The following is a 57,330-nucleotide window of genomic DNA, read 5'->3' as shown; positions in this document are numbered from 1 at the left end:
TTCGTGCTCATCGACTACAAGGGCGGCTCGGCCTTCAAGGACTGCGCCAAGCTGCCGCACACGGTCGGCATGGTCAGCGATCTCGACGGCCACCTCACCGAGCGCGCCCTGGAATCGCTGGCCGCCGAGCTCAAACGGCGCGAGCACATGCTGCTCAGGGCCGACGCCAAGGACGTCGAGGACTACAACGACTACCGCGACCAGGGCATGCCGCTGGAGCCCATGCCTCGGCTGATCCTGATTATCGACGAGTTCGCGGCCATGGTGCAGGAACTGCCCGACTTCATCGTCGGCCTCGTCGACATCGCCCGCCGGGGCCGGTCACTCGGCGTGCACCTGATCCTGGCCACCCAGCGCCCCGGCGGCGTGGTCACCCCCGACATCGCCGCCAACACCAACCTGCGCATCGCGCTGCGCGTCACCAGCAACGAGGAGTCCGCCGACGTGATCAACGCGCCGGTCGCGGCGCAGATCTCCAAGACCACCCCCGGCCGCTGCTACGTGCGCTCCGGCGCCTCCTCGCTGCACGCCGTGCAGTCGGCGCGCATCGGAGGCCGCCGCCCCGGCCAGGGCAAGGCCAAGACCGAGTTCATCGACATCAGCCCCATCACCTGGATCCGGCTCGGCTCCCCGCTCGACTCGCGCACGCAGGCCGAGGACGAGTCGCTGATGGAGACCGACCTGTCGGTGCTGGTCGAGGTGATCGGCCGCACGGCCCGCGCCATGGGCGTCTCCCAGCAGCGCAGCCCCTGGCTGGAGCCGCTGGCCGACACGCTCACCCTGGCCGAGCTGGAGCCGGCCGACACCTGGACCAAGCTGCCGATGGGCCTGGCCGACGTCCCCTCGCTGCAGATGCGCTCCACCGAGGTCTACGACCTGGCCGCCTCCGGCCACCTGCTGGTGTGCGGCTCTGCCCGTTCCGGACGCTCGACCGTGCTGCGTGCCCTGGCGGCCTCGGTCGCCGTCCAGGCTCCTCCGCGCGACGTGCACCTGTACGCGGTCGACTGCGGCAACAACGCCCTGCTCCCCCTGGTCGGCCTGCCGCACACCGGCGCCGTTGTCGGCCGTGACTCGCCCGACCGGCTCGGCCGCCTGACCGACCGGCTGCTCGGCGAGATCGCCAGGCGTCAGCAGTTGCTGGCCGGGCAGGGCTTCGCCGACCTGAGCGAGCAGCGGGCGGCCGTGCCGGAGCACGAGCGCCTGCCGTACCTGCTGGTGCTCTTCGACCGCTGGGAGGGCTTCTACGCGGCCTTCGAGTCCTACGACGGCGGCAAGCTGGTCGACCAGTGGCTGCAGATCCTGCAGGAAGGCGCGGGCGTCGGCGTCAAGGTGGTGATGTCGGGCGATCGCACCACCCTGGTCGGGCGCATCTCCACGCTCTTCGACGACCGCCTGGTGCTCAAGCTGTCGGACCCGGCCGACTACAGCTACGTGGGCATGCGCGCCAAGGACGTGCCCGACCACATGCCTCCCGGACGCGGCTTCCGCGCCGCGGCCGTGGTGCGCGAGGTCCAGGTCGGCCTGCTGGCCGCCGACGTGGCGGGCACGGCGCAGGTCGCCGCGCTGCACCAGCTCGGCAGGGAGGCCAAGCTGCGCTTCGGCGAGCTGGCGCGCCACCTGCGGCCTTTCCGCGTCGACGCGCTGCCGACCGGCGTCACCCTGGCCGAGGCGGTGGCGATGGCCGACGAGGCACTGCCTTCCGACGCGGTCGTGTTCGGCGTGGGCGGCGACTCGCTGGGCGTGCGCGCCTTCCGCGCGGAGGAGCACGGCCCGGCCCTCGTCGTGGCGGGGCCGCCCAAGAGCGGTCGCTCCACCACGCTCGTCACCATGGGCTCCTGGCTGGCCCAGCGGGGCTACTCGCTGGTCACCATCACGCCGCGCCGCTCGCCGGTGCGCGACCTGCCCGGCGCCTCCTTCAGCGGTGAGGCCTCACCCGACGAGGTCAAGCAGGCGCTGTCCGGCAAGCACGCGCTGCTGGTCGACGACATGGAACTGCTGGGCAACGACAGCGAGCTGGCCGAGTGGCTGACCGACTACGTGGGCGAGGTGCGCGACACCGGCAACCTGATCATCGGCGCGGGCAGCGTCGAGGACCTCGACTCCATGTATCGCGGTCCCGTCGTGGCCATGAAGAAGACGCGCAACGGGCTGCTCCTGCGGCCGACCTCCACCAGCCAGGGCGACCTGCTCGGGGTACGGCTGCCGCGCAGCCTGGCCACCGGCTCGGGACCGGCGGGTCGCGGGCTGATGGTGCTGGGCGGCATGTGGGAGCTGGTGCAGGTCGCGAGCGCCTAGCTCGCGGGCGGATACACCATCGGCTGGATGTAGACGTTGATCCGCCGCCGGTCGTCAGCAGGATCGGCGGCGGCCCTGCCGCGCTCGCGCCATCGTTCGATCAGGTCGTTGAAGTCGTCGTAGAACTGGCTCAGCTCGGCCGCGGTCAGCTCCATGGGGCCGTTGATGCTGGGCAGCGCCACGTCCTGCCACTCCTGCGGCAGGCTGTGCATGGCCTCCACCGAGCGCCGGTTGCGCTCGGCGGCGGCGTCGACCCACGCCAGCAGGGCGGCCCGCTGCGTGTGCTGCCCGACGGGGTCGCCGGCGAAGTCGGAGGGCGTCATCGACAGGCTGTCGGTCGGCACGAAGCGCCACCAGCGCTCGCGCTTGTCGCGCGCCAGCTCCGGCGCCTCGGCCACCAGCCCGTGCTGCCCCAGCTGCTGCAGGTGGTAGCTGACCGCCCCGACCGCCTCGCCCACGCGCGCGGCCAGCATGCCCACGGTCGCGGGCCCGATCTCGGCGACGGCCATGAGCAGGCGGATCCGGGTCGGATGGGCCATCGCCTTGAGCGTGCCCACGTCGTCGGGGCCGAGGTGCCGTCGCGTCTGCTCCACGGAGGAGATCCTATCGGGATACTTGTACAAGAGTTCTTGTACAACTTATCTTGTTGAACCATGCAGCCGTTGAGAAGGAATCTGCGCTTCCAGCTGTTCTGGGTGGGATCAGCCGCGTCGGAGCTCGGCTCGACGCTCTCCTGGCTCGCCTACCCCCTGCTCGTGCTGGCCCTGACCGGCTCCCCCACGCAGGCGGGCCTGGTCGGCGCGGTCGCCATGGGCGCCGAGATCATCTGCGGCATCCCCGCCGGAGCGCTGGTGGACCGGTGGGACCGCCGGCGCATCCTGCTCGGCACCGACCTGGTGCGCATGGCCGCCATGGCGAGCCTGGCGGTGGCCCTGCTGGCCGACGCACTAACCATGCCCCACCTGCTCGCCGTCGCCCTGGTCAACGGCGTGGCGAGCGCGCTGTTCTGGCCCGCGCACGGCGCCTCCCTGCGCTCCCTGGTGCCGAGCGAGCAACTGCCGACCGCCTACGCCCAGGAACAGACCCGCCAGCACGCCGCCGGCCTGGCCGGCCCGGCGCTGGGCGGCGTGCTGTTCTCCCTGGGACGCGCGATCCCGTTCCTCGTCGACGCCGTGACGTACCTGGTCTCGTTCGTCTGCGTCGCGTTCGCCCGGGTGCCCAGGCGCCCGGAGACGCCCGCGGAGCCGCAGAGCATGCGCGAGGGCATCGGCGAGGCGTTCCGCTGGTTGTGGGACCAGCCCGTGCTGCGGGCGGCCGCCGCGCTCGCCTTCGTGATCAACCTGGTGGTCAACGCGATGAAGCTGCCGATCATCGTGATGGTCGCCACCCCGGCGGACGTCGGCCTGGTGATGGCGGCCCTGGGCGTCGGAGGCCTCGCCGGGGCGGCCATCTCGGCCAGGCTGATGCGCCTGCTGCCCACCGGGCGGCTCATGCTCGCGGGCGTCTGGTTCCTGGCTGCCGTGCTGCCGTTCCTGGTGCTGCCGCTGGGCACCTACTGGGCAGCCGTGGTGCTGTTCTTCGCCATGCTGGCGGCGCCCGCGCTGAACATCGCGATCGAGGTCGAGATCGCCCGCACCGCGCCCGACCACATGCAGGGGCGGGTCCACGGCGTCATCGGCGTCGCCTTCGGAGGCGCCACGCCGCTCGCTCCCCTGCTCGGCGGCGTCCTCAGCCAGTACGCCGGCGCCGAGCCCGCGATCCTGATCCTGTGCGCGCCTCTGGCCCTGTGCGGCATCGCGGGCCTGTTCTCACCGGCCCTGCGCGCGAAGAGGGGCCTCCCTCGGCGGGAGGCCCCTCTTTCGGTATAGCTCAGGCGCCGGTCGCTGCCTGGATGGCTTCCTTGTTCTTGCGGATGCCGGTCTGGGCCTCCTCAAGGGCCTGCGACACCTTGTCGAAGGAGGACTTGTACGCCTCCCACGCGGACTTGAACTTCTCCGCGTTGGGACCGGACCACGAGGCCGGGATCTTGTTCGCCTCGGCGTCGAGCGCCTTCTTGGCGTCGAGGACCGTGCCCGCCTGGGTCTTGAAGGTCTGGGACATCTTGTCCATGTCCGCGATGACTCCACCGACCTTAGCGTCGCCCATGGATCTCCCCTTTACCGTCAGTCTCAGAGATAACAGCCATCACAATAGTCACAAATCCAGACATGGCGCAGTTATCCCCATAAAGACCGGGGTGCCGGGCGCGGGCACCCCGGTAGGTGGGTCGAGTCGTCAGCGGGTGGCGGACTCGATGTTGCCCCGGTAGGTGTTGATCACACGGGACGCTTCGGCGAGTTCCTCGGTCATACGCTGGAACGCCGCCCGATAGTTCTGCCAGGCACTGCCGAACCGGTCGGCGCCGGGCCCGGTCCAGGCGGTGCCGACCTTGGCAGCCTCCCGGTCGAGCGCGGCCATGGTGGCGCGTACGGTCTCCGACTGCTGGGTGAACTGCGTCGCCATCTGCTGCATTTCAGCGGGATTGCCACCGAGCAGGCTCTGGCTCATGCCGTACCTCCTGGATCGACGCTAGAAGCGCCCCAACGATAGGTCTCGGATCAAGGCATCGCCCGGCGATATAGCGAGCGGCTATGGTCTTCCAGAGGATTATTCGGATCTATGGGGAGCAACGGTGCGCGAGGTTGTGGTGACCGGCGGGGGCACGGGGATCGGCCTGGCGATCGCGAAGGCGTTCGCCGAGCTCGGTGACAGCGTGACCGTCACAGGACGCCGCGAGCACGTGCTGAAGGAGACGGGTTTCCCCTACGTCGCCTTCAACGCCGCCAGCCCCGTGGCGGTCAACGACGCGCTGGGCCGGCTGCCGGTGAAGGTCGACGTGCTCGTCAACAACGCGGGCGGCAACACCAACCTCGACAGGGCCGACTCCGACGACCTGATGGACGTCGCCGAGTCGTGGTGGGCCAATCTGAACGCCAACCTGCTGTCGGCGGTGCTGGTCACCAAGGCGCTCCAGCGCCGGATCGGCGACGGCGGCCGCATCATCTCCATCGGCTCGATCGCCGCGCGCGGCACCGGGTCGGGCTCGTACGGCGCGGCCAAGGCAGCCCTGGAGGCCTGGACCGCGGACGTGGCGGCCGAGCTGGGCCCCAGGGGTGTCACCGCCAACGTGATCTCCCCGGGTCTCATCGTGGAGACCGAGTTCTTCAAGGGACGCCTGACGGACGAGGGCATCAAGCGACGTGTCGAGGGCACTCGCAACGGCAGAGCGGGCACGCCGTCGGACGTGGCCGGCACCGCCGTCTTCCTCGCCTCGCCCGGCGCCCGGCATGTGACTGGACAGGTGGTCCACGTCAATGGTGGCGCTTACCTGGGTCGTTAGACTCGATCCGGGTCAATCGGGAAGGGAAGAACGTGCGTAAGGTTCTGATCGCGAATCGCGGCGAGATCGCCGTGCGGGTGGCCCGTGCCTGCAAGGACGCCGGGATCGCCAGCGTGGCCGTCTACGCCGACCAGGACCTGGACTCCCTGCACGCAAAGGTCGCCGACGAGGCGCACGCGCTGGGCGGCCAGTCTCCCGCCGAGACCTACCTCGACGTCGCCAAGCTGCTGAAGATCGCCCAGCAGACCGGGGCCGACGCCGTCCACCCCGGCTACGGCTTCCTGGCCGAGAACGCCGGGTTCGCCCAGGCGGTGATCGACGCCGGGCTGACCTGGATCGGCCCGCCGCCGAGCGCCATCGCGGCGCTGGGCGACAAGGTCCAGGCGCGGCACATCGCGCAGAAGGTGGGCGCGCCCCTGGTGGCAGGCACCAAGGACCCGGTGGCAGGCGCCGAGGAGGTGGTGGCCTTCGCCGAGGAGCACGGGCTGCCCATCGCCATCAAGGCGGCCTACGGCGGCGGCGGCCGAGGGCTGAAGGTGGCCAGGACGATCGAGGAGATCCCCGAGCTGTTCGACAGCGCGGTGCGCGAGGCGGTCACCGCCTTCGGCCGGGGCGAGTGCTTCGTGGAGCGCTACCTCGACAGGCCGCGCCACGTGGAGACCCAGTGCCTGGCCGACACCCACGGCAACGTGGTGGTGGTCAGCACCCGCGACTGCTCGCTGCAGCGCCGCCACCAGAAGCTGGTGGAGGAGGCGCCCGCGCCGTTCCTCAGCCAGGAGCAGCTCGACCTGCTCTACACCAGCTCCAAGGCCATCCTCAAGGAGGCCGGCTACGTGGGTGCGGGCACCTGCGAGTTCCTGGTCGGCCAGGACGGCACGATCTCCTTCCTGGAGGTCAACACCCGGCTGCAGGTCGAGCACCCGGTGACCGAGGAGGTGGCCGGCGTCGACCTGGTGCGCGAGATGTTCCGCGTCGCCGAGGGCGAGGAGCTCGGCTACGGCGACCCGCAGCTGCGCGGCCACTCGATCGAGTTCCGCATCAACGCCGAGGACGCCGGGCGCGGTTTCCTGCCCGCCCCCGGCACGCTGACCGCGATGCGCGCGCCGAGCGGCCCCGGGGTGCGCCTCGACTCCGGTTACGAGGCCGGGATGACCGTGCCGCAGACCTTCGACTCCCTGATCGCCAAGCTGATCGTCACCGGGCGCACGCGCGCGGAGGCGCTGGACCGCTCGCGCCGGGCGCTGGCCGAGTTCGAGATCGACGGCATGCCCACGGTCCTGCCCTTCCATCGCGCGATCGTCGAGGACCCCGCGTTCACCGGCGAGCCCTTCTCCGTGCATACCCGCTGGATCGAGACCGAGTTCGACAACACGATCGAGCCCTACGCGGGTGCGGTCGACGCCGCCGAGGCCGAGCCGCGCGAGCGGGTGACGGTCGAGGTGGGCGGCAAGCGGCTCGAGGTGGTTCTCCCGGCGGGCTTCGGCGTGGCCCGCGCCGCTCAGCCCTCAGCGAACAAGAGTCCCAAACGCGCGGCGCCCGGCGGCAGGAAATCCGGCGCCGTGAGCGGCGACGCCCTGGTCACGCCCATGCAGGGCACCATCGTGAAGGTGGTCGCCTCCGACGGCGACACCGTGGCCGAGGGTGACACGGTCGTGGTTCTCGAAGCGATGAAGATGGAGCAACCACTGACGGCGCACAAGTCCGGCACCATCACCGGCCTCGACGCGGCCGTCGGTCAGACCGTGACGGCTGGCGCGGCTATCTGCGAGATCAAGGACGTATAGCAGGTAAGTTCGGTAGAGGAGGAACTTTGCCGATCGCCGGTTCGTCCCTAAGGGCGAAGGAGGCTAGCTGCCGATGACCCACTCGCTGCGCCGGGCAGGGGCCGCGCTCGTTGCGCTGCTCGCCGGGCTGTTCGCTGTTCTCGCATTCCAACCAGCGGCCCACGCCGCCGCGCTTCCTGACGCCACCGCCGTGATGGCCGAATGGAAGTCGGGCGACCCGCTCTTCGTCGACTCAGGATCACCGCTCAGCAGTGACCAGCAGTCCGACATCACCAACGACTTCAAGGACGCCAGCTCCAAGATCTACGGTGTCGCCGTGGCCGACGGCGCCGCGACCGAGGCCGAGGCCGGCGCCTTCATCCAGACCCTGGGCAAGGAGCTCGACGCGGCCGGACGTCCCGACGCGACGATCGCCATGTTCGTCGGCACGCGGATGTACGCCGACTCGACGGTGGTCAACCAGGCCACCCTCAACCGCATCCAGGGCCTGGCCATCCAGAACGCCGGCGGCGACTTCGCCAAGGGCATCGCCGAGTGGACCGAGCGCGTCGACCTGGCCGCGGCGGGCAAGACCCGCTCGGCTCTGAGCTCGAACCCGGTCAGCGGCGGCGGTGGCGGTTCGGGCGTGCTGATCGCGCTCGGCGCGCTGGCCGTGGTCGGCGGCGGCGGCTACTTCCTCTACTCGCGCAACGCCAAGAAGAAGCGCCTGGAGCAGGAGGCGCGCGACCTGGCCGCGGTCAAGTCCACCGTGGAGGAGGACGTCACCAAGTTCGGTGAGGAGATCACCGCGCTCGACACCGACGTCACCCTTCAGGGCGAGGGCGGCCAGCACATCGGCGAGTGGCAGCAGGCCCTCGACTCCTACGAGCGGGCCAAGACCCAGCTCGCCGCGGTCACCAAGGCCGACCAGATCCGCGAGGTCACCCAGACGCTCGAGGACGGCCGCTACGCGCTGGCCGTGGTGAAGGCCAAGGTCGCCAACGAGCCGATCCCCGAGCGCCGCGCTCCCTGCTTCTTCAACCCGCAGCACGGCCCGTCCGTGCGCGACGTGCGCTGGGCCCCGCCCGGCGGCGCGGTGCGCGAGGTGCCGGCCTGCGCGATGGACGCCCAGGCGGTCGAGCAGGGCTTCGACCCGCAGCCGCGTGAGGTCATGGTCCACGGCCAGCGGGTGCCCTACTACAACGCGGGCCCGGCCTACCAGCCCTACGCCTACGGCTACTACGGCGGCTTCGGCGACGTCATGACCGGCATGTTCATCGGCACGATGATGGGCTCCATGATGTTCGGCGGCATGGGCATGGGCGGCTACGGAGCCGGCTATGCCGACGGCGCGGCGGCCGGCGACATGGGTGGCGGAGACTTCGGCGGCGACGCCGGCGGCTGGGGTGACTTCGGCGGCGGAGGCGACTTCGGCGGCGGAGACTTCGGCGGCGGCGACTGGTAAGCAGTCTCGCGGGAAGGGGTGCGTCCGACGGACGCGCCCCTTCTTTTTCGCCCACTTTCTCCGAAATTCCGTAGGATCGGAATTATGAAGAGAGCAATCGGCGCCCTGCTGATCGCGGCACTGGCCGTGCTGATCGCTCCCCGGCCGCCGAGCCCGGGTGACCGGCAGACCGGCGATCCCGCGCTGGCCCAGGCCGTACGGCAGGCGGCGCAGGACGGGCGGCACCGGGGCCTTTCCGTGGCGCTCATCGAGAACGGGCAGGTGCGCACCGCGGGGATCGGCACGAAGGAGGGCGAAATCCCGGTCGACGCGGCCACGCCGTACGAGATCGGCTCCGTCGCCAAGGCGATGACCGGCATGCTCCTGGCCGACTCGGGTATCGACCCGCGAACCAGGGTGCGCGAGCTGCTGCCGCACGTGCGGTGGGACGACCCGGCGGTCGGCGACGCCACGCTGGAGGAGCTGTCCTCGCACCGGGCGGGGCTGCCGCGCGACCGCGTGACGCCGCGGCTGCTGCTGGGCGGCTACCTGATGAACCTCACCGGCCGCTCCCCCTACGGCGAGACCTCACCCCAGGGCATGCTCGACAACGCCGCGGCCGTCTCGGCGGGCGAGAAGGGCGAGGTCAGCTACTCCAACCTCGGCGCGGCCCTGCTCGGGCAGGCCCTGGCCGCCGGGACCGGCACGAGCTACCCGCAGCTGCTCAAGTCCCGCCTGCTCGACCCGCTCGGCATGACCGCCACCGTGATCATCGAGCCCGACGACCCGCTGCCCGCCGGGCACGCGACCGGTTTCCGCGCCAACGGCCTGGTCATGGATCCGTGGCGCGACCACGGTTACGGCCCGGCGGGCGGCGCCGTCTGGTCCACCGCCGCCGACCTGGCCAAGCTCGTCAAGGCGACGATGGAAGGCAGCGCGCCCGGTTCCTCCGCCACCACGCCGCGCTTCACCGAGACCTCCACGCGCAAGGTCGGCTACGGCTGGTTCACCAGCGACCACGGCAAGCAGGTCACCTGGCACAACGGCGGCACCGGCGGCTTCCGCGCGTTCGTCGGCTTCGACCGGGCGGCGGGCCGGGGCGTGGTGGTGCTCGGCAACACCGACACCACCGTCGACCCGATCGGGCTGCGGCTGCTCGGCGCCGATCCCTCCGGCCGCGAGCCCGGGCCGCCGATCGTGCAGATCCTCGTCACGCTGGTGCTCGTCGTCAGCCCCGCCCTGTCGCTGCTGCCCTCGCGCAGGGGGCTCGACCGGCGCACGACGGCCTCCGACCTGCTGTGGTCGGTGCTCATGCTGATGACCGCCTGGGCGGTGGGCTCCTGGGAGGTGCTGCCGCCCGTGATCTGGGCGCTGGGCGTGGGGTTGCTGGCCTACGCGGCCATCGTGCCCTGGAGGCGCCTGCCGTACGACAGGGGCAGGCCCTGGAGGTGGGCGAGCGTGGCCGTGCCGGTGGCGCTGATCGTGCTCTACGCCCTCCTGTAGGTGAGCCGCGGCTGGAGCAGGGTCGAGGCGGGCACCTGGCGGCCTTCGAGCTTCTCCATCAGCAGCCGCACCGCCTCCCTGCCGACCTCCTCCGCGGGGATCAGGACCGAGGCCAGGCGGGCGCGGTCGGCGATGTCGTCGGGGCAGATCGCCACGACCTCCAGCTGCCGGTCGAGCTCGCGCAGGGTGGCCAGGACGTGCCCGACGGCCGCCTCGTTGTGCACCACCAGGCCGGTCACCTGCGGGTGGTCGGCCAGGAGTTGCTTGACGGTGACGCGGACGTCGTCGAAGCCCTCCTCGCAGGGCAGCGCGACGCCGGACAGGCCGCGCGCCTCGATCGCGTCGGCGAAGCCGGCGCGGGTGCGGCGCGCGAAGCCGGTGCCGCGCTCGTAGACCACGGCGGGGGCGCCGAGCAGGGCGATCTCGCGGTGGCCGCGCCCGGCCAGGTGCGCCACGCACAACTTGCCGGCCGCCTCGAAGTCGAGGTCGACGCAGGTCAGCCCGGCCGAGTCGGCGGGGAAGCCGATCAGCACGGTCGGCTCGGACAGCTCGCGCAGCACCGGCACGCGCTCGTCGTGCTCCTCTATGTCCATCAGGATCAGGCCGTCGACCAGGGCGCTGGCGGCGGCACGGCGAATGCCGTCGGTGCCCTCGTCGGCGGTCAGCAGCAGCACGTCGTGGTCGAAGCTGCGGGCGGCGGTGACCACGGAGGTGGCGAACTGCATCAGCACCGGCACGTGCATGCCCGCGCGCAGCGGCAGCACCAGGGCGATCACGTTGGCCCGCTTGCTGGCCAGGGCCCGCGCTCCGGCGTTGGGGTGGTAGCCGAGCGCACGCACGCTGTCGAGCACGCGCCTGCGGGTCTCGGCGGAGATCGCCCGCTTGCCGCTCAGCACGTAGGAGACCGTGCTCACCGCGACGCCCGCGTGCCGGGCGACCTCGGCGATCGTCACATCCCTGCCCTTCATGCGAAGCACACCCCGCGCACGGTGATCCCGCAGTTCTCCAGCACGACATAAAGGTCGTGCACACCCTGGTATTCGGCAAGGGCGGACCTGCTCAGCACGGCCTCGTACCGGTCGGTCCTGGGCACGGGGAAGGAGGCCAGCACCTGACCGCCCAGCGGATCGTCGCGGCGCAGCGTGATGACGCCGCCCTCGGTGCTGCCCGCCTCGATCTCGCAGCTCCTGGCTCCCTTGAGGTCGACCTGGCGGAAGCGGACCCAGGCGCCGTCCGCCTCCGCCTTGACGGCCTCGCCGCGCTCCCTGGAGGCCGCCACGAAGGTGATCGCGTCGTAGTCGTCGTGGTCCATCGCGTCCAGGGGTCCGGTGCGCGGCGGGACGACCTCGCCCGCGACGTCGAAGCGGGCGCTCAGCCGCAGGTCGGTGGCGCTGCGGCCGACCATGAGCTGGTGCGGGGCGCTCTCCACGACGAACCTGCCGCGGGTGACGTCCCAGAAGGCGAGCTCGTCGATCTGGAAGGCGACCGACACCGTACGGCTCTCGCCGGGCGCCAGCCGTACCCTCGCGAACCTGCGCAGCTTGCGCTGGGGCTGCTTGACGCGGGAGACCCGCTGGCGCGAGTAGAACTGGACGACCTCGCTGCCCTCGCGCGGACCGGTGTTGGTGACGGTCACGCTCGCCCTGACCTCGTCGGCGGTCGTGGTCACGACCAGGCCGGAATAGTCGAAGGTCGTGTAGGACAGGCCGTGCCCGAAGGGATAGAGCGGGGTGCCCAGGTAGTACAGGTAGGTGGCGTCGGCGGAGATGATGTCGTAGTCGAGCAGGTCGGGCAGCTCGCAGGCGTCCCTGTACCAGGTCTGGGTGAGGCGGCCCTCGGGTTCTGCGTCGCCGAAGAGCACGTCGGCCAGCGCGTTGCCGTACTCCTGGCCGCCGTGCGCGGACCACACGGCGGCGCGCTCGGCGCCGGCCCAGGTGAACGGGTAGCCGCTGCTGATCACCAGCACGGTGTCGGGGTTGGCGGCGGCGACCGCCTTCAGCACGGCCTGCTGCGCCTGCGGCAGCGCCAGGTCGGCGCGGTCCTCGGTCTCGCGGCCGTTGACCAGCGGGTGGTCGCCGGCGACCACGATCGCCACGTCGGCGTCCCTGGCCACCTCGACCGCCTGCTCGGCCCCGTTGACCAGCACCTCGACGGTGAGCGGCAGCGGGTCCTCCTGCAGTCCCGCCGCGCCGACGTAGCGGCCGGTCGACAGGTTGCGCAGCGAACGGCCGACCCAGCGGAAGGTCTGGCGCACCTCCCAGCCGTTGGGCCCCGGCTGGTCGGCGATCAGCTGGCCGTCCTCGGTCGCGCCCAGGAACCGCCCGGTGGCCACGGAGCGCAGCGCCAGCGCGCCGCCGCCCCAGTCGAAGACGTCGAAGTAGCCCAGCTCGGGGCCGTCCTCGACGGCCAGCCTGATCCGGTCGACGCCCTCACAGAATACGGCGGCGTCCAGGCCCTTCCTGGCGGTGACGGCGTACGGCAGGCTGCCGGAGTACCAGTCCTCCATGAGGGTGTCGCCGAGCTGGCCGATCACCGCGATCCTGGCGGTTCGCGCCAGGGGCAGTAAGCCGTCGTTGTGCAGCAGCACCATCGAGCGCCGCGCGGCCTCGCGGGCCAGCTCCTGGTGCTCGGGGCTGTTGACCACGTCCTCGCCGATGTGGTCGTACGGGGTGGCGGGGTCGAACTCGCCGAGGCGGAATCTGATCGACAACGCGTGCCGTACCGCGAGGTCGAGGTCGTCCTCGGTGAGCAGGCCACGGGCGAGGGCGTCGGCGATGTGGTCCAGGGTGTCCTGCGGGCGGTCGTCGTCCTGGGTGAAGCTGTCGAGCCCCGCCTTGATGGCGTGGGCGTAGGCCTCGGCCGCGTCGTCGTGGTAGGCCTGCAGCCCGGTCAGGTTGCCGGGGGCGTAGGCGTCGCTCACCACGTGGATGTCGTCGGGCGCCCAGGCGCGCAGGATCTCGTTGATCAGCGGGCTGAGGTGGGCGGGCCGGCCGTTGACCAGGTTGTAGGAGGGCATGACGGCCACCGCGGCGCCGCTCTCCAGGGCCGGGCGGTAGCACGGCAGCTCGTACTCGTGCAGCACCCTCGGGGGCAGGTTGCTGCTGGTCACGCAGCGGTCGGTCTCGTTGTTGTAGCCGAGGAAGTGCTTGAGCGTGGGGGCCGTCCGCATCACGGGAGCGCTCCCACGAAGCCCGCGGGCGTACGCCTCGCCCATGATCCCGGTCAGCCACGGGTCCTCGGAGTAGCCCTCCTCGTTGCGCCCCCACCTCGGGTCGCGCAGCGGGTTCACCACGGGCGCCCACACGTTGCGTCCCGCGCCCTTGTGGCGGAAGGCGACGACCTCCTCGCCGGTCGCCTCCCCCACCCTGGCGACCAGTTCCGGGTCCCAGGTGCTGGCCAGGCCGACGGCCTGCGGGAAGACGGTGGCCTGGCCGAGCCAGGCCAGGCCGTGCAGCGCCTCGGTGCCCGTGCGGTAGGCGTCGATGCCGAGGCGGTCGATGGGGGGCTGGTACTGGTGCAGCAACGCGATCTTCTCCGGCACGGTGAGCCGGCCCATCAGGTCGGCCATGCGCTCGGCGAGGGGGAGGTCGGGGTCGCGGAACGTCTCGTTCATCGTCATCCTCTTGTCGAAGCGCTTCGACGGCCCATGTCGAAGCGCTTCGATCGGTTGCCGGAGAGGTTTCTGGGGGATTTCGCGGTGTTTCAAGAAGGGTGCACCCCTCCGTGGCGAAGGTCAAGAGCCGGAGGGGGCCCGAGCGGGCGAGCGGACGGGGCCCGGGACGGGCGGGCGGCGGACCAGCGGGCCGGACTCGGCGGTAGCGCCCCCGCCCGCTCGCCGTGCGTCAGGTGACCGAGGGCAGGCGGCCGGAGTCGACCGAGTCGAGCACGCGGGCCGCTCCCCCGAGCGCGGCGGCGTCGAGCCCGAGCGACGAGGCCACCACCCGCACCTCGGGCGCGATGGCCCTGGCACGCACCTCCGCCTCGAGCGCGGGCAGCAGCCAGGGCGCCAGCGGCACGTAGAAGCCGCCCAGCACCACCACCGACGGGTTGAGCAGGTTGGCGACGATGGCCACGCCCTTGCCGAGGTTGCTCCCGACGCTCTCGATCCGAGCGATCGTGGCCGCGTCGCCCGCCTGCGCGAGGCGCTCGATCTCCTCGACCTCGGCCCCGGAGACGGTGTCGAGCAGGGCGCCGATGCCGGCCATCGCCTCCAGGCAGCCCACGCGACCGCACCGGCAGGCGGGGCCGGAGGCGTCGAGCTGGATGTGGCCGATCTCGCCGCTGAAACCAAGCGCGCCGCGCCGCAGGGCGCCGTCCATGATGACGCCGGCGCCCACGCCGATCTCGCCGGTCAGGTAGACCAGGTCGGTGGCCCCGGCGTGCTCGCCGAAGCGCTGCTCGGCCAGGGCGGCGAGGTTGGCGTCGTTGTCGACCTGGATCGGGAAGCCGGGGTCGCGCAGGGCCTTGGCCAGGTCTCCGCCGAGGTCGAGGTCGCGCCATCCGAGGTTGGGCGCCAGCCGTACGGCTCCCTGGGCGTCGATCAGGCCGGGCACCGCGACGGTGAGACCGAGCACCTGACGGTTCTGCTTGGTCATGCGGTTGGCCACGCGCCTGATGATCGCGGCGACGGCCGCGATGCCCTCGCCGACGTGTTGTCCCGGCTCGAAGGCGCGCCGCCACGACAGCAGCCGCTCGCCGCCCAGCCCGACGGCGACGGCGGTGACGTAGCCGACGTTGATCTCCACGCCGATGGCGGCGTACGGCGCGCCGTCGAGCATCAGCATGATCGCCGGCCGGCCGACGCGGTTCTCGGTCAGCCCGATCTCGCGGACCAGTCGTCGTTCGATGAGGTCGGCCACGAGGCTGGAGACCGTCGCCTTGTTGAGGCCGGTCCCCGCCGCGATGTCGGCCCGCGAGCACGGCGCATGGTCGCGGACGAAGCGCAGGACCACCGAGAGGTTGGTGGCGCGGACGTCGGCGAAGTCAGCCGGCTGCGGATCGATGTTCGATGTGATCAAAGCCGCCCCCACTCCGGATCCGCCCCATCATGCCTCATGACTGCCCCATACCGTGAACATGGAGTCCGCCGAAACGCCGCATCGCGCTCCCGTCATCAATCTGTGACCGCTGCCACACCTTGTGGCCAGTCTGACACTGAACTAATTTGTTTGGCTATCAGACGAACTAACTCTATCGGGTCCCCTGCTCGAGAACCAGAAGGGAGCGCGCCGTGACATCGTCCTCGAAGGGCGCGATCAACCGCCGCGGCTTTCTCACCCTTGCCGGACTCTCCGCGTTCGCCGCTGCCTGCGGCGGAACCGCGCCGGTCTCGCGCAAGGGCTCCGGCACCGCCGAGGCGGTGGACAAGCTGACCCAGCTGCTGCCCAAGCACATCCCCTACGCGGGAGTGAAGCCCGACGTCAGCAACCCCGTCTCGATCGGCTTCACCTCCTACCCGCAGACCCTGGTCAAGGCGATCCCCGAGGTGCCCGGCAAGGGCAGCACCTTCAGCGCGATGACGCCCCTGTGGGGACCGCCGCCGCCGGTGCCCAACGAGTACTACGACGGGGTCAACAAGGCGCTCGGCGCCACCGTCAAGCTCAACATCGTCGACGGCAACTCCTACGTCGACAAGCTCGGCCCCATGCTGGCCGCGGGCAACGTCCCCGAGATCACCGCCGTGCCCGGCTGGAACGTGCAGGCCCTGGCCGACTTCGACCGCACCGTCGACCGGCTCTTCGCCGACCTCGGCCCGTACCTGTCCGGCGACAAGTCGTCCGCCTACCCGATGCTCGCCAACATCAGCCAGGAGGCCTGGGCCTTCGGCGTATGGAACGGCAAGCTCATGTCGATCCCGCACCCCGGCCAGAGCCCGGCCCGAGTGACGTACTTCCGCAAGGACATCTTCGACAAGCTCGGCGTGCAGCCGTGGAACACCGCCGACGAGCTCTTCGAGCTCGGCAAGAAGATCACCGACGCCAAGCAGAAGCGCTGGGCCTTCGGCGGCATCCACCAGGAGATCGAGCGGGCCTTCCGCGCCCCGAGCACCTGGCGCCTGGAGGGCGGCAAGCTGCTCCACAAGTACGAGACCAAGGAGTACGCCGACGCCATCGCCTTCATCCGCAAGCTCTACGAGGCCGAGCTCGTGCACCCGACGATCGTCGCGCAGGGCTACCAGTCGCCGGCCGGCAAGGAGCTGTTCGAGGGCGGCCAGGCCGTCATCACCGACGACGGCTTCGGGGCCTGGCACGAGGCCGTGACGCGGCAGGCGCCGGTCAATCCCGACTTCCTGATGAGCCCGCACTACTGGACCCACGACGGCGGCCAGCCGTTCGGCTGGTACCAGGAGCCGGCCTGGATGTACCTGTTCCTGCGCAAGGACCTGCCCAAGGAGAAGATCGAGGAGGTCCTGCGCATCCTCAACTGGTTCGGCTCGCCGATCGGCACCGAGGAGTACCACCTGTGGCGCTACGGCGTGAAGGACGTGCACTACACGCAGAAGCCCGGTGAGTTCCCCGCCTACACCAAGAAGGGGCAGCAGGAGTCGCAGCCGCCGACCTTCTTCTTCCTCTCCAGCCAGGTCGAGCCCGACAGCGAGTACTTCCCCGGCTACATCAAGGCCGCCGGCGACCTCAAGCTGGCCTGGTACAACAGCCGCGAGAAGTACCCCTTCGAGGGCATCCGCAAGCAGGACCCCTCCAAGCTTGCCGCCGCCCAGCAGCCCACCGAGGACAAGGTCCGCGACGTGGTCAAGGGCCGCCGCCCGCTGGAGGACCTGGCCAAGATCGTCCAGGAGTGGCGTGACGCCGGCGGCGAGGAGGCACGCACCTTCTTCATGAAGGTCCTCAAGGACAACGGCCGTGTCTGATCGTCGTGCGGTTCCCGTGGCCGAGCGCAGCCCGGCCACGGGAACGACCCCCGCACGCCCGCGGGAGGGGCGCGGCCGCCGCCGCGCCAGCCAGTCGTCGTTCCTCAGCCGCCTGCGCAGGGACTGGCAGCTGCTCCTGATGGTCGTCCCCGCGCTCGGCCTGCTGGGGCTCTTCCACTACGTGCCGACGTTGTGGAACGTGATCGCCTTCCTCGACTACACCCCGATCGACGGCATCACCAACAGCCCGTACGTCGGGTGGGGCAACTTCGCCTACCTGATGGGCGAGCCCGCCTTCTGGCACGCCGTCGGCAACACCGTGACGATCACCGCGTTCCAGCTGGTCTTCTACTTCCCGGTGCCGATCGCGCTGGCCATCCTGCTCAACAGCGTGCTGCGGCCCAGGCTGCGCGCGGTCATCCAGAACATCGTCTACCTGCCGCACTTCTTCTCGTGGGTGCTGGTGGTCACCGTCTTCCAGCAGATGCTGGGCGGGGCGGGGCTCACGGCGCAGGTGATGCGCGACTGGGGCATGAGCCCGGTCGACCTGATGACCAATCCCGACACCTTCATCGGGCTGGTCACCGTCCAGGCGATCTGGAAGGACGCCGGCTGGGGAATGATCATCTTCCTCGCCGCGCTCAGCACGATCAACCCGAACCTCTACGAGGCCGCCGCCGTCGACGGGGCCAGCCGCTGGCAGCGCATGTGGCACATCACCCTGCCCGGCCTGCGCCCGGTCATCGTGCTCCTGCTCATCCTGCGCCTGGGCGACGCCCTCAACGTGGGATTCGAGCAGTTCATCCTCCAGCGCGACGCGGTCGGGGCGGGAGCCGCCGAGGTGCTCGACACCTACGTCTACTGGCTGGGCCTGCTGACCGGCGACTGGAGCATCGGCGCCGCGGCCGGGCTGTTCAAGGGAGTCGTCGGCCTCATCCTCATTCTGGTCGCGAACAAAGTCGCCCACAAGCTCGGCGAGCAGGGGATCTACCAACGATCATGAGCACTGTCACGCAAACCTCACTCCGGCCCGTCTGGGACGAGGAACCCTCGCTGCCCGGGAAGATCGGCAAGGCTCTGGCCCTGACGCTCGTGACGCTCGCCGTCCTCTTCCCCCTCTACATCGTGGTGCTGACCAGCATCTCCTCCGCCGAAGCGATCAACGAGGCGGGCGGCCTGGTCATCGTGCCGAACGGCTTCAGCTTCGACGCCTACGCCGAGGTGCTCGGCGGCGGGGTCGTGCTGAAGGCGTTGATGGTCAGCATCGGGATCACCGTGGTGGGGACGGCGCTGAGCCTGTCGGTCACCGCCATGGCCGCCTACGGCCTGTCGCGGCCCGGCTCGCTCCTGCACCGGCCGCTGCTGTTCGCCGTGCTGATCACGTTCCTGTTCGGGCCGGGAATCATCCCGTCGTACATCATGGTCTACAGCCTCGGGCTGCTCGACAGCTACGCGTCGCTGATCCTGCCCGCCGCGATCTCCGCGTTCAACCTCGTCGTGCTGCGGGCGTTCTTCATGGCCATCCCCGGTGAGGTGATCGAGAGCGCCAGGATCGAGGGGGCCAGCGACTTCCAGATCTTCCGCAAGATCGTGCTGCCGCTCTCGAAGGCGGCGCTGGCCGTGATCGGGCTGTTCTACGCCGTGGCGTACTGGAACGCCTTCTTCAACGCGCTGCTCTACCTCAACGACAGCAGCAGGTGGCCGCTGCAGCTGGTCCTGCGGACCTACATCCTGCAGGGGCAGCCCATGCAGACCGCCTCGGGGGTGATGGACGCCAGCGGGCTGGGGCTCGCGGCGGTGCCGGTCACCTCGGTCAGGATGGCGGTGCTGGTGCTCGCGATGATCCCGGTGGTGCTCATCTACCCGTTCATCCAGCGGCACTTCATCAAGGGTGTGATCATCGGCGCCGTCAAGGGCTGAGGTCTTTTGCGGGTACGGCTCCCGCGGGATGCGGGAGCCGTACCCGTTTCTAGCGCCTGGCCCGTTCGAGATGGGCGGCGGCGGCCTGCTCCAGGTGGGACAGGTCGCCGGAGATGCTGGCGAAGGCGAATCCCTCGGCCAGGCGGCGGGCGGCGACCTCGCCCGTCGGGGTGTGGATGCCCGCGGCCACCCCGCTCGCGGCGGCGGCCTTGCGCACCCGTTCCAGGGCCTGCTCGAAGGCGTCGGCGATGGCCGGGTCGCCCGGGTAGGCGCCGCCCAGGGCCAGGGAGAGGTCGGAGGGGCCGATGTAGACGCCGTCGAGGCCGGGCACGGCGCAGATCTCCTCGACGGAGGCGAGCGCCCTGGGGGTCTCGATCATGGCGACGACGGTGACCTTCTCGTTGACGTCGGCCGGCTTCGGGCGGGTTCCCGCCGGGTCGCGCATGGGGCCGTAGGAGCGGGCGCCCAGGGGCGGGAAGCGGGCGGCGGCGACGGCGGCGGCGGCGTCCGCGGCCGAGTCGATGAGCGGGATGATGACGCCGCGGGCCCCGGCGTCCAGGGCGCGGCCGATCGGGGTGGGGTTGTTGGCCTCGACCCGCACCAGGCCCGCGCATCCGGCGAGCTCGATGGCCATGAGGCCGGCCAGCAGCCCCGACTGGTCGATGAAGCCGTGTTGCCCGTCGAGCACGACGTAGTCGTATCCCAGCCGGGCGATGCGTTCTGTGGCCACGGGGGCGTCCAGGGCGATCCAGTAGCCGATGGACTTTGCGGTGAACATGCAGGGATAAATCCCCGCATGTTCACTGGCTAAGCGAGTACGGCCGGCGCCGAGCGAAGCCTGCGGAAGGCCGGCGCCGGCCGTACGTCTAGCGAACCGTCACGCCGGCGTGCAGGTCGGCGTGGGGTTGGTGTTGGCGTTCGACCAGGCTCCGTTGAAGCCGAAGCTCGTCGAACCGTTCACGGCGACGGCGCCGTTGTAGGACAGGTTCTTGGCGGTCACGTTGGCGCCGGTCTGGACGAGGTCGGCGCTCCAGTGGCTGGTGACGGTCTGGCCGTTGGCGTAGGTCCAGGTGACGGTCCAGCCGGTCATGGCGACCGAGCCGGTGTTGGCCACCGTGACGTTGGCGCCGAAGCCGCCCGGCCACTCGTTGTTCTTGGTGTAGGTGGCGGTGCAGGCCTTGCCTGTGCCTCCCTGCGAGGTGGTGAAGGTGACCGGGTCGGAGGCGGTCGAGGTGTTGCCCGCCGCGTCCTTGGCCCTGACGGTGAAGGTGTAGGCCGTGCTGGGCGACAGCCCGGTGGCGGCGAACGAGGTCGTCGTCGTGGAGCCGGCCAGCGTGGTGCCCCGGTAGACGTCGTATCCGGTCACCGCGACGTTGTCCGTCGAGGCGGTCCAGGTCAGCGTCGCGCCCGAGGAGGTGATGGCCGACGCCACCGGGGTGCCCGGCTTGGTCGGCGCCTGCGTGTCGGTGCCGGAGGTGGTGGTGAAGGTGACCCCGTCGGAGGCGGTCGAGGTGTTGCCCGCCGCGTCCTTGGCCCTGACGGTGAAGGTGTAGGCGGTGGCCGGGGAAAGGCCCGTCGCGGTGAACGACGTCGCCGTGGTCGAGCCGGCCAGCGTGCTGCCCCGATAGACGTCGTAGCCCGTCACCCCGACGTTGTCCGTCGAAGCCGTCCAGGTCAGCGTCGCGCCCGAGGAGGTGACCGCCGACGCCACCGGGGTGCCCGGCTTGGTCGGCGCCTGCGTGTCGGTCTGGGTGCCCGACGGGTCGCCGTAGATGATGCCGCGGCCGTTGGTGCCCAGGTAGACGCGCCCGTAGACGCGCGGGTCGCCGGTCAGCGCCTCGCCCATGTTGGCGTACTGGTGCTGGTCGTCGTTGATGCGCACCCACGAGGTGCCGCCGTCGTTGGAGCGGAACAGGCCGTGCACCCCGTCGATCATGCCGACCAGGTAGACGGCCATGTACGAGGCGCCGGTGGCGGCCTTGCCGAAACCGATGTTCTCGGCGGCGGTGACGTTGGGCAGGCGGGTGAAGCTGGTCCCGCCGTCGGTCGACTTCCACACGCCGTAGGTGATGCCGTTGTTGTACTGCCCGGTCGACGGCGATCCCGCGACGATCCAGACGTGGCCCGCCTGGCCGGGCACGGTCTTGAAGCGGACGGTGGTGGTGGTCGCGCCCTCGACGCCCCAGCCGGCGCCGCCGGTGGGCAGGCCGGTCGCGGCGGTCTGGGTGAAGCTCGCGCCGTTGTTGGTGCTGACGTAGAACTTGCCGCCGTGGTAGCCGTAGAACCTTCCCGCGGTCACGCGGTCGGCGCGGACCTGGGCCCCGGTGGGCAGGCCGGAGACGGCCGTCCATGAGCTGCCGAGGGTGGTGGAGTAGTGCGGGGCGGCGCCGCCGGGCGCCCAGACGATGGAGCCCGCGTTGGCGGAGATGGCCACGTAGCCGCCGCCGGTGATGCCGCCGGGCTCGCCGTTGGCCTGCCACCAGTTGGCGCCGCCGTCGGTCGAGACGCCCAGGTGGGTGACGCCGGTCTCGCTGGTGTCGCCGACGCGCACGATCGTGGAGGGCGACAGTTCCGCGTAGTCCATGCTGCGCGTGGTGACGTGCAGCGGGGTGCGGTACATCATCGACGGGACGGCGTCGAGCGAGGTGTGGCGGAAGCCGCCGATGTCACCGACCGCCGAGAGCAGGCTGGCGCCGGTGGGCGGGCTGATCAGGTCGAGCACGGCGGTCTCTTCGAGGCCGGCGATGAACGGCTTGATCGTGATCTGCTGGTTGTTGTCCCACTTGAGCAGGTCGGTGGTGCCGTAGATCGTCGCGCCGGTGCCGTACAGGAGGCGGTTGGAGTCGAACGGGTCGATCTCCATGGCCTCGGTCATCCAGCCCAGCTTGGGATCGACCTCGGGCTGCTGCGACTGCTTGCCCATGGTCAGCCACGGGTGCGAGGAGATGTCCTGGGTGTAGCGGAAGGTACGGCTGGGGTAGCCGTTCCAGTCCCAGATCCTGGTCCACGTGGCGCCGCTGTCGGTGGAGCGGAAGATGATGTTGTCGGGCCACCACGAGACCTGCGAGGCGACCATGATGGTCGAGGGGTCCTGCCGGTCGATCGTGAAGCCGCTGAAGCCGTAGTAGCGGTCGGCGTCAGGAGTGGGGGTGATCTCGGTCCACACGCCGGTGGCGGTGGTGAGCCGCCAGACCTCGCCGTCCTCGTTGATGTAGGGACCTCCGGTGTCGCCGGTGGCCAGGTAGAGGTAGCCGTTGACGTGGTCGAGCACGCCCTTGTGCGGCACGTAGCCGGTGGGCTGGCCGGCGACGCGGGTCCAGGTCGCCCCCGCGTCGGTCGACTTGTAGAGGTTGTTCTCCTTGTCGGCGACGCCCGCGTAGATCGTCTGGGTGGCGTTGCCGGCCGTGCCGGTGCGCGGGTCGAAGGTGATCCAGGGGATGCCCTGGGTCATCGTGTTGTAGTCGTACTGCGTGTCGTTGGGGTCCTGGGCGAAGTTGCCGACGTTCGGGAAGCTGGTGACCTTGGCCCAGGTGGCGCCGTAGTCGGTCGACTTCCACAGCCCGTTGGCGTTCGCGGTGCCGTAGTAGATGATGTTGTTCTTGTTCGGGTCGATCGCCAGGCGCTCGCCCATGCCGCGGCCGGGCATGTTGCCGCTGCCCTTGAAGGGCAGCTCGGTGACGGCCCAGGTGGCGCCGCGGTTGGTGGAGCGCAGGATCGCGCCGTTCCTGGCGTCCCAGGAGTTGGTGTACATGCCGGTGGCGACGTAGACGCGGTTGGGGTCCACCGGGTCGGTGGCCACGCTGACGCCGCCCATGCGGTTCCAGGTGTCCCAGCCGGCGATCCCGTCCATCAGGGGGATCCACTTGCCCGTGGCCTTGTCCCAGCGGTAGACGCCGCCGATGTCGGTGCGGGCGTAGATGAGGTCCTTCTCCTTCTGGTTGAACACGATGCCGGGGACGAAGCCGCCCCCGCCGATGTTCACGTTCTTGAAGGTGTACGGCTCGGCGGCGACGGCCATCGCCGGGCTCTGCGGGACGGTGATCAGCCAGGCGAGTACGAGCAGGGCTAAGAGGGCTCTGCGCATCTGTGGGTCCTCTCGGAGGCGTGCGAAAGGCCGGTTCCGGGACCCTGACCGTCGCCGAACGCGGCGCGTAACTGCTGCACACAGAGGTTCACATAGGGGCAAGATCTGGTCAATAGTTTGTTTTTAAAACCAACTATTACCTGCTTGATAGGGTTTGGCGGGTGCAATCGATCCTTGCCGCTTTTGTCCCGATCTGGACTCTCGGTCTCCTCGGATGGGCGGCGAGCCGCACCAAGCGCGTCCCCGCGCCCGCCCAGGGCGTGTTCACCTGGTTCACCTTCAACCTGGCCATGCCGGCGGTGCTGTTCACCACGCTGAGCCGTACCGACCTGGCCCAGGTGCGCTTCGAGCCGCTGGCCGCCTTCGCCGCCGCCACGGCGGTCGTCGCCGGTGTGATGCTGCTCGTGCTGAAGGGCAGGCTGCACGAGCGGATCGTGGGCACGATGGCCGCCTCGTACGTCAACGCGGGCAACCTGGGCCTGCCCGTGGCGCTCTACCTGCTGAACGACGTCACGTTCGCCCTGTCGGTGATGCTCTTCCAGATCATGGTGATGTCTCCCCCGATCTTCATGGCCCTCGGCTCCGAGAAACGGTTCTCGTGGGCGCCGCTGCGCACGCCGAACATGGTCGCCGCGGCGCTGGGCCTGGCGGTGGCGGCCACCGGCCTGGAGTTGCCCGGCGTGATCGCGGGCACGCTCGACTCGCTCGGCGGGGCCGCCGTACCGCTGGCGGTTTTCGCCCTGGGCATGTCTCTCGACGTGCCCAGGGCGGAGCTGAGCCGCCTGCGCCTGGTGAGTCTGGTGGTGGCCGTCAAGCTCCTGGCTCACCCGGCCCTCGCCTTCCTCATCGGGCGTTTCGTGCTCAGACTCGACACGGCGGCGCTGATGTCGGCAGTGGTCTTCGCGGCGCTCCCAACCGCGCAGAACACCTTCGTCTACGCCACCGTGTACGGCAGGCCGGCCGGTCTGGCCAGGGACGCCATCCTCGTGTCGAGCCTGCTGTCCCTGGCGACCGTGCCGTTGCTGGCGCTGCTACTTCAGTGAGAAGGAGCTGAGCCTCACCCCCTCCGACAGCACCAGGTTCAGGTCACCGCTCCCGGCCTTGACCGCGGCGGAGACGGTGCTCCAGTCGGCCGAGGAGACGGTCACGGTGCCGAGCAGGGTGGCGCCCCGGCGGATCTCGATGGTGCCGGTCCCGGCCGCCCTGGCGGTGAAGGCCGCCCCGAAGCGGGCCTTGGTGAAGGAGATCGTGCCCGGCCCGGCGACCGCGTCGCCCTCGAGCAGGGTCTCCGGCACGAACTTGACGCCGGAGTAGGCGTCGAAGTCCATCGCCCGCGTCGTCGCGGTCAGGTCGCGCGGCGGCACGACCTCGCCCCTGACCTGGAGCGTGGTGCGCTGCCTGATCCGCTCGGAGGACGAGCCGACGAGGACGTCGTGCGTGGCCCGCTCGACGATCCACTTGTTGCGCGTCTGGTCCCAGGTCGAGAAGTCGACAGTGAAGGTGACGGTCTTCGACTCGCCGGGCCTGAGCGACACGCGCTGGAAGCCCCTGAGCTGCTTCTCCGGCTGCTTGAAGCGGGACTCCTGCTGGCTGGTGTAGAGCTGGACCACCTCGTCGCCCGCGACCCTGCCGGTGTTGGTGACCTTGACGCTCACCTGGTTGCCCTGCGCCTTGAGGCCCTGGTAGCCGAAGGTGGTGTAGGACAGGCCGTGGCCGAAGGGGTAGAGCGTCGGCTGGCGGTTGTAGAGGTAGGTCATGCCGGTCGCGGCGATGTCGTAGTTCAGGATGCTCGGCAGGTCGTCGGTGGAGTACCAGGTCTGGGTGAGCCGCCCGGCCGGGTTGACCGCGCCGAAGAGCACGTCGGCGACGGCGTGACCGGTCTCGGCGCCCGCGTGGGTGGTCCACAGCAGGTTCGGGGTGTCCAGGATGACCGGGTAGCTGGTCTCCAGGACGACCACGGTGCGCGGGTTGGCCTTGCGCACCGCCTCGATCAGGCGCTTCTGGCCGTCGCCGAGCTGCAGGTCGTCACGGTCGTGGAACTCGCGGGCGTAGACGAACGGGTGGCTGCCGACGACCACGACGGCGACGTCCTTGGCCGCGGCCTGCTTGGCCGCCTCGGCGATGCCGTCGACGAGGATCTCCTTGGCGAAGCGGGCGGCCTGGTCCTTGGTGCCCATGCCGAGCACGCCGTCGGCGCCGACGGTCACGTAGGGCTCGTCGATCCAGAACCAGCCCTCGTCGATCTCGTAGCCCTCGTACTTGACCAGGTAGCTGCCGTCGGCCTGCTTCTCCAGGGCGAACTGCTGCTGCACGTACCAGCCGTCGGGGTTGTCGGCCACGGTGTTGAACGGTCCCCAGTTGCCGCCGAGCAGCTTGCCGTTGCCCACGTTGCGCAGGGTCGAGACCGGGCCGGTCCAGTCGGTGAGGTCCCACTCCGACAGGGCGGTGCGGTCGGCCACGACCACGTCGCCGTCGGTCGCGGTGACGTACTTGCCGGTGTCGAGGTGCTTGAGGGCGATGCGCTCCAGGCCGGTGCCCGTGCTCACGTCCGCGATCTTCTCCTTGACGCCCGCGAGCGGCGTCACCTGGTAGGACGGCTGCCCGCCGTACCAGTCGCGGTGCAGCGCGTCGGCCAGCGGCCCGACGACGGCGGCCGACGACGGGTTCCTGAGCGGCAGCAGCCCGGAGTTCTTCAGCAGCACCGCCGCCTTGCCCGCGGTCTCCCGGTTGAGCGCCCGGTGGGCGGGGCTGTCGACGACGTCCTTGGTGATCTTCTTGTACGGCCCGCCATCAGGGTCGAAGTGCCCCAGCCTGGTCCTGATGGTCAGCGCGCTGCGCACCGAGTCGTCGACGTCGGCCTCGGTGAGCAGGCCCTTGGAGAGCGCCTCCTTCAGGATGTCGATCATCGGCTGGGCGCGGTTGTCGTCGATGGTGAAGCTGTCCAGGCCCTGCTTGATCACGGCGGCGAAGGCCTCGGGCTTGGTGGCGATGTACTGCTGGTAGTCGGTCAGCGAGTGGGGCGCCCAGGCGTCGCTGACGTTGTAGAGCGTCTGGTCGGTCCAGGAGCGGACCTCGGTGTTCAGCTTGCTGTCGACGTGCGTGGGCCGGCCGTTGACCTTGTTGTAGGAGGCCATCACGCCGGTGGCGGCGTTCGCGGAGATCGCCGTCCTGAACGCCTGCTGGTAGTACTCCTTCTCGATGCGCGGCGTCAGGTCGGACGACTCCAGGCCGCGGCGGTTCTCGTTGTTGTAGGCGTAGTAGTGCTTGAGCACCGGCGCGACCTTCAGGTGGGCGGGGTCGTCGCCCTGCAGGCCCTTGCCGTACGCGGTCGAGATGGCCCCGGTGAGCAGGGCGTCCTCGGAGTAGCCCTCCTCGTTGCGCCCGGCGCGCGGGTCGCGCAGCAGGTCGACCACGGGCGCCCAGGCCTGCAGGCCCCACAGGTCGGGGTTCTCGCTGTTGAGGCCGCGCAGCTCGTCGCCGACGGCCGAGCCCACTCGCTGGATCAGCGCGGGGTCCCAGGTGGAGCCGAGGCCGAGAGCCTGCGGGAAGACGGTCCCACTGGCGATCTTCTGCTTCCAGCCGTCGTTCTGGTCGTTGGACCAGCCGACGCCGTGCAGCGCCTCGGTGCCGTTCTTGTGGAAGGCGATGCCCAGCCGCGGGATGGCCGCCTGGGCCTGGTGCAGCAGGGCGAGCTTCTCGTCGAGCGTGAGCCGCCCGAGCAGGTCGTCGACGCGTTCGGCGACCGGCTTGGACGGGTCCTGGAAGGGCAGGCCGGGGTCGGCCGCCCCGGTGACGAGGGTGGATAACAGGCAGGCCGCGACAAGCGTGCGTCTGATCACTTGATGGCTCCTACGGTGATGCCACGGGTGAGTGTGCGCTGGAAGAGCAGGAAGAAGACGACGGCGGGAACGATGCCGAGCAGGGCGGAGGCGCTGGAGGTGGTGGCGTCCATGAACTTCTCGCCCTGCAGCACGGCCAGCGAGACCGGGACGGTCTGCAGGTCGTTGGAGACCAGGAAGATGAGCGGCAGGAAGAACTCGTTCCAGGTCCAGATGAAGAAGAAGATCAGCAGGACGGCCAGGGTGGGACGGCTGATCGGCACCACGACTCTCATGAGGACCGTGAAACGCCCGGCGCCGTCCATGGAGGCCGCCTCGATCAGTTCGCGCGGGAACTGCCCGAGGACGGCGCTGAGAAGATAGGTCCCGAACGCCGCCTGGACGACCGTGAAGATGATGATCATGGCGAGGTGGGTGTCGTAGAGCCCGACCTCGCGCGCCAGGTAGAACAGCGGGAAGACCAGCGCCTCCTGCGGCAGCGTGTTGCCGACCAGGAAGAGCACCAGCACCCACAGCCGCCCCTTGATCCGGCCGATGCCCAGCGCGTAGGCGTTGAGCACCGACAGCACCACGGCCAGCACCGCCACCGTGGCGCTGATCAGGAAGCTGTTCCAGATCTTCTCCCCGAAGTCGACCCGGAACCAGAAGTCCACCAGGCCCTTGAAGTAGAGCTCGGAGGGCAGGCCGAACGGCCCCTTGGTGCTGTAGTCCGCAGGCGACTTGACCGCGTTCATCGCCACCAGCACGAACGGGAAGATCATGGCCCCGGCCAGCGTGAAGAGGGCGACCAGCAACGATCCGCGTCTCATGGCCGCTCCTGGGCGCGCAGGAACAGGGCGGTCACCACGACGATGACGAGAGCGAGCACGGTCGCGATGGCCGAGCCGTAGCCGACGTCGAGCTTGGTGAAGAAGTTGAGGTAGGAGAAGTACGACGGCACGAGCGTGGCGTCGCTCGGGCCGCCGCGGGTGAGCACGAAGATCGGGCCGAACACCTTCAGCGCGGCGATCGTGCACGTCACGAGCACCACGAAGATCTCCGGCCGCAGCTGCGGCAGCGTGATGTGCCAGAATCGCCGCCACCAGCCCGCGCCGTCGATGGAGGCCGCCTCCTTCAGCGCCGGGTCGGCGCGGCCGAGCCCGGCCATGAAGATGACCAGCGGGTAGCCGAGCTGGAACCAGACCATCACCGCCATCACCGTGGCCAGCGCCAGGTCGGGGTCGCCCAGGTAGTTCAGGTCGAGCCCGGTCAGCTCGTTGATCGCGCCGTAGTCGGGGTGCAGCATCCAGCGCCACACCACGCCCGCCACCGCGACCGGCAGCACCTGCGGCAGGTAATACAACGCCCGCAGCACGACCGACGACCGGCCGCGCAGGTCGAACAGGACCGCCGCCAGCACCAGGCCGAGGACGGTCGGCACCACGGCCATCGCCACGATGAGCGCCACGTTGTTCTGGAAGGACGCCCAGAAACGTTCGTCCTCCAGCAGCCGCGCGTAGTTGTCGAGCCCGACCCAGCGCGGAGTTCCCACTCCCGACCACTTGGTGAAGCTCGCCGCGATGTTCATCAGGAAGGGCCCGACGATCACTACGGCGAACAGCACCAGGCTCGGAAGCAGGTACAGCCACCAGCGCCTAGTTGCCAAGGCTTTCGAGGTTCTCTTGATAGGGCTTGGCCAGCTCGTCGAGGACCGCGGCGGGCTCGGCCTTGCCGTTGATCAGCTTCTGCACCCCGCCCACGAGCACGTCGTAGTAGCCGGGGGCGGGCCAGTCGGGGTAGAACGCCAGGCCGCTGGAGACCTTGCCGAAGGTCTCGATGAGCTCCTTGGACTTGGCGTCGGTGATCGCGGTCGCGTCGGCGGCGACTGGCAGGCCGCCGGAGTTGCCCATGATGTTCTGGATCTCGGGGCTCATCGTGATGTCGATGAAGTCGTAGGCCAGGTCCTTGTTCCTGGCCTTCTCAGGCACCACCCAGAGGTTGCCGCCCGAGCCCGGGTGCAGCGTGTTGCCGGGGAAGGGGAAGATGCCCCACTCGAAGTCCTTGACCGTGGACTGCACGCGGCCGTACCACCAGCTGCCGGAGATCATGATGGGGAACTTGCCGCCCATGAAGGCCACGCCCATGTCCTCGGCGACCAGGCCGGCCGAGTTCTTGGCGACGTAGCCCTTCTTCACCCAGTCGGCGTAGGTCGTGGCGGCGTGGGTGAACTGCGGCCCGTGGAAGTCGACCGTGCCCTTGTAGGACTGGTAGGCGTCCACCCAGGCCTTGTCGGCCTTCGACAGCGCCAGGGAGTAGAAGATCTGCTGGGCGGGGTACTCCTGGCCCGAGTTGGCGATCGGGGTGACGCCCTTGGCGACGAAGGCGTCGAGGGCCTTGACGAGCTCGTCGTAGGTGGTCGGCACCTGGACGCCGTGCTTGTCGAACAGGGCCTTGTTGTAATAGGCCATCACGAACTCGCCGTAGTTCGTCACGCCGTACCACTTGCCCGAGCCCATCACGCCGCGCTCGTCGTACATCGAGGTGGTCTGCAGGCCGCCGGGGAGCTTCTTGTCCCAGCCGCGTTTGGTCACCTCGGCGGACATGTCGGTCAGCAGGCCCTGCTTCGACAGCAGGCCCGTGGTGGCGTTGCCCTTGTTGAACTCCATCACGTCGGGCGCGGAATCGGAGTTGAGCGCCAGCGAGGCGGTCTTCTGCAGCTGCTCGAAGCTCTGCTGCTCGAACTTGACCGTCACGCCGGGGTGGGTGGCCTCGAACTTCTTGACGGCCTCGGCCCAGGCCTTGCCCATCGCGCCGTCGGCCGACTCGTAGTGCCAGAGGGTCAGCGTCCTGGGCGCCGCGCTGCCCGACGCGCTGCCCGAGGCGGCGGGCTGGGGGTCTCCTGCGTCGGCTCCGCAGCCGACCAGGGCCAGGGCCAGTACGGCAACTGCTATGCGTCTCACGGTGTCTCCTCGATGACGGCGCCGCTCCTGACGAAGAGCGGGATCTGGTCCAGGGGCTTGGTGACCTGGACGTAGCGCCCCCCGATCAGCACTTCGTGGGTCCAGTAGTCGACCCACTCCCCGTGCGGCAGGTACACCTGGCGGGTGCCGTCCGGGGAGATCATCGGCGCGACCAGCAGGTCGCGCCCGAGCAGGTATTCGAGGTCGGCCTGCCAGCTGACCGGGTCCTCCGGGTAGTCGACGCAGAGCGCCCGCATCATCGGCGCGCCGGTCGCGGCCGCGTCGCGGGCGGCCTTGAGGATGTACGGCATGAGCCGGTAGCGCAGCTTGAGCGCGGCGATCGCCTCGGCCTCGACCTCGGGGAACTCCCACGGCTCGCGGGTGGTGGTGCCGTGCAGCCGCAGCAGCGGCGACAGCGCCCCGAACTGGGTCCAGCGCACGTACAGGTCGTCGGTGGGCCGCCCGGTGAAGCCGCCCGCGTCGTGGCTCCAGAACGGGATGCCCGACAGCCCGTGCGCCAGGCCGCCCCTGATGGTGCTGCCCATGGCGGCGTAGCTGGTGTAGATGTCGCCGCTCCACTGGGCCGCGTGGCGCTGCCCGCCGAGGAAGCTGGAGCGCGCCCAGACCAGGGTGTGCCCGTGCACCTCGCGGGTGACCTCGGCGACCACGTCGTTGAAGAGCAGGGTGTAGACGTTGTGCAGCTCGGTGCCGGTCATGCCGTTGAAGGCCACCGCGTCGTGCGGCACGCCCTCGGCGAAGTCGGTCTTGAAGACCTGCACACCTTGCTGGAGCAGGGGGCGGAGCTGGTCCTTGAACCAGGTGACGGCGTCGGGGTTGGTGAAGTCGACGATCGCGCAGGCCGGGAAGGAGCCGTGCCAGCAGTCGGCGACATACGGCTCGCCGCCGGGCGTCTTCAGGAAGAAGTCCGGGATCTCGGAGAAGACGGGCGACAGGTGGGAGATGTAGGGGTTCATCCAGAGGCAGACCTTGAAGCCCATCTCGTCGAGCTCGCGCAGCATCGTGGTCGGGTCGGGGAACCGCCCGGCGTCCCAGCGCAGGTCGGACCAGTGGCCCTCGGTCTGCCAGTAGGTGTCGAGGTGCAGCACGTCGCAGGGGATGTCCTTGTCCCTGATCGTGCGGGCGCGGTCGAGCACGCGCTCCTGGGAGTCGACGAAGAAGCCCGAGGAGATCCAGGTGCCGAAGGCCCAGTCGGGCGGGAGGGCGGGGCGGCAGGTGATGCCGTCGAAGCGGTCGAGGATCTGGGGCGGGGTCGGCCCGGCGATCACGTAGTAGTCGATCAGGTCGTCGGGGACGACGATCTGCACGGTGCTGTGGGTGCTCTGGCAGACGTCGAACTCGGTGGGCATGCCGCTGTCGACCGCGATGCCGTACCCCCTGCTCGACAGGTAGAAGGGCACGTTCTTGTAGGCGCGCTGGGACTCGGCGCCGAAGGCGTCGAAGTTCCACATGAGCGGGCGCTGGCCGCGCTTGTCGAGCGGGGTGAACGACTCGCCGAAGCCGCTGAAGGCCTCGTCGGGGGCGGCGGCGAAGCTCTCGTGGTAGGCGACGGTGCCGCCGTCGACGCTGGAGCGGCCGAAGGGCAGCGTGCGCAGGCGCCCGCTGATGTCGGTGTGGCCGCCGTCCTGTTCGAGCAGCAATCTTCCTGTTGCGTCAGTGAAGCTCAGGTGCCACGGCGACAGCGTGATGTGGGCCCTGAGGGAGCCCGCGTCCACCGTGACCCGGTCCTCGTGGACCTCCACCCTGGCGTCAGGGAAGTCGCCCGGCGTCACCATGGAGATCGCGCGCGCCGAGCGGGTGCGCGCCTCGGCGTCCTGCGCCAGCCGTACCCTGATCACCCCCTCGCCCGCCACGCCCACCTGGACCACCAGGGTCTCCTCGGCGGAGGTGCTTCCCTTCAGGGTCACCCCGCCGTCGTCGGCGGCCACCACCTCGGCGGCGGTCACGGCGGACAGACCCTCTTCACCGTGCGCGCGCACCGGTAGCTCGGGCGGGTCGGCCACGAAGTACTCGCGCGCGACCAGAGGAGGGCGGTAGGGCATGACGGCTCCTTCACAGCGGGCTCTTCTCTCAATTAGTTTGGTCGCCATACCAACAAACGTCAATCGGAGGCGACGTGTACTACGGCGGCGACTACAACCCCGAGCAGTGGCCGGAAGAGGTCTGGCACGAGGACGTCGCCCTCATGCGCCGGGCCGGGGTCAACCTGGTCACGGTCGGAGTCTTCGCCTGGTCGCGCATGGAACCCGCGCCGGGCGTCTACGACTTCGGCTGGCTCGACCGGGTGATGGACCTGCTGCACGAGGGCGGCATCCAGGTCGACCTCGCCACGCCCACCGCCTCACCGCCGCCGTGGATGCCCGCCGACGCGCGCAACGTCACCGCCTCGGGCGCGCGGCTCATGTACGGCAGCCGCGACACCTACTGCGTGCACTCCCCCGTCTACCGCGAGCACTCGCGGGCGATCGTCTCCGAGCTGGTCGCCAGGTACGGCACGCACCCCGCCCTGGCCATGTGGCACGTGCACAACGAGTACGGCTCGGCCTGCCACTGCGAGCACGCCGCCGAGGCGTTCCGCACCTGGCTGCAGCGGCGCCACGGAACCCTGGAGTCGCTCAACGACGCCTGGACCACCGCGTTCTGGAGCCAGCACTACTCCTCGTGGCAGCAGATCACGCCGCCGATGCGCACCCAGTGGCATCCCAACCCCGCCCACGTGCTCGACTGGCGGCGGTTCCGCTCCGACGCGATGCTGGAGCACTTCCTCGACGCCAAGCGCCTCCTGGCCCCCACCGGCAAGCCCGTGACCACGAACTACGTGTTCGGCTCCTGGGTCGACGTCGACCACTGGGCCTGGTCGTGCGAGGTCGACGTCATCGCCGTCGACCACTACCCGTCCTCGCCCGAGACGGCCGACGAGGAGAGCGCCTTCGCCGCCGACCTGGCACGATCGTGGGCGGCGGGCAAGCCGTGGATGCTGATGGAGCAGGCGGCGGGTGTCGTCTACTCGGGCGGCCGCACGCTGCCGAAGGCGCCGGGCGAGCTCGCCAGGCACAGCCTGCGCCACGTCGCCGCCGGGGCGTCGGGGGTGCTGTTCTTCCAGTGGCGCGCCTCGCGCGGGGGCGCCGAGTTGTGGCACCACGGGATGGTCCCGCACGCCGGGCCCGACAGCCGGACCTTCAGGGAGGTGTGCGAGCTCGGCAGGACACTCGGCGCGATCTCGTCGGCCGACGGCGCGCGCGAGCTGCTCGGCCTGGCGCCGTCCCGCCCCGCCGAGGTGGCGATCGTCTGGGACGACCAGGCGTGGTGGTCACTGCAGTCGCCGTCGTTGCCCTCCCCCGACCTGGACTACTGGGAGGCGATGCGGCAGGCGCACCGGGTGTTGTTCAGGCGGGACGTCGCCGTCGACTTCGTCAGCCCCTCCGCCGACCTCTCCCGCTATCGCATGGTCCTCGTCCCCTGCCTCCCGCCGATCTCCGACGCCGACGCCGCGCGGCTGCGGGCCTTTCCCGGGACGCTGGTCGTCTCGTTCTTCAGCGGCGTGACGGACGAGCACAACCGGGTCCGGCTCGGCGGCCACCCGGGCGCCTTCCGCGAGCGGCTGGGGATCAGGGTCGACGAGTTCCGGCCGATCGAGGAGCCGGTAAAGCTCTCCGACGGGAGCACGGCCGGCGTCTGGAGCGAGGCGGTCGAGCTGCGGGGAGCCGAGGCGGTGGCCCACTACCCCGACGGCGGCGCCGCGATCACGCGCAACGGGAACGCCTGGTACGTGAGCACCCGGCTCGACGACGACAGCCTGGACCGGCTGCTGTTCACTCACTGCGCGTAGGCCGTGGCCTGGATGCCGTACAGCTGGGCGTAGGTGCCGCGGCGGGCCAGCAGCTCGCCGTGGGTCCCCGCCTCCGCCAGCCGGCCCGCCTCCATCACCAGGATCAGGTCCGCCCCCGCCACCGTCGAGAACCGGTGCGACACGATGACCGTGATCGCCCCCGTGCGCCGCGCGATCCGCCGGGCCCTGGCCATGTACCTCTCGAAGATCACCTGCTCGCTGGGCGCGTCCAGGGAGGCCGTCGGCTCGTCGAGCAGGAACAGCAGCGGCTCCCTCCGCATGCACGCCCGCGCCAGCGCCACCTTCTGCCACTGGCCCTCCGACAGCTCGATCCCGCCGAACCGTTTGCCGAGCATCGTCTGCCCGCCCGACGGCAGCCGGGCCGCCAGGCCCTCCGCGTCCGCCTCCGCGACCGCCGCGTCGATGGGCGAGCCCAGGTCGCCGAGCTCCACCGACTCCGCGAACGTCGTCTGGTAACGCCCGAAGTCCTGGAAGGCCGCGCTCATCACCGAGCGCCATCCGGCGGTGTCGAGCGAGGCCAGGTCCTGGCCGTCCACGGTGACGTGTCCCGAGTCGGGTGAGTACATCTTGGCCAGGAGCTTCACCAGCGTCGTCTTGCCCGAGCCGTACTCCCCCACCAGCGCGACCACCGACCCGGCCGGCAGGGTCGCGCTGACCCCGGTGACGGCCGGGCGCGTGGTGCCCGGATAGGTGTAGCCGACCGCGTCGAGCGTGATGCCCGTGCGCAACGCGCGCGGCGCGGGCAGGCCGGGGGTGGGCGCGTGCTCGGCGAAGTAGGACAACAACCACCGGTACGGCTCCAGGTAGGTCGCCCGGCTCGCGGCCTCCGACGAGCGCATGACGACGATCTCCACCGCGGAGCGCAGCTGGGAGCCGACCACGACGGCCAGCACCACGTCGCCGGGCGAACCGGTGGCGGACACCAGGCCGATGGCGGCGGTGAAGCCCGCCACGAAGACGAGCCAGCCGGCCGAGGACCACCCGGCGGCGGCGAGCCGGCCGGCCAGGCGGGTGCGGGCGGCGCGGTCCCAGGCCTCGCGCTGCAGCGTGACGATGCGGTCGGCGACCCCGGCCACGAGCACCTCCTTGGCCGCGGCCGGGTTCACGCACACGTCGGCGAACAGGTGACGCTGCACGCGGTCATCCTCGGCGGCGGCCAGGTGCGCCGCGGTCACGCGGCGGCGGCCGAAGCCGTCGAGCCACAACTGCGCGCCCGCGCACGGCAGGAGCAGCAGCAACCACGGGTTGACGCTGCCCAGGACGGCGAGGGTGACCAGCAGGCGCAGGGTCAGGAACGCCGACTCCAGCACCGCCCACGGCGCGTCGCCCAGGGCCCAGGTCTCGCCGTGCAGGGTGGCCAGCCGGTCCTGGAAGTCGGTGCGCTCCAGGTGCTCGATCTCGGGCAGCCGCGCCGACATGCGCATCAGCTCGGGGCCGATGCGGGTGACGCCGACCTTCTCGGCGAGGTGCACGCGGATGGTGAACTCCAGGTGGGTGACCAGCCAGTTCAGCCCGAAGGCCACGGCGGCGCCCAGCGCGGCCAGGGCGAGCGCCCGGGACTGCCCGGCTCCGGTCGCCTCCACCAGGGCGCGCAACGCCAGGCCGGTGCCGGCGAAGGTCACCACGCCGGTCACCAGGGTGACCACCACGGCCGCGCTGAGCCCCGGGTGTTCGCGCCACGAGAGCTTGAAGAGCTCCCACCTCATGCGAGTTCTCCTTCCTCGAGCCGGTCGTCGAAGCCGCGTGTGAACCGCTCGGCCTGGATGGTGTACATGCGGGCGTACTCTCCGCCGAGCGCCATGAGCTCGTCGTGGGTGCCCTGCTCGGTGATCCGCCCGCCGTCGAGCAGGACGATGCGGTCGGCCCGCCGTACGGTCGCCAGCCGGTGGGAGATGAGCAGCACGCTGACGCCCTCGGTGATCCCGGCCAGCCTGCCGAACAGGTCGGCCTCGGTGCGCACGTCGAGGTGGGCGGTGGGCTCGTCGAGGACCAGCACGCGCGCGCCGGTCCTGGCCGCGTAGAGCGCCCTGGCCAGCGCGACGAGCTGCCACTGGCCGCCCGACAGGTCGTCGCCGCCGGTCCTGGCGCGCGCGAGCGGGGTGTCGTAGCCGCGCGGCAGGCGGCGCAGGACCTCGCCGAGCCCGGCGTCGCGCGCCGCCGCCTCCATGGCCGCCCGGTCAGGAGGTACGGCGGAGCCGAACGTGATGTTGTCGGCCAGCGAGAGCCGGTACTTCACGAAGTCCTGGAAGACCACGCTCACCCGGGAGGGCGGATCGAGGGTGACCGTGCCGGAATCCGGCTCGTAGAGCCCGGCCAGCAGCTTGGTCAGCGTCGACTTGCCCGCGCCGTTCAGCCCGACGAGCGCCACCCGCTCCCCCGGCCTGATCACCAGGTCCAGGCCGTCGAGCACCCGCCGGTCCGAGCCCGGGTAGGCGAAGCCGACCTGGTCGAAGCGGATCTCCGGGGCCGCCCCCGCTTCAGCTCGGGCGGCGGCGTCGCCGGCCAGGAGGCGCTCCAGCTCGCGGATCGCCGCCAGCACCGGCCGGGCCGCCTCGAACACCACGGCGTCGAAGGCTCCCGCGATGACCTGGAACACGCTCCAGGCCGCGGTGACGACCGCGGCGAACAGCGCGATCGAGCCGTGTCCCGACGCCGTGCCGTACCCGACCCAGAAGTAGACGACGCCGAGCGGGACGACGGCCAGCACGAAGCGGGTCCAGGAGTCGCGCCACATGCGGCGGTCGTCGGCCCAGACCGGGTCGAGGTGGGCGCGCACGTGGCGCAGGTGACGGTCGACGAGCCGGTCGCCGAAGCCGAAGACCCGCGACTCGCGGCCCTCGGCGGGCTTGAAGGCCAGCTCCTGCCAGTAGCCCTGGCGCCGGTGGTCGTCGATCCCCGCCAGCCACACCCGGAAGTGCCGCCGCCATTCGAGGAGGTTGAGCCGGCGGGAGATCAGCGCGGGCACCAGGACGGCGGGGACCAGCCAGGGCGACCAGGCGGCCAGCACGGCCGCCGAGGCGAGCAGCCCCACGTAGCGCATGGCCACCTCGAGCGTGACGATGGCGCCGTCACCCGGGGTGCGCTCCACCCAGGTCGTCGGCTCGGCGGTGGCGGTCTTGACGAGTCGCTGGACGTCCTGCCGTTCCAGGATCGGCAGGGTGCGGCCGGTGGCGGCGAGCGCGGACAGGCGGGCACGGTGGGCGCCGTCGATGCGCGACGCCACGAACTCGTGGAGCGGCTGGCGCAGGCCGCCCACGACCTGGCCGGTGAGCAGCACCCCGCCCAGCAGCAGGACGGCGGGCAGGACGTCGTGGCCGCCGGTGGCCACCAGCAGGCCGGTGGAGACCGCGAGCGCCGCGGGGACCAGGGCGTCGACGAGTTCGGCGGCCACCAGCAGGGCCAGCAGGCCGGGCCGTACGTCGCGCAAGAGTCCGAGGAGGGTTAACCGGTCACGCACCGGGCCCATCGTGGTTTCGAACGAATTTCGCTGCAACCGATTTCTGCGGCGCGGGCCCCCGGTCCGGGCTCAGATCCCGATGGCCGCCATCGGCTGCATGAGCCGCCGCGCCGCCTCGGTGATGGAGCCCGACAACGACGGGTAGACGGCGAAGGTGTGCGCGAGCTGGTCGACCGTCAGGCGCTGCTGCACCGCGACGGACACGGCCAGGATCAGCTCCGAGGCGCGCGGCGCGACGACCACGCCGCCGAGCACGATGCCGGTGTGCGGGCGGCAGAAGAGCTTGACGAACCCGTCGTGGAAGCCCTGCATCTTGGCCCTGGCGTTGGTGGCCAGCGGCAGCTTGACCACGTTGGCCTCGATCTCGCCGGCCTCGATCTGCTTCTGCGACACGCCGACGGAGGCGATCTCCGGATCGGTGAAGATGTTGCTCGCCACCGTGGCCAGGCGCAGCGGCTGCACGGCCTCGCCGAGAGCGTGCCAGACGGCGATGCGGCCCTGCATGGCGGCCACCGAGGCGAGCATGAGCACCCCGGTGCAGTCGCCCGCGGCGTAGACGCCGGGGGCGGAGGTGCGCGAGACCTTGTCGACCTTGACGAAGCCGCCCTGGTCGAGCTGGACGCCCGCCTCCTCCAGGCCCAGGCCGGAGGTGTTGGGCACCATGCCGACGGTCATCAGGGCGTGGGAGCCCTCGGCGGTCCTGCCGTCCTCGAGGGTGACGACCACGCCGTCGGAGGTGCGGCGCACCGACGAGGCGCGGGAGCGGCCCATGACGTTCATGCCGCGCCGCCGGTAGACCTCTTCGAGCACCTCGGCGCCGTCGGCGTCCTCGTTGGGCATCATGCGGTCGCGCGAGGAGACCAGGGTGACCTCGGAGCCGAGCGAGCGGTAGGCGCCGGCGAACTCCGCGCCGGTGACGCCCGAGCCGATCACGATCAGGTGCTCCGGGAGCTCCTTGAGGTCGTAGAGCTGGCGCCAGGTGAGGATGCGCTCGCCGTCGGGCTCGGAGCCCTTGAGCACGCGCGGGGTGGCGCCGGTCGCGACCAGGACCACGTCGGCCCGGATGGTGCGGTCGCCCGCGCGGACGACCTGCGGGTCGACCAGGCGGCCCGCGGCCTTGATGACCTCGACGCCCTCGGCGGCCAGGCGCGTGCCGATGTCGACCGACTGGGCCTGGGCCAGCTCCTTCACACGCTGGTTGACCAGCGGCACGTCGATCTCGGCGGTGCCGGCGTCGCCGTCGGCGCCACCGCTGTAATGCACGCCCAGAGAAGGGGCGTCGAGCAGGGCCTGCTTACGCACGGAGGTGGCGATGAGGGTCTTGGACGGCACGCAGTCGGTGAGCACGCAGGCGCCACCTGGCCCGTCCTGTTCGACCATGGTGACCTGCGCACCTAGCTGCGCGGCCACCAATGCCGCCTCGTATCCGCCAGGTCCGCCACCGATGATCACGATCCTCGTCACGTATCCCATTCTCCCGCATCCGCCAAGCAGGAGGTGAAGCGGTACCCTAGGTGGCTATGCCGGTCTACGCCGCTTACGGCTCCAACATGGATCCCAAGCAGATGGCCATCCGGGCTCCGCACTCCCCGATCAGGGGCACTGGCTGGGTCAGCGGATGGCGTTTGACGTTCGGCGGGGAGGATCTCGGCTGGGAGGGCGCGCTCGCCACCATCGTCGAGGAGCCGAATCAGCAGGTCTTCGTCGTGCTCTACGACGTGCCCGAATGGGACGAGTCCGAGCTGGACCAGTGGGAGGGCGCCAGCCGGGGGCTGTATCACAAGATCCGGCTGCGGGTTCACACCCTGGAGGGCGACGTCCTGGCGTGGTTCTACGTGCTCGACGCCTACGAGGGCGGGCTGCCGAGCGCCCGATACCTGGGCATCCTGGCCGACGCGGCGGAGCTGGCGGGAGCGCCCGACGACTACGTCAAGGAGCTGCGGGCCAGGTCCTGCAACAGCCTCTAGGGGGTAGGCGGGGAACGCCCGGGTAGCCGCTGGGTGGAAGGGCGCGACCTGGCCGAACGGGGGACCTGATCCGATGCCGGCCGGTCGGCGCCGTCGCACCCGCGGATCAGCCGAGGAGCCCGCTCATGCACAAGCCCCGCCACCGCACCGTCGAGGTGAACGGACTCGAGATCTTCTACCGGGAGGCGGGCTCGCCGGACCTGCCCTGCGTGCTGCTGCTGCACGGCTTCCCGAGTTCCTCGCACACCTTCCGCCACGTGATGGCGCCGCTGGCCGAGGTGAGCCGGGTGGTCGCGCCCGACCTGCCGGGCTTCGGCTTCTCGGCCGCGCCGCGCGTCGACGAGTACGACTACACCTTCGCCCACCTGGCCGACACGATGGAGGCGTTCCTCGACCGGATCGGCGTCGGGGAGTTCTTCGTCTACCTGCACGACTTCGGCGCCCCGGTGGGCTATCACCTGGCCACCCGTCACCCGGATCGGATCCTCGGGCTCATCGTGCAGAACGGCAACGCCCACGAGGACGGTCTGGGCAGCCAGTGGGACGTCGTCAGGGACTTCTGGGCCGACCCCTCCGAGGCCAACCGCGCCAAGCTGCCCGAGTGGCTGAACTTCGAGGGCACCCGCGAGCAGTATCTGGGCGGGCTGCCCGAGCGGGTGCGCGACCTGCACGCGCCGGAGTCGTGGCACCTCGACTGGGAGCGGATGTCGCGGCCCGGCAACCTCGACGTGCAGTTCCAGCTCTTCACCGACTACGCCGCCCATGTCGCCCGCTTCGGGGAGCTGGCCCGCTACCACCGCACCCACCGGCCGCCGTGCCTGGTGTTCTGGGGCCGCCATGACCGCGTTCATCACCGGTGTCACCAGGTCGATACCGTGAGAATGAACTCACTCGCGCTCATTTATGGAAAGAGCAGTCATGACGCACGCTGAACACGAAGTGGCCGACCTGTGCGTGGAGCTGATCCGTGCCGACACCAGCAACTACGGCGACGGCAGCGGCCCTGGCGAGCGTGAGGCCGCCGAGATCGTCATGGCCAGGCTGGCGGAGGTGGGCGTCGAGGCGCACTACAGCGAGAGCGCCGACCGCAGGGCCAACGTGGTCACCCGCATCGAGGGCACCGACCCGAGCCTGCCCGCACTGCTGGTCCACGGCCACCTGGACGTGGTGCCCGCCAACGCCGCCGACTGGACGGTCGATCCCTTCGCCGGCGAGGTCAGGGACGGCTACATCTGGGGCCGTGGCGCAGTGGACATGAAGGACATGGACGCCATGATGCTCGCGGTGCTGCGCCAGATGGTCACCGAGGGCCGCCGACCCAGGCGCGACCTGGTGTTCGCGTGGGTGGCCGACGAGGAGGCGGGCGGAGAGTACGGCGCCAAGTACCTCACCAAGGCGCATCCCGAGCTGTTCGAGGGCGTCACCGAGGCCATCAGCGAGGTGGGCGGCTACTCCCTGGAAGTCGATCCCGGGCTGCGGCTCTACCTGATCGAGACCGCCCAGAAGGGGCTGGCCTGGATGCGGCTGATCGCCGACGGCCGCGCCGGTCACGGCTCCATGCTCAACTCCGACAACGCGGTGACCGAGCTCGCCAAGGCCGTGGCGCGCATCGGCTCGCACGAGTGGCCGCTGACCTACACCCCGACCGTCCGCACCTTCCTCACCGAGATCGCCGACGCCTTCGGCCTGCCGTTCGACGAGTCCGACCCGTCGAACCTGCTCGACAAGATCGGCCCGCTGGTGCGCTTCGTCGGGGCGACGCTGCAGCACACCACCAACCCGACCCAGCTCAGCTCCGGCTACAAGGCCAACGTCATCCCCGGGCGCGCCGAGGCCGTGATCGACGGGCGCTTCCTGCCGGGGCACGAGGAGGAGTTCTTCAAGACCGTCGACTCCCTGCTGGGCGACAAGGTGCGCCGCGAGTCCATCCACCACGACATCGCGCTGGAGACCACGTTCGACGGCGCCCTGGTCGAGGCGATGATCGCCGCGCTCAAGGCGGAGGACCCGACCGCCCGCGCCGTGCCGTACTGCATGTCGGGCGGCACGGACAACAAGACCTTCTTCGCCGACCTCGACGTGAGGGGCTTCGGCTTCGTGCCGCTGCGCCTGCCCAAGGACATGGACTTCGCCGCCATGTTCCACGGAGTCGATGAACGAGTGCCGGTCGAAGCATTGCGGTTCGGTGTGAGGGTGCTGGACAGGCTGCTCCTAAACTACTGAAAGTGAGCACCAATCCGTACACCCTTGCCCAAGACGCCGCGGCAGCGCTGAAGGCCGCCACCGGGCTCGACTCCTTCGACGTCGCCCTGGTGATGGGTTCGGGCTGGGTCCCGGCGGCGCAGGCCATCGGCCAGGCCGTCGCCGAGATCCCCTTCACCGACCTGCCCGGCTTCTCGGCTCCGGCCGTCGCCGGCCACGGTGGCAAGATCCGCGTCGTTCGCACCGACACGGGCCGCCATGCGCTGATCTTCCTGGGCCGCACGCACCTGTACGAAGGCCGCGGCGTGGACCCGGTCGTGCACGGCGTGCGGACGGCGGCCGCCGCGGGGGTGGGCACGCTGGTGCTGACCAACGCCGCGGGCGGCCTGCGCCCGGAGACGCAGAAGGTCGGCGACCCGGTGCTGATCAGCGATCACATCAACCTGACCGGCGCGGTCCCGATCAGCGGCACCACCTTCATCGACCTCACCGAGGTCTACTCCAAGCGGCTGCGCGCCCTCGTGCGCGAGATCGACCCGACCCTGGCCGAGGGCGTCTACGTGGCCTTCCGGGGCCCCACCTACGAGACGCCCGCCGAGATCCGCATGCTGCGCACGCTGGGCGGCGACATGATCGGCATGTCGACGGTGCTGGAGGCCATCGCCGCCCGCGAGGCCGGGCTGGAGGTGCTGGGCGTCTCGCTGGTCACCAACCCCGGCGCGGGCCTGGTCGGCGAGCCGCTCAACCACGAGGAGGTCCTCGAGGTCGGCAAGGCGACCGCGGCGCGCATGGGCGTGCTGCTGGCCAAGGTGGTCGATCGCCTGTGACTCCCGAGGAATGGCTGGCCCAGGATCCCGACCCGGAGACGCGGGCCGAGCTCGAGGCCATCATGGACGACCCCGGACAGCTGGCCGAGCGGTTCGGCGCCAAGCTGGAGTTCGGTACGGCGGGCCTGCGCGGCGAGCTCGGCGCCGGCCCCAACCGCATGAACCGCGTGACGGTGATGCGCGCGGCGGCGGGCCTGGCCGCGGTGCTCGGCCCCGGCAAGCACGTCGTCATCGGCTTCGACGCCCGCCACAAGTCCGACGTGTTCGCGCGCGACACCGCGGCGGTGCTGACGGGCGCCGGGCTGAAAGCGTCGATCATGGCCCGTCACCTGCCCACTCCCCTGCTGGCCTTCGCCGTCAAGGAACTGGGCGCCGACGCGGGCGTGATGGTCACCGCCAGCCACAACCCGCCGCGCGACAACGGCTACAAGGTCTACTGGGGCGACGGCTCGCAGATCGTGCCGCCGGTCGACGGCGAGATCTCCGCGGCGATCGACGCCGTGGGCCGGGTCGACGAGCTGCCGCTGGGCGACTCGTGGCAGACGCTCGGCGAGCCGATCGTCGACGCCTACCTGAAGGCGGTCACGGCGCTGCCGCTGGGCGAGGCCCGCGAGCTGCGCATCGCCTCCACCGCCCTGCACGGGGTCGGCGCCGAGCTGCTGGAGCGCGCGTTCCTGACGGCCGGGTTCGACGCCCCGGTGCCGGTCGAGGCGCAGCGTGAGCCCGATCCCGAGTTCCCGACGGTCTCCTTCCCCAACCCGGAGGAGCCGGGCGCGATGGACCTGGCCTTCGAGCTGGCCAGGAAGATCGACGCCGACGTGGTGCTGGCCAACGACCCCGACGCCGACCGGTGCGCGGTGGGCGTGCCCCTGCCGGGCGGCGGCTTCCGCATGCTCACCGGCGACGAGGTGGGGGGCCTGCTCGGGGAGTACGTGCTCACCAACACCTCGGGCGACGTGCTGGTGGCCACCACGATCGTCTCCTCGACGCTGCTCGGCAAGATCGCGGCGGAGTACGGCGTGCGCTACACCGAGACACTCACCGGCTTCAAGTGGATCATGCGGGCGGGCGAGGGCCTGGTCTTCGGCTACGAGGAGGCGCTGGGCTACAGCGTCGGCTCCGACGCCGGGCTGCCGGTGCACGACAAGGACGGCATCAGCGCCGCGCTCACGGTCGCCGCCATCGCCGCGCAGGCCAAGCGGTCGGGGCGCACCCTGCTCGACCTGCTCGACGACCAGGCGCGCCGCTACGGGCTGCACCTGACGTCGCAGTTGTCGGTGCGCGTCGACGACCTGTCGCTGATCGCCGGCGCCATGGCCAGGCTGCGCGCCGCCCCGCCCACCTCGCTGGGCGGGCGCGCGGTCGAGTCGGCCGAGGACCTGAGCGAGGGCTCGGCGCAGCTGCCGCCCACCGACGGGCTGCGCTACCGGCTGGCCGGCGACGGCCGGATCGTGGTCCGGCCGTCGGGCACCGAGCCCAAGCTCAAGTGCTACCTGGAGGTCGTCGGCGACTCGCGCGAGCAGGCCGCCGCCGACCTGGAGGCGATCAAGCGCGACCTGAGCGCCGCGCTGGGGCTCTAGCGGCCCCTGGCGGCGACCCGCTGGACAATGCCGGGATCGGGGTGACCGGCCCGGTGGCGGACCCGGGCCTGAACCTCACCAGTTGGCCGGCACGCCAGGCACGCCCGCGGGCAGCGGGTGGCCGGGCGGCCGGATGATGTAGACGATGCCGCCGCTGCTGGAACTGCGCTGCCAGACGTTCTCGAAGTCGGCGCGGGGATAGACGCGGCGCGCGTCGTCGTTCGTGGGCGAGTTGGCCGGGTCGTTGACGATCACGTCGCCGGTGGCGGTGAACCCGATGACCACGAAGATGTGGCCGTTGGTGCCGTAGCCGGCGCCGGGCAGCTCGCTCTTCTTGAACGACTGCGAGGTGATCACGGGGATGCCCGCCTTGACGAACTTCTCCAGCTCGGTCAGCGACCGCAGCCGCGTGACGAAGCCGTCGAGCCCGTAGCGGCCCGCGTAGGCGGTGTTGAACGGCCAGTTCCCCGCACCCTGGTAGGCGTGGTCGTAGACGTACCTGGCGGCGTAGTCGACCTCGGGGCTGGGGTCGGCCGGGTCCACCCAGGCCGTGTCGGCCGCGCTGGGCCACCTGTCCCAGAAGCCGAGCACCATCGTGGTGGACGTCGGGCTGCACCAGGCCTGGCCGCCGCCGTCCCACTCGGGGTAGTGGCCCTGGTGGATGCTCTGCGAGCGGCGCGGCACGTTCAGCTCGACACCCCAGGCCTCGCCGCCCGGACTTACCGGCACGGTCTTGCGCTCGGGCACCGCCGAGGCCATCGCGCCCAGGGTGCGGACCGTGGGCCCGCCGGTGGCGCCCGGCTTGCGGTAGAGCGTCACCCGCAGCTGGTAGGAGTCGATCGGCTTGCCCGCGGCGGCCACGAACGTGTCGACGGAGACCGTGCCGTCGACGTCGCCCTGCCCCGGCACCGAGGTCCGCTGGATGTCGGACTCCCCGTAGGCCCAGCGGCCCATGACGTACCACTTGGTGTCGGGCGCGGTGCCTCGCATCTCGATCTGGATCCAGGTGCCGGCCGGGGTGTCGGCGGTCCAGGAGGCGATCAGCTCGGTGGCTCCGAAACCGATCTGCCTGTCCTGGCCCGTCCACTGGGAGTACTCCCAGGTGGCTCCGCCGTACTCGATGGTGCCCGCCGGTTGTCCGAAGCTCAGCCCGGCGCCCAGATCGGCGCGCTGGTAGACGACCTCGGACTGGGCTGGTGGTGGTTTCTTCTCCGCTACGGCGGCGCCCGCGGGGAACGCGGCCAGGATCGCGGTCGATAACAGCACAACTAGCTTGCGCATTCGGCTCACCTCGCCCGGAATCTACGGGCGCGATCCCGGCGGGCGCATCGGATGAGTTACGTATACCGAGCTAGTCTTTCAGCTTGAACAGCAGCTCGGTGTCCCACTCGTTCCAGTCGGGCTGCTCGGCCGGGTTGGTGTGGAAGACCTCCAGCCTGGCCCCCCAGCGGTCGTCGCGCACGTCCCAGTCCAGGTCACGGGCGAGCAGCTCGGCGGTGACCTCCTTCAGCCCGTCGGGGTGACCGTGGTGCATGACGGAGGCGTAGCGGCCGGCGGGCAGCTCGCCCGGCTTGATGTCGCCCTCGCCCTCCGTCGTGGCCGCCACCGGGAAGCCCACCTCGAGCTGGATGTCGCCGTCCATGTCGATGACGTAGTAGCGGAAGAACGGCGCGCCCACGATCTGCAGGCCGCGGGCGGGCAGCCAGCCGGCCAGCTCGGGGATGCGGTCGGCGATCTTGGCGAAGCTGGTCATGGTGACCGTGCCCTTGATGCCCATGTACGGCTGCGCGGGACGGTCGATGATTGTCGGTTCCATACTCCTTACTACGACGCCTGGCTCCGGAACTCATCGAAGAGCGGGAAAATTCTTTCCGCGTCGAGATAAGTCGCGCTCCCGACCACCAGCCCGCCCCGCGTCTCCAGCATGAGCAGCGCGAACGGCGTGCCGTCGGGGAGGTACTGCGCGAAGACCCTGCCCCCGTTGGCCATCGCGGGCACGAACCGGTTGTCGTGGCAGGGCGTGTTCGCGACGCGCAGCACGGCCTCCAGGTCGTCGCGTCCGCGCAGCCACCAGGTGAACGGCGGCATGGTCATCGTGGCGTCGGCGTGGAGCAGCTTCACCAGCGTGTCGACGTCGTTGCGCATGAACGCGTCGAGGTAGCGCTCCACCAGGTCCTCGTCGACCGGCTCCGCCTCCGGGGTGGCGGGCAGGGCGGCGCGGGCCCGCTGCAGGGCGCTGTTGGCCGCGGCGACGCTGGTGCCGATCAGCTCGGCGGTCTCGGCCGCGGAGAAGGCGAGCACGTCGCGCAGGATGAGGGCGGCGCGCTGGCGGGCGGGCAGGTGCTGCAGCGCCGCGACGAACGCCAGCCGTACCGACTCGCGGGAGACGGCCAGCTCGGCCGGGTCGAGGCGGTCGTCGGGGATCGGCAGCACCCACGCGCTCTCGGGCAGCGGCGGGCCGAGCGGCGTGCCCGGCCGGGCCGGCGCCACCAGGTCGATGGCGCGGGCCCGGCGCTGGGCGCCGCGCAGCATGTCAAGGCAGACGGTCGTGGCGATCCTGAACAACCACGCCTTCAGCGGCCCCCGCGACTCGTCGAAGGTGCGCCAGGCTCTGACCAGGGTCTCCTGCACGGCGTCCTCGGCCTCGAAGGGCGAGCCGAGCATGCGGTAGCAGTAGCCGGTCAGGGCCTGGCGGTGGTGTTCGAGAGCGTCGGTCATACCTTGGCGATCTCCATCTGCAGCTCCGTCACCCACCCGGCCTGGCCCGTGTCGGGCGGGCAGTGCAGGTAGACCTCGCGCGACAGGCCGAGCGAGCGGTAGCCGTTGTCCTCGATCCAGTGTGCCATCGCCTGGATCGAGGCGTCGGCGGTGTCGAGCGGACCGTGGTGCACGAGCGTGGCCGCCTCGGCGAGCTCGGGCAGATCGACCATGGTCAGGCCGGGCACGCTCGCGACGGTGACGGGGAAGGCCGCGTGCACCTCGACCGTCCCGTCGCCGAGCGGGAGGTAGTAGGCGATGGAGGGCCCGGCGAAGGGCGATCCCGCGGCCTCCATCCGCTCCATGAGCCGGTCGTACAGCGGCTGGATCACCGGACCGATGTCTGCCGGCTCGTAGCTGGCGGCCACCGCGCTGAGCTCGGCGACGCGGACGGCGGGGACCTGTTTGACGACGATCTCGGCGGTTCGCATGGCGCCCTCTTTCTCGATCATCCGGAGCCTCGACTCCACCCCGCGCAGCCGCGCCAGATCGGCGTCGATCTGGGCCTCCAGCTGGGCCCTGCGCAGCCGTACCATGCCGTGCAGTTCCTCGGCGCTCAGCTTCTCGTCGAGGATCCTGGTGACCTGGTCGAGGGTGAAGCCGAGATCCTTGAGCGCGACGATGCGGTTGAGCCTGGCCAGCTGGGCGGCCTGGTAGGACCGGTAGCCGGTGTACGGGTCGACGTGGGCGGGTGGCAGCAGGCCGATGGCGTCGTAGTGGCGCAACATGCGCACTGACACGAGGCCGAGCCTGGCGAAGTCTCCGATGCTGAACATGACTCCTCCAGGTCTAGGGCCTCACACGGTGTCAGGGTCCAGTATCTCCAGCCGCATCGAGGTGAAGTCGAACGTCACCCGGTAGGGGCGGAAGAACTGGTGCGAGATGGCCCCGCCGAGCGGGAGCCGCACCTCGGGGAAGAAGTCGCGCGCCCCGGGGAAGGTGTAGCCGGTGAGGTCGCGCCCCCTGACGTGGCCGAGGGTGAGCTCGTCGATGTCGAAGGGGACGGCCTGGATGGCGCCGCCGCCGTCGCGGCCCTCCTCCGGTTCCTTGAGTGTCACTCCGTCGAGCCGGTCCTTCGGTGCGACGAAGGCCAGGCCGCCGCCTCCGGTGTCGACGAAGAACCAGCGCGGCTCGCTGCCGTTGATCGTGCCTTCCGCCAGGACGTAGTGGGTGCCGTCGAGCAGGAACGGAATCCCGCGTGTCGTGATATTTCGCGACCTGGGGCGCAGGATCAGCGCGCCTCCCGGATAGTCGATCGTCGCCAGGCGCCGTTGCAGGATCGCCGATCCCACCGCTCCCCTCACCTGGAAGCCGCCGATGTCGGTGCCGGTGAAGTCGAGCATGCGCACCGGCACGTGGCGGATCTCCAGTTCGCCCAGGGCGACGGCCTCCAGCCTGCCCTGGCCCTCGTCGGCCTCCTGACCGCCGGGGTAGGTGCGCCTGACGCTTCCGGCCCGCTGCACGCCGAGCTCGTCGGCCAGCGCGTGGTCGAGGTAGATCTCGTGCCCGCCGGTGTCGAGGAACATCGGCACCGTGACGCGGTCGTCGAGCCGCACCATGAGCACCGGCAGCGGATCGGTGACCTCGAAGGGCACCCGCGTCTCCCGATCGTCGTCCATCAGGTACGGCACGCGGCCGTCGAACAGCTCCATCTTCCTGGCCATCAGCGCGTCGACATGCCGGTAGTGGACGGCTGCGGCGGCGAAGTCGTCACGCCGGTAGGCCACCTCGGCCAGGTCGCGCCGGGCCCGCCCGTTGCCCGGGTCGTGGCGCAGTTCGGCTTCCAGCAGTTCGGCGGCCTCGCCGAGGCGGTTGGCGAGCAGGGCCTGTTCACCCTCGTTTAAATACTGCATGGTATTTGGATACTTGCTAGTATTTGAGTGTGTCAAGACTCACCCGGAAGGAGCAGCAGGCGGCCAACCGCCTCAAGCTGCTCGAAGCGGCCGAGACCGTCTTCGCCGAACGCGGCATCCAGGGCGCCTCGCTCGACGAGGTCGCGCTCGCGGCCGGCCTCACCAAGGGCGCCGTCTACTCCAACTTCTCCGGCAAGGAGGAGCTGGTCCTGGCGGTGATGCGCCACCGCATGGGCGAGGAGGCGCAGGAGCAGGCCGCGCGCGAGCTGCGGCCCGGCAGGGACGCGGGCGAGCTGGTCGAGGAGTTCGGCGCGTTCTGGGCCGAGAGCGCGAGCGGCAAGGAACGTTATGCCCGGCTGGTGCTGGAGTTCATGGTCCACGCCACCCGCGACCCAGCCACCCGCGAGCAACTGCGCGACCTGCTGTTCCCCGAGCCCCCCGCCTCGCGCCATCCGCTGGCCCCGCCGGGCAGCGCCCTGGCGCGGCTGCCGCCCGGCCAGGCCGACGCCATCCTCAAGGCGCTGGAGGCGGGCATGTCGCTGATGACCATGCTCGATCCGGAGCGCTGCCCGCCCGAGCTGTTCGGGGTGGCGCTCAAGCTGCTGAGTCAGTGACGGACCGGCAGCACCAGGCCGTCACGCACCTCGATCGGACAGGCGTAGACCTCGCTCAGCAGGCCGGCGTCGAGCACGTCGGCGGGTGCTCCGTCGGCGGCCACGCGGCCCTCGCGCATCACCACGACCCGGTCGGCGTAGGCGGCGGCCAGGTTCAGGTCGTGCAGCACCACGACGACCGTGTCGCCCAGCCGGGCGCGCTCCCGCACCAGGCCCATGACCTGCTCCTGGTGGCGCAGGTCCAGCGGGGCGGTCGGCTCGTCGAGCAGCAGCACGGGCGCGCCCTGCGCCAGGACCCTGGCCAGCGAGACGCGTGCCTGCTCGCCGCCCGACAAGGTGGGGAAGGCCCGGTGCGCCAGGTGGGCGACCTCCGTCGCGTCCATCACCTCGCGCTGGGTGCGCTCGTCGTACGGCCTGCCGTACTGCCCCATCTCCACCACCTGGGCGACCGTGAACGGGAAGGCCAGCGTGACCTTCTGCGGCAGCACGGCCCGGCGCCTGGCCAGCGCCGCCGGGCGCAGCCGGTGCAGGGGCGCGCCGCCGATCGTGACGCGGCCCCGGTCGGGCCGCACGTCGCCGGCGAGCATCGCGAGCAGCGACGACTTGCCCGCGCCGTTGGGTCCGACGATCGCGACCAGCTCGCCCTCGCCCGCCGCGACCGAGACGTCGTCGAGCAGCGTGGCCTGGCCGGCCCGCCAGGTGATCCCCACCGCGTCGATCATGCCCATCCGCCCTGCTCCCTTCTCGTACGGCGCAGCAGCCAGAGGAAGAACGGCCCGCCCAACAGCGCGGTGAGCACCCCGATCGGCAGCTCGGCGGGGATCACCACCATCCGCGCGGCCAGGTCGGCCAGCAGCATCACGCTGCCGCCCGCCAGCGCCGAGGCGGGGATGAGGATCCGGTGCGATGGCCCGGCGACCAGGCGGATCAGGTGCGGCACGACCAGGCCGACGAAGCCGATGATGCCCGCGGCGGCCACGCCCGCGCCGGTCAGCAGCGCGGCCAGGCCGATCACGACGATCCGCACCCGCTCGGTGTCGACGCCCAGATGCCTGGCGCTGCGCTCGCCCAGCGCCAGCAGGTCGAGCGCCTTGGAGAAGAACGGCATCGCGACCAGTCCGACCAGGGCGAACGGCGCCATCGCGGCCACCACGGTCCAGCTGGCGCCGCCGACGCTGCCCAGACTCCAGAAAGTGATCGAGCGCAGTTCGTTGTCGTCGGCGACGAAGGTGAAGATGCCGACCACCGCCCCGGCCACCGCGTTCACGGCGACGCCGGTCAGGACCAGCGTCACGACCTCTGTGCGGCCGCCGTTCCTGGCCAGCGCGTAGACGGCGACGGTGGCCACGAAGCCGCCCACGAAGGCGGCCACCGTGATGGACCAGCCGCCCAGGGCGCTGAAGCCGAGCACGATCGCGCCGACCGCGCCCACCGCGGCGCCGGAGGAGACGCCGATCACGCCCGGCTCGGCCAGCGGGTTGCCGAACACGCCCTGCATGCCCGCGCCCGCCACCGCGAGGGCGGCGCCGATCATCAGGGCCAGGACGACCCGGGGGAAGCGGATCGCCCAGAGCACCTCGAAGTGTTCGGTCCTGGTGCCGGTGAGGGCTCTGAGCACCTCGTCGAAGGGCACCTGGACCGCGCCGATCCCCGCCGACACGACGCACAGCGTGGCGAGCAGCACCGCGAGGGCGGGGATCAGCAGCCGGGAGGCGGCGGGCGACCGCGCGACGCCCGCCGCCCCGGCAGCGGCACGGTGGTCCGTCCGTGCCGCCGTCTCGTCAGGCCGGGCGCCCCGGACCTGCTGGGTCATTTCGCCTGGAAGGCGGCGACGAGCTTGTCGAGCGCGGGTCCGGTGCGCAGGCTCATGCCGAGCAGTTCGAGCCCGTCCATCGAGACGATGCGCTTGTCCTTGCCCGCTGGGGTCTGGGCGACGCCCGGAAGCTTGAGCAGGCCCTCGATCCCGCCCACCGACTCCAGCCCGTCCTCCATGACGAGGATGATGTCGGGAGCGCCGGTGACCATGGCCTCGGCGGTGATCGGCTTGTAGCCCTGGATGCCCGCCTCGGAGCCGGCGTCGATGCCGCCCGCGGCGGTGATCATGGCGTCGGCCTTGGCGCCCTTGCCGCCGATCATGTAGGTCTTCTGCTGGCCGCGCAGGTACAGGAAGGCGACCTTGGGCTTGGTCGTGACCGCGGCGCCCTTGGTCTTGGCGGCGGCGATCTCGGCGGCCACCTTGGCGGCCAGTTCCTTGCCCTTGGCCGGCTCGCCGACGGCCGCGGCGACCGTCTCGATCTTGGCGGGCACCGAGTCGACGGAGTCGGCGGCGGTGGGCACCTGCACCAGCGGCACGCCTGCGTTCTTGATCTGCTCCAGCACCTCGGGCGGACCGGCGTCGGTGGTGCCGACCAGCACGGTCGGCTTGAGCGCGAGGACCCCCTCGGCGGCCAGGGTGCGGGCGTAGCCGACCTGGGGCTTGCCCTGCGCCTCCGGCAGGCCCATGGCCGACAGGTCGACGCCGACGACCTTGTCCTTCAGGCCGAGCGCGAAGACGATCTCGGCGATCTCGCCGTTGAGCGGGATGATCCGGCCGGCGTCCTTGACCTCGACGTCCGTGCCGTCGGCCGACTTGATGGTGACCGGCAGAGCGGCGGCGGGGGCCTGGGACCCGGCGGGCTGGGCGGCGGGCTGGGTGGCGGACTGCGTGGCGGGCTGGGCCGCGGGGGTCGTGCCGCAGGCGGCCAGGGCTCCGGCCAGGGCGAGGAGGGCGACGACGCGCTTCACCTGGCCACCTCCTTGACGATGAGTTCGATCAGACGGGTGTGCACGCCGGTGGCGCTCTGGCTGATGACCGAGCGGCTGCGCGGGAACATCAGCCCGCCCGCCTCGGCGTAGGTGTCCTCGATGAGCTCGACCTGGACGATCTGGCCGTCGAGGGAGCTGCGCGTACTGGCCAGCACGGCCGGCAGGTGACGGCCGTCGGGGGCGCTCTCGCGGCGCAGGTGGAAGACCCGGTTGACGGTGTCGGCCATGGTCCTGGTCACCTCGGTGATCCAGTCGCCGCGCACCCGGAACAGGCTGGAGAAGCGGTCGTCGGCCTTGAGGAGCACGCCCATGGGGTGCTCACGCTCCTCGGGGACGACGGTGAGCTCCTTGGCGAACGGGGTCTCCTGGCGGTGGGTGACGATCCGGGTGAGCTGCCGGGTGGTCCAGTGCACCTGCTCGGTCGCGGCCCCCTCCAGGGAGACCGAGACCTTCGGCGGCTTGCCCGGCCGCAGCTCAACGGACAGATGACCGTTGTGAGCCTGACCGTCCTCGGTGAGGACGAGCTCGGCCTCGAATCCGGCCAGGTCCAGCGGCCAGCGGTAGGTCGCGGCGTGGGCCTGCTCGACCAGCCGTGCGTCTGACATGAAGAATCCTTGCATACTTAGGTAAGGCATGCCTTAGTTAGGCAAGCCATACCTAATCACGGCACCAAGAGATGCGCAAGACACGAAAAAGCGCCCCCATCACCGATGGAGGCGCTGCGTTTCGCGAGAGGTCAGGCGAGCGCGGCGATCACGATCATGACCACGGCCAGCGCGATCACCGCGACGGCGTCGGGAGCCACGGCGTTGCGGACCTGGCCCGGCTCTTCCTTGCGGAGCCTGGCCGTCTCGACCTTCTGGGTGATCTGCTCGCCCACCCAGTCGGCATGCGTCTTGCCCGCCAGGGCGTCGTGCGCGGCCTGCTCGCCCTTCGACAACACGGGCTCGGTGCGCACCTTGCCGCGCTCGACGCGCGGCATCGCCCGCCGCTGCGCCTTGGCCCGCTCCCTGGCCGAGGCCATCGGGGTCCACAGGCGGATCAGCTTGCCCTGGCCGTACTCGATGGAGACCGAGTGGCCGACGCTCACCTCGCCCAGCGCCGACCAGGGCGCCTCGACGTTGCGCAGCGGGTTGCGCGCCTTGAGCCCTTCGTCGGTGATGATCGTGGCCGGGCGCAGGCTCGTGAGGTACACGACCGCGGTCAGCACGGCCAGCACCGCCCCCGCCACCAGGGTCCACTTGCCGTTGAAGCGCACGGTCAGGTCGTAGACGTTGAACGCCACGAACGCCAGCCAGATCCAGCCGAAAACGAAGGCGGTCGTCGAGCGGTAGGTCTGTTTCATGCGCGCCACTTCAACTGAGCGAAGCCGGGCTTGATGAGGCCGTTGATGAGCGCCAGGCGGTCATCGAAGGGGATGAACGACGACTTCATGGCGTTCACCGTGAACCACTGCAGATCATCCCAGTCGTAGTCGAAGGCCTCGACCAGCTTGGCGAACTCCTGCGAGAGGGAGGTGCCGCTCATCAGCCGGTTGTCGGTGTTGACCGTGACCCTGAAGTGCAGGCGGCGCAGCAGGCCGATCGGGTGCTCGGCGATCGAGGCGGCCGCACCGGTCTGCAGGTTGGAGGTCGGGCACATCTCCAGCGGGATGCGCTTGTCGCGCACGTAGGCCGCCAGGCGCCCGAGCTTGGTGCCGTCGCCGGAGATGTCGTCGATGATGCGCACCCCGTGGCCCAGCCGGTCGGCGCCGCACCACTGGATGGCCTGCCAGATCGACGGCAGGCCGAACGCCTCGCCCGCGTGGATCGTGAAGTGCGCGTTCTCGCGCTGGAGGTATTCGAAGGCGTCGAGGTGGCGGGTGGGCGGGAAGCCCGCCTCCGCGCCGGCGATGTCGAAGCCCACGACGCCGACGTCGCGGTAACGCACCGCGAGCTCGGCGATCTCCATGGAGCGCGCCTTGTGGCGCATCGCCGTCAGCAGCGTGCCGACGCGGATGTTGCTCCCCTCCGAGCCCAGCCTGAAGCCCTCCAGGACGGCCTCGACCACCTCGTCGAGCGAGAGTCCCGCGTTGGTGTGCTGCTCGGGCGCGTAGCGCACCTCGGCGTAGACCACGCCGTCGGCGGCCAGGTCCTGCGCGCACTCGGCGGCCACGCGCACCAGCGACTCCCTGGTCTGCATGACCCCGACGGTGTGGTCGAAGGTCTCCAGATACCGTTCGAGCGAGCCGGAGTCCGCCGCCTCCTCGAACCACTGGCGCAGGTTGTCGGCATCGGTGGTCGGCAGCGCCGAGTAGCCGGTCTCCCGGGCCAGATCGACGATCGTCTCGGCCCGGAGGCCGCCGTCGAGATGGTCGTGGAGCAGCACCTTGGGTGCGCGGCGGATCTCCTCGAGAGTGGGTCGCTGGCTCATCTCGTCATCTTAATGGTCACTCATCCCTGTTCACGGTATCCGGGGAGAAGGCGGGCAGGCAGACCGCGATGTACTCCGCCCCCTCGTCGCCGGTGGAGTAACGCACCTTCTCCCCCGCCGGGGTGACGATCGACTGGCCGGCCTTCACCGTCGAGGTGCCGCCCGCGTGCTCGACGATCACCGCGCCCTTGAGCACCACCGTGTACTCCGTGAACAGCGGCGTCTGGGCGGGCTCCTCCCAGCCGGCGGGCGCCACCATGTGCGCGATCGAGATGGCCTCGTCGCCGCTGTTGATACGCCCGATGTGCTCCGCGATGACCTTGCCGCCCGGAACGGGGATCCGGGTGGCACCCTCCAGAATTCTCACCATCGGCCCAGTTTGTCACGCGGTGCCGGGGCGCTCGCGAGGTGGCCGACCTGGACGGGCCCGTCAGCTCGCGATGTCGATCACCAGGCGCGCCGGGTCGTCATACGCCTTCACCTGGAACGGCGCCGTCCTGTCGAGCACGATCCCGACGCCGGCGTGCGCCTCGAAGTCGCCGGTGCGCACCACGTTGCGCACGTTGCCCAGGTCGGCCTGGTAGATCGGGCCGCCCTTCCAGGTGGGCTTGCCGTCGTCGTCGTGGGCGTTTGCGGGGGTCAGCCTGACGTGCAGGTAGACGCCCTGCACGTCGATCTTCTCGCCCGACCCGTCCTCGGTGAGCTCGTCCTGCCACTCGACGGCGTATCCGGGCACCTCGCCCTTGAAGTCGATCACGATGCGGTCGAAGCCGGGATGGGCCGCGTGCCGTACGCCTGTCACGATGGCGGGCTCGCCGTCGCGGTCGACCTGGACCGGCTTGGTGTTGGTGATCGTCGGAGCGGGACTCGCCGACGTCGGAGCGGCGGTGGGCGTCTGGCCGGTGGGCTCCTGGCTCGCGGGATCCTGGCTCGTCGGCGCCTGGGTGCCGGGTGACACGCCGGCCGAGGTCTCGCCCGGTCCCGTGCTGCCGCATCCGGCGAGCAGGAGGAGGCCGATCAGGGCTGATGTGGCGTGTGAGGGACGCATGTCCTCTAGATTCCCAGCACGGCTACCGCGCATGCCCGCGCTATCACGGACGGGCATGGCACGGCGAGGGGCATGACACTGCGAGGGCAGGGCACGGCGAGAGGCATGACACGGCGACGGGCCCCGCCGGAGTTCGGTGGGGCCCGTCGGTGGTGCGGACAGGTCAGACGGTCTCGAAGACCTTGGCCTCGTCGGCCACCGGGACCGCCTTGCGGGCCCTGAGCCCGGTCAGCGAGATCGCCAGGCCGACGACGCCGAGGACGAGCGAGACCCAGATGGCCGAGCGCAGCGCCTCGATGGTCAGCCCCGAGGTGGACTGCGAGGTGAGCACCGCGGTCCCGACGGCGAGCACGATCGCGCCGCCGACCTGGCCGGAGGTGTTGAGCAGGCCGGAGGCCAGGCCCTGCTCCTCGTCCTTCACCCCGGCCACGGCCTGGATGTTGAGCGAGGGGAACGACAGCGCGAAGGCGATGCCCAGCAGGATCATGCCCGGCAGGACCAGCAGCCCGATGCTCGGGTCGGTGTCGATGTTCAGGAAGAAGACGTAGCCGCCGACCAGGGCCGCCGAGCCGACGGCGATGAGCTTGCCGGTGCCGAAGCGGTCGGCGAAGTCGCCCATCTTGGTCGAGGTGAGGGCCACCAGCAGGCCGGCGGGCAGGAACGCCAGGGCCGTCTGGAGGGCCGACCAGTGCAGCAGGTTCTGGAAGTACTGCATCATCACGAACTGGAAGCCGACGTAGGAGCCGAACAGGATCACCAGGCCGAGGTTGGCCCGCACGAGCGGCGCGGAGCGCAGGATGCCCAGGCGCACCAGCGGGTGCTTGAGCCGCTGCTCCAGCACGACGAAGGCGGTCAGCAGGGCGGCGGCCACGACGAGCGAGCCGATGGTGCGCAGCGAGACCCAGCCGGCCTCGGGAGCCTGCACGACGGTGAAGACCAGCAGCAGCATCGAGGCGGTGATCAGGATGGCGCCGAAGATGTCGTGGCCGCCCTCGGCCTTCTCCTCGGTGGCCTTCGGCAGCGTCTTGATCGCGGCGAAGAGCGCGATGATCGCGACCGGCACCGGCATCAGGAACGTCCACCTCCAGCCGAGCGAGGTCAGGAAGCCCGACAACACCAGGCCGAGCGAGAAGCCGCTGGCCCCGGCGGCGGTGAAGATGCTCAGCGCCTTGTTCCTGATCGGGCCTTCAGGGAAGGTCGTCGTGATGATCGACAAGGCGGCCGGGGCGGTGAACGCGGCGCTCACGCCCTTCACGAACCGGGCGGCGATCAGCAGGGCGCCGTCGTCGACGATGCCGCCGAGCAAGGACGCGACCGCGAAGACGCCCAGCGCCACCAAGAAGACCCTGCGTCTGCCGAGCAGGTCGGCGGTCCGGCCCCCGAGTAGCAACAGACCGCCGTAGCCCAGCACATAGCCACTCACCACCCACTGCAGGGAGGAGGTGCTCAAACCCAGGTCGGCCTGGATGGCGGGGAGCGCCACGCCGACCATCGACACATCAAGCGCGTCAAGGAAGATCACCGTGGAGAGCACGGTCAGTGCGCCCCAGGCGAATTTTGAGGAAGAGGAGGTCATGCGGGATACATTACATGCACCTGCATCTAATGCAACAGCATTTAATTCCGTTGCATACGATTTAACGGCGTGGTAACCTCCGGCTCATGAACGAGGTTGAGGCCTGGCGCGAGGTACTCGCCAAGCACGCCAAGACCATGTGCGCGCTGGAGCGCGAGCTGGGCACCAAGCACGACCTGGGCCCCAGCGAGTTCGAGGTGCTCGACCGCATGGTCAATCTCGACCGCACCGCCCGGGTCCAGGAGCTGTGCGACGAGGTCCACCTCAGCCAGAGCGCCCTGTCGCGCGTCGTGGCGAGGCTCGAGAAGGCCGGACTGGTCAGCCGCGGCG

The 57,330-nt window shown here is 70.5% G+C and carries 48 protein-coding genes (2 of these 48 running past the window's edge); 18 read left to right on the top strand and 30 right to left on the bottom strand.

Annotated features, from left to right (window positions below; all coding sequences use genetic code 11):
• On the top strand, positions 1-2,295 hold the 3' portion of the coding sequence (locus tag ACIBH1_RS02515) for an FtsK/SpoIIIE domain-containing protein (protein WP_397311772.1). Its footprint begins 2,133 nt before the window's first position; only the last 2,295 of its 4,428 coding nucleotides appear in the window; its start codon lies off the left edge, out of view; its stop codon occupies positions 2,293-2,295.
• On the opposite strand, the gene ACIBH1_RS02510 is transcribed toward ACIBH1_RS02515, so the two are convergent.
• Positions 2,292-2,888: an ArsR/SmtB family transcription factor gene (locus tag ACIBH1_RS02510; RefSeq protein WP_397311771.1), complete on the bottom strand. Its 597-nt coding sequence runs from the start codon at positions 2,886-2,888 to the stop codon at positions 2,292-2,294. The genes ACIBH1_RS02515 and ACIBH1_RS02510 overlap by 4 nt on opposite strands.
• A 69-nt stretch (positions 2,889-2,957) precedes the next feature.
• On the opposite strand from ACIBH1_RS02510, the gene ACIBH1_RS02505 reads away from it, so the two are divergent.
• Positions 2,958-4,163, top strand: coding sequence for an MFS transporter (locus tag ACIBH1_RS02505; protein WP_397311770.1), 1,206 nt, complete (start codon positions 2,958-2,960; stop codon positions 4,161-4,163).
• A gap of 1 nt (position 4,164) precedes the next feature.
• On the opposite strand, the gene ACIBH1_RS02500 is transcribed toward ACIBH1_RS02505, so the two are convergent.
• Positions 4,165-4,440, bottom strand: coding sequence for a WXG100 family type VII secretion target (locus ACIBH1_RS02500; protein ID WP_397311769.1), 276 nt, complete (start codon positions 4,438-4,440; stop codon positions 4,165-4,167).
• 129 nt (positions 4,441-4,569) lie between these two features.
• Positions 4,570-4,842, bottom strand: a complete 273-nt coding sequence (locus tag ACIBH1_RS02495) for a WXG100 family type VII secretion target (protein WP_181611264.1) — start codon at positions 4,840-4,842, stop codon at positions 4,570-4,572.
• A 124-nt stretch (positions 4,843-4,966) separates the two neighbouring features.
• Between ACIBH1_RS02495 and ACIBH1_RS02490 the strand changes: the two genes are divergently transcribed.
• The 4 genes from ACIBH1_RS02490 to ACIBH1_RS02475 all read left to right on the top strand — a co-directional run bounded on the left by ACIBH1_RS02490 (position 4,967) and on the right by ACIBH1_RS02475 (position 10,384).
• Positions 4,967-5,674 (top strand): SDR family NAD(P)-dependent oxidoreductase, encoded by a 708-nt coding sequence (locus tag ACIBH1_RS02490; RefSeq protein WP_397311768.1) that lies wholly within the window; start codon positions 4,967-4,969, stop codon positions 5,672-5,674.
• A gap of 32 nt (positions 5,675-5,706) precedes the next feature.
• Positions 5,707-7,458, top strand: coding sequence for an acetyl/propionyl/methylcrotonyl-CoA carboxylase subunit alpha (locus ACIBH1_RS02485; RefSeq protein ID WP_397311767.1), 1,752 nt, complete (start codon positions 5,707-5,709; stop codon positions 7,456-7,458).
• 73 nt (positions 7,459-7,531) lie between these two features.
• Positions 7,532-8,902, top strand: a complete 1,371-nt coding sequence (locus tag ACIBH1_RS02480; protein ID WP_397311766.1) for a hypothetical protein — start codon at positions 7,532-7,534, stop codon at positions 8,900-8,902.
• Positions 8,903-8,986: 84 nt separating this feature from the next.
• A complete protein-coding gene (locus ACIBH1_RS02475; RefSeq protein ID WP_397311765.1) occupies positions 8,987-10,384 on the top strand; it encodes a serine hydrolase domain-containing protein in 1,398 nt (465 codons plus the stop codon).
• Here ACIBH1_RS02475 and ACIBH1_RS02470 read toward each other — a convergent pair.
• The 3 genes from ACIBH1_RS02470 to ACIBH1_RS02460 all read right to left on the bottom strand — a co-directional run bounded on the left by ACIBH1_RS02470 (position 10,369) and on the right by ACIBH1_RS02460 (position 15,402).
• Positions 10,369-11,352 carry a LacI family DNA-binding transcriptional regulator gene (locus ACIBH1_RS02470; protein ID WP_397311764.1) on the bottom strand — a complete coding sequence of 328 codons (984 nt, stop codon included), beginning with the start codon at positions 11,350-11,352 and terminating at the stop codon, positions 10,369-10,371. The genes ACIBH1_RS02475 and ACIBH1_RS02470 overlap by 16 nt on opposite strands.
• On the bottom strand, positions 11,349-13,997 hold the full coding sequence (locus ACIBH1_RS02465) for a glycoside hydrolase family 3 C-terminal domain-containing protein (RefSeq protein ID WP_397311763.1): 2,649 nt from the start codon (positions 13,995-13,997) through the stop codon (positions 11,349-11,351). The genes ACIBH1_RS02470 and ACIBH1_RS02465 overlap by 4 nt, the downstream gene beginning before the upstream one ends.
• Positions 13,998-14,226: 229 nt before the next feature.
• On the bottom strand, positions 14,227-15,402 hold the full coding sequence (locus tag ACIBH1_RS02460) for an ROK family protein (RefSeq protein ID WP_397311762.1): 1,176 nt from the start codon (positions 15,400-15,402) through the stop codon (positions 14,227-14,229).
• Positions 15,403-15,614: 212 nt separating this feature from the next.
• Here ACIBH1_RS02460 and ACIBH1_RS02455 point away from each other — a divergent pair, with 212 nt between their 5' ends.
• From ACIBH1_RS02455 to ACIBH1_RS02445, 3 genes are read left to right on the top strand one after another with little or no spacing between them, the layout of a single operon-like run.
• A complete protein-coding gene (locus ACIBH1_RS02455; protein ID WP_397311761.1) occupies positions 15,615-17,252 on the top strand; it encodes an extracellular solute-binding protein in 1,638 nt (545 codons plus the stop codon).
• The gene (locus ACIBH1_RS02450) at positions 17,245-18,255 is read left to right on the top strand and encodes an ABC transporter permease (protein ID WP_397311760.1); all 1,011 of its coding nucleotides are present in this window, start codon (positions 17,245-17,247) and stop codon (positions 18,253-18,255) included. Before ACIBH1_RS02455 ends, ACIBH1_RS02450 begins: the two co-directional genes overlap by 8 nt.
• Entirely contained in the window at positions 18,252-19,172 is a 921-nt protein-coding gene (locus tag ACIBH1_RS02445) for a carbohydrate ABC transporter permease (protein WP_397311759.1), read from the top strand. The genes ACIBH1_RS02450 and ACIBH1_RS02445 overlap by 4 nt, the downstream gene beginning before the upstream one ends.
• A 49-nt stretch (positions 19,173-19,221) precedes the next feature.
• Here ACIBH1_RS02445 and ACIBH1_RS02440 read toward each other — a convergent pair whose 3' ends face one another.
• Together ACIBH1_RS02440 and ACIBH1_RS02435 are read right to left on the bottom strand one after the other, a co-directional pair.
• Positions 19,222-19,950 carry an HpcH/HpaI aldolase/citrate lyase family protein gene (locus ACIBH1_RS02440; protein WP_397311758.1) on the bottom strand — a complete coding sequence of 243 codons (729 nt, stop codon included), beginning with the start codon at positions 19,948-19,950 and terminating at the stop codon, positions 19,222-19,224.
• Positions 19,951-20,049: 99 nt separating this feature from the next.
• Positions 20,050-23,256, bottom strand: a complete 3,207-nt coding sequence (locus tag ACIBH1_RS02435; protein WP_397311757.1) for a cellulose binding domain-containing protein — start codon at positions 23,254-23,256, stop codon at positions 20,050-20,052.
• Positions 23,257-23,417: 161 nt separating this feature from the next.
• Here ACIBH1_RS02435 and ACIBH1_RS02430 point away from each other — a divergent pair, with 161 nt between their 5' ends.
• Entirely contained in the window at positions 23,418-24,299 is an 882-nt protein-coding gene (locus tag ACIBH1_RS02430) for an AEC family transporter (protein ID WP_397311756.1), read from the top strand.
• On the opposite strand, the gene ACIBH1_RS02425 is transcribed toward ACIBH1_RS02430, so the two are convergent.
• From ACIBH1_RS02425 to ACIBH1_RS02405, 5 genes are read right to left on the bottom strand one after another with little or no spacing between them, the layout of a single operon-like run.
• Positions 24,288-27,095, bottom strand: coding sequence for a glycoside hydrolase family 3 C-terminal domain-containing protein (locus ACIBH1_RS02425; RefSeq protein ID WP_397311755.1), 2,808 nt, complete (start codon positions 27,093-27,095; stop codon positions 24,288-24,290). The two genes, ACIBH1_RS02430 and ACIBH1_RS02425, sit on opposite strands and share 12 nt — an antisense overlap.
• Complete coding sequence (locus ACIBH1_RS02420) at positions 27,092-27,904, bottom strand: carbohydrate ABC transporter permease (RefSeq protein WP_397311754.1); 813 nt, start codon at positions 27,902-27,904, stop codon at positions 27,092-27,094. The genes ACIBH1_RS02425 and ACIBH1_RS02420 overlap by 4 nt, the downstream gene beginning before the upstream one ends.
• On the bottom strand, positions 27,901-28,740 hold the full coding sequence (locus tag ACIBH1_RS02415) for a carbohydrate ABC transporter permease (protein WP_397311753.1): 840 nt from the start codon (positions 28,738-28,740) through the stop codon (positions 27,901-27,903). Before ACIBH1_RS02415 ends, ACIBH1_RS02420 begins: the two co-directional genes overlap by 4 nt.
• Positions 28,730-30,034: an ABC transporter substrate-binding protein gene (locus tag ACIBH1_RS02410; protein WP_397311752.1), complete on the bottom strand. Its 1,305-nt coding sequence runs from the start codon at positions 30,032-30,034 to the stop codon at positions 28,730-28,732. Before ACIBH1_RS02410 ends, ACIBH1_RS02415 begins: the two co-directional genes overlap by 11 nt.
• On the bottom strand, positions 30,031-32,094 hold the full coding sequence (locus ACIBH1_RS02405; RefSeq protein ID WP_397311751.1) for a TIM-barrel domain-containing protein: 2,064 nt from the start codon (positions 32,092-32,094) through the stop codon (positions 30,031-30,033). Before ACIBH1_RS02405 ends, ACIBH1_RS02410 begins: the two co-directional genes overlap by 4 nt.
• 74 nt (positions 32,095-32,168) lie before the next feature.
• Between ACIBH1_RS02405 and ACIBH1_RS02400 the strand changes: the two genes are divergently transcribed.
• Complete coding sequence (locus tag ACIBH1_RS02400) at positions 32,169-33,881, top strand: beta-galactosidase (RefSeq protein WP_397311750.1); 1,713 nt, start codon at positions 32,169-32,171, stop codon at positions 33,879-33,881.
• On the opposite strand, the gene ACIBH1_RS02395 is transcribed toward ACIBH1_RS02400, so the two are convergent.
• The 3 genes from ACIBH1_RS02395 to ACIBH1_RS02385 form a co-directional block, all read right to left on the bottom strand.
• Positions 33,869-35,608: an ATP-binding cassette domain-containing protein gene (locus ACIBH1_RS02395; RefSeq protein ID WP_397311749.1), complete on the bottom strand. Its 1,740-nt coding sequence runs from the start codon at positions 35,606-35,608 to the stop codon at positions 33,869-33,871. The genes ACIBH1_RS02400 and ACIBH1_RS02395 overlap by 13 nt on opposite strands.
• On the bottom strand, positions 35,605-37,359 hold the full coding sequence (locus ACIBH1_RS02390; RefSeq protein WP_397311748.1) for an ATP-binding cassette domain-containing protein: 1,755 nt from the start codon (positions 37,357-37,359) through the stop codon (positions 35,605-35,607). The genes ACIBH1_RS02395 and ACIBH1_RS02390 overlap by 4 nt, the downstream gene beginning before the upstream one ends.
• Positions 37,360-37,428: 69 nt before the next feature.
• Entirely contained in the window at positions 37,429-38,823 is a 1,395-nt protein-coding gene (locus tag ACIBH1_RS02385) for an NAD(P)H-quinone dehydrogenase (RefSeq protein ID WP_397311747.1), read from the bottom strand.
• Between the two features lie 56 nt (positions 38,824-38,879).
• Between ACIBH1_RS02385 and ACIBH1_RS02380 the strand changes: the two genes are divergently transcribed.
• From ACIBH1_RS02380 to ACIBH1_RS02360, 5 genes are all read left to right on the top strand, one after another.
• Positions 38,880-39,326 (top strand): gamma-glutamylcyclotransferase, encoded by a 447-nt coding sequence (locus ACIBH1_RS02380; protein ID WP_397311746.1) that lies wholly within the window; start codon positions 38,880-38,882, stop codon positions 39,324-39,326.
• A 125-nt stretch (positions 39,327-39,451) separates the two neighbouring features.
• Positions 39,452-40,258, top strand: a complete 807-nt coding sequence (locus ACIBH1_RS02375; protein ID WP_397311745.1) for an alpha/beta hydrolase — start codon at positions 39,452-39,454, stop codon at positions 40,256-40,258.
• Positions 40,245-41,549, top strand: coding sequence for a M20/M25/M40 family metallo-hydrolase (locus ACIBH1_RS02370; protein WP_397311744.1), 1,305 nt, complete (start codon positions 40,245-40,247; stop codon positions 41,547-41,549). Before ACIBH1_RS02375 ends, ACIBH1_RS02370 begins: the two co-directional genes overlap by 14 nt.
• A gap of 2 nt (positions 41,550-41,551) precedes the next feature.
• Entirely contained in the window at positions 41,552-42,355 is an 804-nt protein-coding gene (locus tag ACIBH1_RS02365) for a purine-nucleoside phosphorylase (protein ID WP_397311743.1), read from the top strand.
• The gene (locus ACIBH1_RS02360; protein ID WP_397311742.1) at positions 42,352-43,935 is read left to right on the top strand and encodes a phospho-sugar mutase; all 1,584 of its coding nucleotides are present in this window, start codon (positions 42,352-42,354) and stop codon (positions 43,933-43,935) included. Before ACIBH1_RS02365 ends, ACIBH1_RS02360 begins: the two co-directional genes overlap by 4 nt.
• A gap of 75 nt (positions 43,936-44,010) precedes the next feature.
• Here the strand turns inward: ACIBH1_RS02360 and ACIBH1_RS02355 are convergent, their stop codons facing one another.
• The 5 genes from ACIBH1_RS02355 to ACIBH1_RS02335 form a co-directional block, all read right to left on the bottom strand.
• Positions 44,011-45,216 (bottom strand): C39 family peptidase, encoded by a 1,206-nt coding sequence (locus ACIBH1_RS02355; RefSeq protein WP_397311741.1) that lies wholly within the window; start codon positions 45,214-45,216, stop codon positions 44,011-44,013.
• Between the two features lie 70 nt (positions 45,217-45,286).
• Positions 45,287-45,751, bottom strand: a complete 465-nt coding sequence (locus ACIBH1_RS02350) for a GyrI-like domain-containing protein (RefSeq protein ID WP_397311740.1) — start codon at positions 45,749-45,751, stop codon at positions 45,287-45,289.
• 8 nt (positions 45,752-45,759) lie between these two features.
• Positions 45,760-46,653, bottom strand: a complete 894-nt coding sequence (locus ACIBH1_RS02345; protein WP_397311739.1) for an RNA polymerase subunit sigma-70 — start codon at positions 46,651-46,653, stop codon at positions 45,760-45,762.
• Positions 46,650-47,468, bottom strand: coding sequence for a MerR family transcriptional regulator (locus ACIBH1_RS02340; protein ID WP_397311738.1), 819 nt, complete (start codon positions 47,466-47,468; stop codon positions 46,650-46,652). The genes ACIBH1_RS02345 and ACIBH1_RS02340 overlap by 4 nt, the downstream gene beginning before the upstream one ends.
• A 21-nt stretch (positions 47,469-47,489) precedes the next feature.
• Entirely contained in the window at positions 47,490-48,545 is a 1,056-nt protein-coding gene (locus ACIBH1_RS02335) for an aspartyl protease family protein (RefSeq protein WP_397311737.1), read from the bottom strand.
• Between the two features lie 29 nt (positions 48,546-48,574).
• Between ACIBH1_RS02335 and ACIBH1_RS02330 the strand changes: the two genes are divergently transcribed.
• Positions 48,575-49,159, top strand: a complete 585-nt coding sequence (locus ACIBH1_RS02330) for a TetR/AcrR family transcriptional regulator (RefSeq protein ID WP_397311736.1) — start codon at positions 48,575-48,577, stop codon at positions 49,157-49,159.
• Here the strand turns inward: ACIBH1_RS02330 and ACIBH1_RS02325 are convergent.
• The 9 genes from ACIBH1_RS02325 to ACIBH1_RS02285 all read right to left on the bottom strand — a co-directional run bounded on the left by ACIBH1_RS02325 (position 49,153) and on the right by ACIBH1_RS02285 (position 57,000).
• Positions 49,153-49,887: a heme ABC transporter ATP-binding protein gene (locus tag ACIBH1_RS02325; protein ID WP_397311735.1), complete on the bottom strand. Its 735-nt coding sequence runs from the start codon at positions 49,885-49,887 to the stop codon at positions 49,153-49,155. The genes ACIBH1_RS02330 and ACIBH1_RS02325 overlap by 7 nt on opposite strands.
• Positions 49,878-50,972 carry a FecCD family ABC transporter permease gene (locus ACIBH1_RS02320; protein WP_397311734.1) on the bottom strand — a complete coding sequence of 365 codons (1,095 nt, stop codon included), beginning with the start codon at positions 50,970-50,972 and terminating at the stop codon, positions 49,878-49,880. The genes ACIBH1_RS02325 and ACIBH1_RS02320 overlap by 10 nt, the downstream gene beginning before the upstream one ends.
• Entirely contained in the window at positions 50,969-51,943 is a 975-nt protein-coding gene (locus tag ACIBH1_RS02315; protein ID WP_397311733.1) for a hemin ABC transporter substrate-binding protein, read from the bottom strand. Before ACIBH1_RS02315 ends, ACIBH1_RS02320 begins: the two co-directional genes overlap by 4 nt.
• On the bottom strand, positions 51,940-52,569 hold the full coding sequence (locus ACIBH1_RS02310; protein ID WP_397311732.1) for a DUF3386 family protein: 630 nt from the start codon (positions 52,567-52,569) through the stop codon (positions 51,940-51,942). The genes ACIBH1_RS02315 and ACIBH1_RS02310 overlap by 4 nt, the downstream gene beginning before the upstream one ends.
• A 131-nt stretch (positions 52,570-52,700) precedes the next feature.
• A complete protein-coding gene (locus tag ACIBH1_RS02305) occupies positions 52,701-53,309 on the bottom strand; it encodes a PH domain-containing protein (RefSeq protein WP_397311731.1) in 609 nt (202 codons plus the stop codon).
• Complete coding sequence (locus tag ACIBH1_RS02300; RefSeq protein WP_397311730.1) at positions 53,306-54,376, bottom strand: adenosine deaminase; 1,071 nt, start codon at positions 54,374-54,376, stop codon at positions 53,306-53,308. Before ACIBH1_RS02300 ends, ACIBH1_RS02305 begins: the two co-directional genes overlap by 4 nt.
• A gap of 16 nt (positions 54,377-54,392) precedes the next feature.
• Entirely contained in the window at positions 54,393-54,746 is a 354-nt protein-coding gene (locus ACIBH1_RS02295) for a cupin domain-containing protein (RefSeq protein WP_397311729.1), read from the bottom strand.
• Positions 54,747-54,806: 60 nt separating this feature from the next.
• Positions 54,807-55,424 carry a hypothetical protein gene (locus tag ACIBH1_RS02290; RefSeq protein WP_397311728.1) on the bottom strand — a complete coding sequence of 206 codons (618 nt, stop codon included), beginning with the start codon at positions 55,422-55,424 and terminating at the stop codon, positions 54,807-54,809.
• A gap of 163 nt (positions 55,425-55,587) precedes the next feature.
• The gene (locus tag ACIBH1_RS02285; RefSeq protein WP_397311727.1) at positions 55,588-57,000 is read right to left on the bottom strand and encodes an MFS transporter; all 1,413 of its coding nucleotides are present in this window, start codon (positions 56,998-57,000) and stop codon (positions 55,588-55,590) included.
• 86 nt (positions 57,001-57,086) lie between these two features.
• On the opposite strand from ACIBH1_RS02285, the gene ACIBH1_RS02280 reads away from it, so the two are divergent.
• Positions 57,087-57,330, top strand: the 5' portion of a protein-coding gene (locus ACIBH1_RS02280; RefSeq protein WP_397311726.1) for a MarR family winged helix-turn-helix transcriptional regulator. The gene runs 122 nt beyond the window's last position; the window shows 244 of its 366 coding nt (coding positions 1-244); its start codon is at positions 57,087-57,089; its stop codon lies off the right edge, out of view.

The organism is Nonomuraea sp. NPDC050663 (assembly GCF_044456985.1).
Taxonomy (GTDB): domain Bacteria; phylum Actinomycetota; class Actinomycetes; order Streptosporangiales; family Streptosporangiaceae; genus Nonomuraea.
Note: the sequence above shows the minus strand (reverse complement) of the source record. Positions and strands in the feature narration are given on the sequence as shown.

Coding starts and splice junctions, on each gene's coding strand:
- ACIBH1_RS02500 (WP_397311769.1), bottom strand. CDS start 4,440: ATGGGCGACGCTAAGGTCGGTGGAGTCATCGCGGACATGGACAAGATG.
- ACIBH1_RS02495 (WP_181611264.1), bottom strand. CDS start 4,842: ATGAGCCAGAGCCTGCTCGGTGGCAATCCCGCTGAAATGCAGCAGATG.
- ACIBH1_RS02480 (WP_397311766.1), top strand. CDS start 7,532: ATGACCCACTCGCTGCGCCGGGCAGGGGCCGCGCTCGTTGCGCTGCTC.
- ACIBH1_RS02475 (WP_397311765.1), top strand. CDS start 8,987: ATGAAGAGAGCAATCGGCGCCCTGCTGATCGCGGCACTGGCCGTGCTG.
- ACIBH1_RS02470 (WP_397311764.1), bottom strand. CDS start 11,352: ATGAAGGGCAGGGATGTGACGATCGCCGAGGTCGCCCGGCACGCGGGC.
- ACIBH1_RS02465 (WP_397311763.1), bottom strand. CDS start 13,997: ATGAACGAGACGTTCCGCGACCCCGACCTCCCCCTCGCCGAGCGCATG.
- ACIBH1_RS02445 (WP_397311759.1), top strand. CDS start 18,252: ATGAGCACTGTCACGCAAACCTCACTCCGGCCCGTCTGGGACGAGGAA.
- ACIBH1_RS02440 (WP_397311758.1), bottom strand. CDS start 19,950: ATGTTCACCGCAAAGTCCATCGGCTACTGGATCGCCCTGGACGCCCCC.
- ACIBH1_RS02435 (WP_397311757.1), bottom strand. CDS start 23,256: ATGCGCAGAGCCCTCTTAGCCCTGCTCGTACTCGCCTGGCTGATCACC.
- ACIBH1_RS02420 (WP_397311754.1), bottom strand. CDS start 27,904: ATGAGACGCGGATCGTTGCTGGTCGCCCTCTTCACGCTGGCCGGGGCC.
- ACIBH1_RS02405 (WP_397311751.1), bottom strand. CDS start 32,094: ATGCCCTACCGCCCTCCTCTGGTCGCGCGCGAGTACTTCGTGGCCGAC.
- ACIBH1_RS02395 (WP_397311749.1), bottom strand. CDS start 35,608: ATGAGGTGGGAGCTCTTCAAGCTCTCGTGGCGCGAACACCCGGGGCTC.
- ACIBH1_RS02380 (WP_397311746.1), top strand. CDS start 38,880: ATGCCGGTCTACGCCGCTTACGGCTCCAACATGGATCCCAAGCAGATG.
- ACIBH1_RS02375 (WP_397311745.1), top strand. CDS start 39,452: ATGCACAAGCCCCGCCACCGCACCGTCGAGGTGAACGGACTCGAGATC.
- ACIBH1_RS02370 (WP_397311744.1), top strand. CDS start 40,245: ATGACGCACGCTGAACACGAAGTGGCCGACCTGTGCGTGGAGCTGATC.
- ACIBH1_RS02355 (WP_397311741.1), bottom strand. CDS start 45,216: ATGCGCAAGCTAGTTGTGCTGTTATCGACCGCGATCCTGGCCGCGTTC.
- ACIBH1_RS02350 (WP_397311740.1), bottom strand. CDS start 45,751: ATGGAACCGACAATCATCGACCGTCCCGCGCAGCCGTACATGGGCATC.
- ACIBH1_RS02345 (WP_397311739.1), bottom strand. CDS start 46,653: ATGACCGACGCTCTCGAACACCACCGCCAGGCCCTGACCGGCTACTGC.
- ACIBH1_RS02340 (WP_397311738.1), bottom strand. CDS start 47,468: ATGTTCAGCATCGGAGACTTCGCCAGGCTCGGCCTCGTGTCAGTGCGC.
- ACIBH1_RS02335 (WP_397311737.1), bottom strand. CDS start 48,545: ATGCAGTATTTAAACGAGGGTGAACAGGCCCTGCTCGCCAACCGCCTC.
- ACIBH1_RS02325 (WP_397311735.1), bottom strand. CDS start 49,887: ATGGGCATGATCGACGCGGTGGGGATCACCTGGCGGGCCGGCCAGGCC.
- ACIBH1_RS02320 (WP_397311734.1), bottom strand. CDS start 50,972: ATGACCCAGCAGGTCCGGGGCGCCCGGCCTGACGAGACGGCGGCACGG.
- ACIBH1_RS02310 (WP_397311732.1), bottom strand. CDS start 52,569: ATGTCAGACGCACGGCTGGTCGAGCAGGCCCACGCCGCGACCTACCGC.
- ACIBH1_RS02305 (WP_397311731.1), bottom strand. CDS start 53,309: ATGAAACAGACCTACCGCTCGACGACCGCCTTCGTTTTCGGCTGGATC.
- ACIBH1_RS02300 (WP_397311730.1), bottom strand. CDS start 54,376: ATGAGCCAGCGACCCACTCTCGAGGAGATCCGCCGCGCACCCAAGGTG.
- ACIBH1_RS02295 (WP_397311729.1), bottom strand. CDS start 54,746: ATGGTGAGAATTCTGGAGGGTGCCACCCGGATCCCCGTTCCGGGCGGC.
- ACIBH1_RS02290 (WP_397311728.1), bottom strand. CDS start 55,424: ATGCGTCCCTCACACGCCACATCAGCCCTGATCGGCCTCCTCCTGCTC.
- ACIBH1_RS02285 (WP_397311727.1), bottom strand. CDS start 57,000: ATGACCTCCTCTTCCTCAAAATTCGCCTGGGGCGCACTGACCGTGCTC.